Source organism: Christiangramia sediminicola (genome assembly GCF_031344135.1).
GTDB lineage: Bacteria > Bacteroidota > Bacteroidia > Flavobacteriales > Flavobacteriaceae > Christiangramia > Christiangramia sediminicola.
In genome coordinates this window covers 692,058-749,728 of sequence record NZ_JAVJIU010000002.1, presented here as the reverse complement: position 1 = coordinate 749,728, position 57,671 = coordinate 692,058, and the positions used below count along the sequence as shown (strand labels likewise).

At 36.9% G+C, this 57,671-nt stretch carries 50 protein-coding genes and 1 other RNA gene (2 of these 51 cut by a window edge); 22 read left to right on the top strand and 29 right to left on the bottom strand.

Annotated elements, in window-relative coordinates; translation table 11 throughout:
* The 3 genes in view from RE431_RS07380 to RE431_RS07370 are tightly spaced (at most 6 nt apart) and all read left to right on the top strand, a layout consistent with a single transcriptional unit that may run on beyond the window.
* On the top strand, positions 1-15 hold the 3' portion of the coding sequence (locus RE431_RS07380) for a SixA phosphatase family protein (RefSeq protein ID WP_309561324.1). Its footprint begins 471 nt before the window's first position; the window shows 15 of its 486 coding nt (coding positions 472-486); its start codon lies beyond the left edge, outside the window; the stop codon is at positions 13-15.
* 6 nt (positions 16-21) lie between these two features.
* Positions 22-2,124 (top strand): polyphosphate kinase 1, encoded by a 2,103-nt coding sequence (ppk1, locus tag RE431_RS07375; RefSeq protein WP_309561323.1) that lies wholly within the window; start codon positions 22-24, stop codon positions 2,122-2,124.
* The gene (locus tag RE431_RS07370; protein WP_309561322.1) at positions 2,124-3,029 is read left to right on the top strand and encodes a Ppx/GppA phosphatase family protein; all 906 of its coding nucleotides are present in this window, start codon (positions 2,124-2,126) and stop codon (positions 3,027-3,029) included. Before ppk1 ends, RE431_RS07370 begins: the two co-directional genes overlap by 1 nt.
* On the opposite strand, the gene RE431_RS07365 is transcribed toward RE431_RS07370, so the two are convergent.
* Together RE431_RS07365 and RE431_RS07360 are read right to left on the bottom strand one after the other, a co-directional pair.
* A complete protein-coding gene (locus RE431_RS07365; RefSeq protein WP_309561321.1) occupies positions 3,026-3,607 on the bottom strand; it encodes a MiaE family protein in 582 nt (193 codons plus the stop codon). The genes RE431_RS07370 and RE431_RS07365 overlap by 4 nt on opposite strands.
* Before the next feature lie 2 nt (positions 3,608-3,609).
* Positions 3,610-5,619 (bottom strand): DNA polymerase III subunit gamma/tau, encoded by a 2,010-nt coding sequence (locus RE431_RS07360; protein ID WP_309561320.1) that lies wholly within the window; start codon positions 5,617-5,619, stop codon positions 3,610-3,612.
* A 114-nt stretch (positions 5,620-5,733) separates the two neighbouring features.
* Here RE431_RS07360 and rnpB point away from each other — a divergent pair.
* Positions 5,734-6,048, top strand: an RNA gene (rnpB, locus tag RE431_RS07355) — RNase P RNA component class A.
* On the opposite strand, the gene RE431_RS07350 is transcribed toward rnpB, so the two are convergent.
* Genes RE431_RS07350 through RE431_RS07330 form a run of 5 tightly spaced genes read right to left on the bottom strand, consistent with a single transcriptional unit; the run spans position 6,048 to position 9,277 of the window.
* Positions 6,048-6,875: a glycoside hydrolase family 16 protein gene (locus tag RE431_RS07350; protein ID WP_309561319.1), complete on the bottom strand. Its 828-nt coding sequence runs from the start codon at positions 6,873-6,875 to the stop codon at positions 6,048-6,050. The two genes, rnpB and RE431_RS07350, sit on opposite strands and share 1 nt — an antisense overlap.
* Positions 6,876-6,880: 5 nt before the next feature.
* The gene (locus tag RE431_RS07345; protein ID WP_309561318.1) at positions 6,881-7,267 is read right to left on the bottom strand and encodes a hypothetical protein; all 387 of its coding nucleotides are present in this window, start codon (positions 7,265-7,267) and stop codon (positions 6,881-6,883) included.
* Between the two features lie 18 nt (positions 7,268-7,285).
* Positions 7,286-7,819 (bottom strand): RsmD family RNA methyltransferase, encoded by a 534-nt coding sequence (locus RE431_RS07340; protein ID WP_309561317.1) that lies wholly within the window; start codon positions 7,817-7,819, stop codon positions 7,286-7,288.
* Positions 7,819-8,655 carry a DUF3822 family protein gene (locus RE431_RS07335; RefSeq protein ID WP_309561316.1) on the bottom strand — a complete coding sequence of 279 codons (837 nt, stop codon included), beginning with the start codon at positions 8,653-8,655 and terminating at the stop codon, positions 7,819-7,821. The genes RE431_RS07340 and RE431_RS07335 overlap by 1 nt, the downstream gene beginning before the upstream one ends.
* Positions 8,618-9,277 carry a hypothetical protein gene (locus RE431_RS07330; RefSeq protein ID WP_309561315.1) on the bottom strand — a complete coding sequence of 220 codons (660 nt, stop codon included), beginning with the start codon at positions 9,275-9,277 and terminating at the stop codon, positions 8,618-8,620. The genes RE431_RS07335 and RE431_RS07330 overlap by 38 nt, the downstream gene beginning before the upstream one ends.
* A 124-nt stretch (positions 9,278-9,401) precedes the next feature.
* Between RE431_RS07330 and RE431_RS07325 the strand changes: the two genes are divergently transcribed.
* On the top strand, positions 9,402-10,838 hold the full coding sequence (locus RE431_RS07325; protein WP_309561314.1) for an ATP-dependent DNA helicase: 1,437 nt from the start codon (positions 9,402-9,404) through the stop codon (positions 10,836-10,838).
* Between the two features lie 25 nt (positions 10,839-10,863).
* Positions 10,864-11,610, top strand: coding sequence for a 3-deoxy-manno-octulosonate cytidylyltransferase (kdsB, locus tag RE431_RS07320; protein ID WP_309561313.1), 747 nt, complete (start codon positions 10,864-10,866; stop codon positions 11,608-11,610).
* Here kdsB and RE431_RS07315 read toward each other — a convergent pair.
* From RE431_RS07315 to RE431_RS07305, 3 genes are read right to left on the bottom strand one after another with little or no spacing between them, the layout of a single operon-like run.
* Positions 11,607-12,914 (bottom strand): cryptochrome/photolyase family protein, encoded by a 1,308-nt coding sequence (locus RE431_RS07315; RefSeq protein ID WP_309561312.1) that lies wholly within the window; start codon positions 12,912-12,914, stop codon positions 11,607-11,609. The genes kdsB and RE431_RS07315 overlap by 4 nt on opposite strands.
* On the bottom strand, positions 12,914-13,612 hold the full coding sequence (locus RE431_RS07310; RefSeq protein WP_309561311.1) for an SDR family NAD(P)-dependent oxidoreductase: 699 nt from the start codon (positions 13,610-13,612) through the stop codon (positions 12,914-12,916). The genes RE431_RS07315 and RE431_RS07310 overlap by 1 nt, the downstream gene beginning before the upstream one ends.
* Positions 13,613-13,617: 5 nt before the next feature.
* Positions 13,618-14,127 carry an SRPBCC family protein gene (locus RE431_RS07305; RefSeq protein WP_309561310.1) on the bottom strand — a complete coding sequence of 170 codons (510 nt, stop codon included), beginning with the start codon at positions 14,125-14,127 and terminating at the stop codon, positions 13,618-13,620.
* A gap of 232 nt (positions 14,128-14,359) precedes the next feature.
* On the opposite strand from RE431_RS07305, the gene RE431_RS07300 reads away from it, so the two are divergent.
* The 5 genes from RE431_RS07300 to RE431_RS07280 all read left to right on the top strand — a co-directional run bounded on the left by RE431_RS07300 (position 14,360) and on the right by RE431_RS07280 (position 21,718).
* Positions 14,360-15,088, top strand: coding sequence for a hypothetical protein (locus tag RE431_RS07300; protein WP_309561309.1), 729 nt, complete (start codon positions 14,360-14,362; stop codon positions 15,086-15,088).
* A gap of 2 nt (positions 15,089-15,090) precedes the next feature.
* Positions 15,091-17,859, top strand: a complete 2,769-nt coding sequence (locus tag RE431_RS07295; protein WP_309561308.1) for a TonB-dependent receptor — start codon at positions 15,091-15,093, stop codon at positions 17,857-17,859.
* Between the two features lie 78 nt (positions 17,860-17,937).
* A complete protein-coding gene (locus tag RE431_RS07290) occupies positions 17,938-19,062 on the top strand; it encodes a DUF4249 domain-containing protein (protein ID WP_309561307.1) in 1,125 nt (374 codons plus the stop codon).
* Position 19,063: 1 nt separating this feature from the next.
* Complete coding sequence (locus RE431_RS07285; RefSeq protein ID WP_309561306.1) at positions 19,064-20,773, top strand: hypothetical protein; 1,710 nt, start codon at positions 19,064-19,066, stop codon at positions 20,771-20,773.
* 99 nt (positions 20,774-20,872) lie between these two features.
* On the top strand, positions 20,873-21,718 hold the full coding sequence (locus RE431_RS07280; RefSeq protein ID WP_309561305.1) for a DUF2911 domain-containing protein: 846 nt from the start codon (positions 20,873-20,875) through the stop codon (positions 21,716-21,718).
* A gap of 57 nt (positions 21,719-21,775) precedes the next feature.
* Here RE431_RS07280 and RE431_RS07275 read toward each other — a convergent pair whose 3' ends face one another.
* From RE431_RS07275 to RE431_RS07235, 9 genes are all read right to left on the bottom strand, one after another.
* Positions 21,776-22,744, bottom strand: a complete 969-nt coding sequence (locus RE431_RS07275; RefSeq protein WP_309561304.1) for a Gfo/Idh/MocA family protein — start codon at positions 22,742-22,744, stop codon at positions 21,776-21,778.
* Positions 22,741-24,444, bottom strand: a complete 1,704-nt coding sequence (locus tag RE431_RS07270) for a sodium:solute symporter family protein (protein WP_309561303.1) — start codon at positions 24,442-24,444, stop codon at positions 22,741-22,743. Before RE431_RS07270 ends, RE431_RS07275 begins: the two co-directional genes overlap by 4 nt.
* 108 nt (positions 24,445-24,552) lie before the next feature.
* On the bottom strand, positions 24,553-27,042 hold the full coding sequence (locus RE431_RS07265; RefSeq protein WP_309561302.1) for a PIG-L family deacetylase: 2,490 nt from the start codon (positions 27,040-27,042) through the stop codon (positions 24,553-24,555).
* A gap of 70 nt (positions 27,043-27,112) precedes the next feature.
* The gene (locus tag RE431_RS07260) at positions 27,113-27,652 is read right to left on the bottom strand and encodes a mechanosensitive ion channel domain-containing protein (protein WP_309561301.1); all 540 of its coding nucleotides are present in this window, start codon (positions 27,650-27,652) and stop codon (positions 27,113-27,115) included.
* Entirely contained in the window at positions 27,652-28,542 is an 891-nt protein-coding gene (locus tag RE431_RS07255; RefSeq protein WP_309561300.1) for a septum formation inhibitor Maf, read from the bottom strand. The genes RE431_RS07260 and RE431_RS07255 overlap by 1 nt, the downstream gene beginning before the upstream one ends.
* Positions 28,543-28,563: 21 nt before the next feature.
* A complete protein-coding gene (locus RE431_RS07250; RefSeq protein WP_309561299.1) occupies positions 28,564-29,154 on the bottom strand; it encodes a Maf-like protein in 591 nt (196 codons plus the stop codon).
* A 3-nt stretch (positions 29,155-29,157) separates the two neighbouring features.
* Entirely contained in the window at positions 29,158-30,072 is a 915-nt protein-coding gene (locus RE431_RS07245; protein ID WP_309561298.1) for a geranylgeranylglycerol-phosphate geranylgeranyltransferase, read from the bottom strand.
* A gap of 4 nt (positions 30,073-30,076) precedes the next feature.
* Positions 30,077-30,592, bottom strand: coding sequence for a KdsC family phosphatase (locus tag RE431_RS07240; RefSeq protein WP_309561297.1), 516 nt, complete (start codon positions 30,590-30,592; stop codon positions 30,077-30,079).
* Positions 30,576-31,337: a Rossmann-like and DUF2520 domain-containing protein gene (locus tag RE431_RS07235; protein ID WP_309561296.1), complete on the bottom strand. Its 762-nt coding sequence runs from the start codon at positions 31,335-31,337 to the stop codon at positions 30,576-30,578. The genes RE431_RS07240 and RE431_RS07235 overlap by 17 nt, the downstream gene beginning before the upstream one ends.
* A 128-nt stretch (positions 31,338-31,465) precedes the next feature.
* Here RE431_RS07235 and RE431_RS07230 point away from each other — a divergent pair, with 128 nt between their 5' ends.
* On the top strand, positions 31,466-34,666 hold the full coding sequence (locus RE431_RS07230) for a cytochrome c biogenesis protein CcsA (RefSeq protein ID WP_309561295.1): 3,201 nt from the start codon (positions 31,466-31,468) through the stop codon (positions 34,664-34,666).
* 72 nt (positions 34,667-34,738) lie between these two features.
* Here the strand turns inward: RE431_RS07230 and fumC are convergent, their stop codons facing one another.
* Positions 34,739-36,136, bottom strand: a complete 1,398-nt coding sequence (fumC, locus tag RE431_RS07225; RefSeq protein ID WP_309561294.1) for a class II fumarate hydratase — start codon at positions 36,134-36,136, stop codon at positions 34,739-34,741.
* Positions 36,137-36,424: 288 nt separating this feature from the next.
* On the opposite strand from fumC, the gene RE431_RS07220 reads away from it, so the two are divergent.
* Both RE431_RS07220 and RE431_RS07215 read left to right on the top strand, forming a co-directional pair.
* Positions 36,425-36,931: a hypothetical protein gene (locus RE431_RS07220; RefSeq protein WP_309561293.1), complete on the top strand. Its 507-nt coding sequence runs from the start codon at positions 36,425-36,427 to the stop codon at positions 36,929-36,931.
* A gap of 133 nt (positions 36,932-37,064) precedes the next feature.
* Positions 37,065-37,241, top strand: a complete 177-nt coding sequence (locus RE431_RS07215; protein ID WP_026934940.1) for a hypothetical protein — start codon at positions 37,065-37,067, stop codon at positions 37,239-37,241.
* Positions 37,242-37,292: 51 nt separating this feature from the next.
* Here the strand turns inward: RE431_RS07215 and RE431_RS07210 are convergent, their stop codons facing one another.
* The 4 genes from RE431_RS07210 to prfB form a co-directional block, all read right to left on the bottom strand.
* On the bottom strand, positions 37,293-39,863 hold the full coding sequence (locus RE431_RS07210; RefSeq protein WP_309561292.1) for a TonB-dependent receptor: 2,571 nt from the start codon (positions 39,861-39,863) through the stop codon (positions 37,293-37,295).
* A 113-nt stretch (positions 39,864-39,976) separates the two neighbouring features.
* Positions 39,977-40,345 (bottom strand): hypothetical protein, encoded by a 369-nt coding sequence (locus RE431_RS07205; protein ID WP_309561291.1) that lies wholly within the window; start codon positions 40,343-40,345, stop codon positions 39,977-39,979.
* An 11-nt stretch (positions 40,346-40,356) separates the two neighbouring features.
* Positions 40,357-40,698: an arsenate reductase (glutaredoxin) gene (arsC, locus tag RE431_RS07200; protein WP_309561290.1), complete on the bottom strand. Its 342-nt coding sequence runs from the start codon at positions 40,696-40,698 to the stop codon at positions 40,357-40,359.
* A 66-nt stretch (positions 40,699-40,764) separates the two neighbouring features.
* Positions 40,765-41,863 (bottom strand): peptide chain release factor 2 gene (gene prfB, locus RE431_RS07195; protein WP_309561289.1). Its coding sequence is split into 2 segments (ribosomal slippage): positions 40,765-41,799 and positions 41,801-41,863, totalling 1,098 coding nucleotides; the frame shifts between segments, so codons are not numbered across the junction.
* A 98-nt stretch (positions 41,864-41,961) separates the two neighbouring features.
* Between prfB and RE431_RS07190 the strand changes: the two genes are divergently transcribed.
* A complete protein-coding gene (locus RE431_RS07190) occupies positions 41,962-44,349 on the top strand; it encodes a zinc-dependent metalloprotease (protein ID WP_309561288.1) in 2,388 nt (795 codons plus the stop codon).
* 1 nt (position 44,350) lies between these two features.
* On the opposite strand, the gene RE431_RS07185 is transcribed toward RE431_RS07190, so the two are convergent.
* Genes RE431_RS07185 through RE431_RS07175 form a run of 3 tightly spaced genes read right to left on the bottom strand, consistent with a single transcriptional unit; the run spans position 44,351 to position 47,665 of the window.
* Positions 44,351-45,202 carry a transglutaminase-like domain-containing protein gene (locus tag RE431_RS07185; protein ID WP_309561287.1) on the bottom strand — a complete coding sequence of 284 codons (852 nt, stop codon included), beginning with the start codon at positions 45,200-45,202 and terminating at the stop codon, positions 44,351-44,353.
* Positions 45,203-45,244: 42 nt separating this feature from the next.
* On the bottom strand, positions 45,245-46,189 hold the full coding sequence (locus RE431_RS07180; RefSeq protein WP_309561286.1) for an alpha-E domain-containing protein: 945 nt from the start codon (positions 46,187-46,189) through the stop codon (positions 45,245-45,247).
* Between the two features lie 3 nt (positions 46,190-46,192).
* Positions 46,193-47,665 (bottom strand): circularly permuted type 2 ATP-grasp protein, encoded by a 1,473-nt coding sequence (locus RE431_RS07175; RefSeq protein WP_309561285.1) that lies wholly within the window; start codon positions 47,663-47,665, stop codon positions 46,193-46,195.
* A 200-nt stretch (positions 47,666-47,865) separates the two neighbouring features.
* Between RE431_RS07175 and RE431_RS07170 the strand changes: the two genes are divergently transcribed.
* Both RE431_RS07170 and RE431_RS07165 read left to right on the top strand, forming a co-directional pair.
* The gene (locus RE431_RS07170; RefSeq protein ID WP_309561284.1) at positions 47,866-48,912 is read left to right on the top strand and encodes a threonine aldolase family protein; all 1,047 of its coding nucleotides are present in this window, start codon (positions 47,866-47,868) and stop codon (positions 48,910-48,912) included.
* Between the two features lie 67 nt (positions 48,913-48,979).
* The gene (locus RE431_RS07165) at positions 48,980-49,495 is read left to right on the top strand and encodes a redoxin domain-containing protein (protein WP_309561283.1); all 516 of its coding nucleotides are present in this window, start codon (positions 48,980-48,982) and stop codon (positions 49,493-49,495) included.
* A gap of 47 nt (positions 49,496-49,542) precedes the next feature.
* Here RE431_RS07165 and RE431_RS07160 read toward each other — a convergent pair whose 3' ends face one another.
* Positions 49,543-49,869, bottom strand: a complete 327-nt coding sequence (locus tag RE431_RS07160) for a YbaB/EbfC family nucleoid-associated protein (RefSeq protein ID WP_309561282.1) — start codon at positions 49,867-49,869, stop codon at positions 49,543-49,545.
* A 63-nt stretch (positions 49,870-49,932) separates the two neighbouring features.
* Between RE431_RS07160 and RE431_RS07155 the strand changes: the two genes are divergently transcribed.
* The 3 genes from RE431_RS07155 (at position 49,933) to RE431_RS07145 (ending at position 54,580) form a co-directional block, all read left to right on the top strand.
* Positions 49,933-52,059, top strand: coding sequence for a S9 family peptidase (locus tag RE431_RS07155; RefSeq protein ID WP_309561281.1), 2,127 nt, complete (start codon positions 49,933-49,935; stop codon positions 52,057-52,059).
* 77 nt (positions 52,060-52,136) lie between these two features.
* On the top strand, positions 52,137-53,177 hold the full coding sequence (locus RE431_RS07150) for a cysteate synthase (protein ID WP_309561280.1): 1,041 nt from the start codon (positions 52,137-52,139) through the stop codon (positions 53,175-53,177).
* Positions 53,178-53,317: 140 nt separating this feature from the next.
* A complete protein-coding gene (locus RE431_RS07145; RefSeq protein ID WP_309561279.1) occupies positions 53,318-54,580 on the top strand; it encodes a cysteate-C-fatty acyltransferase in 1,263 nt (420 codons plus the stop codon).
* Positions 54,581-54,644: 64 nt separating this feature from the next.
* Here RE431_RS07145 and RE431_RS07140 read toward each other — a convergent pair whose 3' ends face one another.
* Complete coding sequence (locus RE431_RS07140) at positions 54,645-55,634, bottom strand: transporter (protein ID WP_309561278.1); 990 nt, start codon at positions 55,632-55,634, stop codon at positions 54,645-54,647.
* 82 nt (positions 55,635-55,716) lie between these two features.
* On the opposite strand from RE431_RS07140, the gene RE431_RS07135 reads away from it, so the two are divergent.
* Positions 55,717-55,998, top strand: a complete 282-nt coding sequence (locus RE431_RS07135; protein ID WP_309561277.1) for a DUF4834 family protein — start codon at positions 55,717-55,719, stop codon at positions 55,996-55,998.
* 75 nt (positions 55,999-56,073) lie between these two features.
* On the top strand, positions 56,074-57,671 hold the 5' portion of the coding sequence (locus tag RE431_RS07130) for a YfhO family protein (RefSeq protein WP_309561276.1). It continues 826 nt past the right edge of the window; only the first 1,598 of its 2,424 coding nucleotides appear in the window; it begins with the start codon at positions 56,074-56,076; its stop codon lies beyond the right edge, outside the window.

Genomic DNA, 57,671 nt, shown 5'->3' with positions numbered 1-57,671 from the left:
AAAAATCTTCGATAAACCTTTATGGCCGAAAAACGTTATATAAACAGAGAATTAAGCTGGCTGTCTTTTAATGCCAGAGTTTTACAGGAAGCTGCAGATGAAACAGTTCCTTTAATTGAGAGATTAAGGTTTCTCGGGATTTTTTCCAATAACCTTGATGAATTCTTCAAAGTAAGATATGCCACGGTAAAGCGTATAGATCTTGCCGGAAAAGCAGGTAAAAGTGTGCTTGGAGGTATCAAGGCAAGTAAACTTCTGGAGGCTATTACTAAGATCGTGATAGATCAGCAATCTGAAAGTTTGAAGATCCTGGAAGATATTCAGTCCAAGCTAAAAGATCATAACATCCATATAATTAAAGAAGACCAGGTAACCAGAAACCAGAAAGAGTTCATTAAGAATTTCTTTCTAAGTAAAGTGAGTCCGGCGCTGGTAACAATTATTTTGAATGATCTTCCGGAGATGCCTTCTTTAAAGGATAGTGCAGCCTACTTAGCAGTTAAAATGGTGATGAGTGATGAAACTGAACCAGCACAGGGAATTTCCAGAATATTGAATAAACCGGTAAAAGAGAAACGCTATGTTCTGATCGAAATTCCGCGAAATATTGAACGTTTTGTAGTGCTTCCGGAGGAAAATGGCAATCAGTACATCATTTTGTTGGACGATTTAATTAGGTATAACCTGAATACCATTTTCAATATATTCAATTACGAAAGTCTTTCCGCTCATATGATAAAGATAACCAGGGATGCCGAACTGGACCTGGATAGTGATCTAAGTAAGAGTTTCATTGAAAAGATCTCTGATAGTGTAAAAGACAGAATTAAAGGTGATCCTGTTAGATTCGTCTATGATAAAAATATTGACAGCGACACCCTGACTTATCTAATGAATAAGATGGGAATTGATGCTACAGATAGTATTATTCCGGGAGGAAGATATCACAATCGTAGGGATTATATGGATTTTCCTAGTCTAGGAAAAGAGGAACTTCATTACGAGGTTCGTGAACCTTTGCCAATCCCAGGTTTGATTCTTCAAACGAGTGTATTAAAAGGTATAGCAGAAAAAGATTATTTACTTTATACCCCTTATCAAAGTTTTGCCTATGTAGTGAAATTCCTTAGGGAAGCAGCTTTAGATCCAAAGGTGAAGACCATCAAGATCACCATCTACAGACTGGCGAAAATCTCCCATATTGCCAGTTCTCTAATCAATGCGGTTAAAAACGGAAAAAAAGTAACCGTGCAAATAGAACTTCGTGCGAGGTTTGATGAAGTTGCGAATATTAGGTATGCCGAGCAAATGCAGGAAGAAGGAGTCAAATTGATATTTGGTGTTCCCGGATTGAAAGTTCACTGTAAGACCTGTGTTATCGAAAGAGAAGAAGAAGGAAAATTGAAGCGATATGGTTTTATTAGTACTGGAAACTTCAACGAAAATACTTCAAAAGTATATACAGATTATACCTTATTTACTGCAGATGCATCTATCTTGAAAGAGGTGAATATGGTATTCGACTTTTTTGAAACAAATTATAAGGTAAATAAATACAAACATCTTATTGTTTCACCTCACTATACGCGTAATGCAATCTATAACCTTATTCAGGGAGAGATTGATAATGCTAAAAATGGAAAACCTTCCGGCATCAGACTTAAACTGAACAGTCTTTCAGATAATGGAGTGATTGAAAAACTTTATACAGCCAGTAAGGCCGGAGTACAGGTTAAGCTCATCGTAAGAGGTATTTGTTGCTTGGTTCCGGGGATAGAAGGTCTGAGTGAAAATATAGAAGCAATAAGCATCGTGGATAAATTTCTGGAACATCCTAGAGTTTTTATCTTTGAAAATAACGGAGATCCGAAAGTATATATCGCCTCAGCCGATTTTATGACTAGAAACCTTGATCAAAGAGTTGAAATTTCATGTCCGATTTATGATGAAGGAATTAAGCAGGAATTGATCGAGACTTTTGACATTAGCTGGAGGGATAATGTGAAAGCCAGGAACCACTGTAGAGGGATGGAAAATCCTTACAGGGAAATACCGGGACCTAAAGTTAGATCTCAGTTTGCCTTATATGATTATTATTTAAAGAAAATAGACATTAACGAGTAATGATAAAACAAAGAACATTCGCAGCCATAGATATAGGTTCTAATGCCGTAAGACTTTTAGTTTCGACTATTACCGAGAAAGAAGGAATGGAAACGAACTTCAGAAAGACTTCTCTGGTAAGAGTGCCTATTAGATTAGGAGCAGATGTTTTCCTGAAGAAGAAGGTTTCAGAAAAGAATACCACCAGGATGATAGATACCATGCATGCTTTTAATCTAATTATGAAATCTCATGGTGTGGAAAAATATAAAGCATGTGCAACTTCGGCAATGAGGGAAGCTGAAAATGGTGCAGAGATCGCCAGTATTATTAAAGAGAAATCTGGTATTGATATTGAAATTATTGATGGAAGTCATGAGGCTGCAATTATTGCGGCAACAGATCTTCATGCTTTAATTCAGAACGATTGTAACTACCTTTACGTAGATGTAGGTGGTGGAAGTACAGAATATACCATGTATAGCAACGGTAAAACCGTCACCTCAAGATCATTTAAGGTTGGAACTGTAAGAATGATGGAAGATCTTGTAGAGCACAAGACCTGGGAAGAGATGCAGCAATGGGTTAAAGATATTACTAAGGAATTTAATGATATAGACCTTATAGGTTCAGGTGGAAACATCAATAACATCTTTAAGACAAGTGGTAAAAAGACTGGAAAACCTTTAAGCCTGAAGTATCTTAAAGAATATGACGAAAAGCTGAATTCTTATACATATGAGGAAAGGATCACAGAATTAGATCTGAAAAATGACCGGGCAGATGTGATTATTCCGGCTTCAAAAATTTACGTGAATTCTATGAAGTGGGCGAAGGCTAATTGGATCCACGTCCCACAAATAGGGCTTGCCGATGGGATTATAAAATCTCTATACAATGAGTCTAAAAGAAGGAAGAAGGCTTAGCCGTGAATGCTTTCGTTCTTGCTGAGATCTTTCATTACTTCAGCTTCAAATTCCAGTAGTTCCTGCCACTTTTTATCCACGATCTCTCTGTCGCCATATTGTCTGGCAAATTTCAGAAACATTGTATAGTGATTGGCTTCACTAACCATAAGATCACGATAGAATTTGGCAAGTTCTTTATCCTCCAATTCCTCTGAAAGTAATCTGAATCTCTCACAGCTTCTGGCCTCGATCAAACCTGCGATCAATAAACGATGGATTAGCTGTGTTGTTCTGCTTCCACCTTTTGGGAAGAATTCACGCAATTTCAGAACGTACTCATCTTTACGATCCCAGCCCATGGTAAAGCCCATTTTCAAGATCCTGTCATGAACCATTTTAAAATGACCCATTTCTTCTCTGGCAAGCGCGGTCATCGCAGTTACAAGGTCTGAGTATTCAGGATAAGTAACGATAAGCGAGATTGCTGTCGAAGCAGCTTTCTGCTCACAATAAGCGTGGTCTACTAAAATATCTTCTATATTCTTTTCAGCGATATCTGCCCATCTTGGATCTGTGGGTAATTTAAGTCCTAACATAACTATACGTCTAAATCAAAAGTGGCTCTAAGCTTATCCAAAAGAGGGTTCGCTTCTTTGAGCTTTTCATATTTTTCCTGCGGTGTAAAGGCATACTTTCTGGAAGTTGCTTCATCCACATGAATTTGCAAGGTGATGTAGGTATTTCTAAGTTTCGCTTTTAAAAAGCTCATCAACCTGTTTTCCTCTCGTTCGAGGTCAAGCTTCATTGTCTCATTCGGAAAAGTGAGATGAATTACCTTGTCTTTGAGAGTTGGAGTCTGAGATTCGAAAATTGAAGCTAGAATCTTTTCTCCTTTGCGTTTAAGTCTTTCGGTATAATTCTTCCATTCATTCACCAGATCTTCTTCTGTATATTCATCGTCCATTACCTTCTCGGTAGGCATCATGGCCTTTTGCTTTTCCTCAAGCTCTTTTTTCTTGCCGATGCTTTTTAGAGAAAGTCCTGAAACCTTTTCTCGCTTTATTTCCGGAAACATGCTATTGGTAGAAGCTGTTGGTCTATCAGGTTCCTCAATTTTCTCTTCTTCAGATTCTGAAAGAGCTACTGGAGCTTCTGAATTCACCTCCGGTCTTTCAGCTACCGGAATATTTTTCTCTTCCGGGCTTTCTACGGATAATATATTCTCATTTGTGGTTTCAGCCACAGTTTCTGTTTCCGGATTTTCCTGAATTGGTTCTGTCTTTTCAATATTTTCAGGAACCGGTTCTGCTACTTCAAATTCTTTCTCAGGCTGGCTTGCCGGGCTGTCTTCTGAATAATATTCTTTTTCCTCATCCTTCGCACAGGATTCGGTTGCTACTTTCTGTTCAGGTAATTTGTTCTCCTCAATAGGAGAGGAGGTGTCGTGTTCGTTTTCTCGAACTAACTCTTTCTTTTCTTTAGGAATACTTACTGCTTCCTGCTCAAAATTTGAAGCCGGAACTATCTTTCGCTCAGCCTTTTTTTTTTCTTCACCAAAAGTCACAGATGCAAGCTGCATAAGGCAAAGCTCTACCAGTAATCTCTGGTTATGACTCGTCTTGTATTTCAGGTCACATGAATTTGCCAGATCTATAGCTTCCAGTAAAAATTGATGCGAAGTCTTTTGCGACTGCTCAAAATATTTCGCTTTGGTTTGGTCTCCAACTTCTAACAGAGCAATAGTCTTCTGGTCTTTACAAACCATCAGGTCTCTAAAGTGGGAGGCAAGGCCTGCTATAAAATGATGTCCGTCAAAGCCGCTAGACAGAATATCGTTATAATTGACCAGCAGACGCGGAATATTATTTTCAAGAATAAGATCAGTCACCTGCATGTAGGTGTCGTAATCCAGCACATTCAGATTTTCAGTAACTGCCTGCCTGGTAAGATTATTACCGCTGAAACTTACCACCCTGTCATAGATAGAAAGGGCATCTCTCATGGCGCCATCTGCCTTTTGAGCGATAATATGTAAAGCATCATCTTCAGCATTCACACCTTCCTGCTGGGCTATATAACCTAAATAGTTTTTTGCGTCAGTTACCGTAATCCTTTTAAAGTCGAATATCTGGCAACGTGAAAGTATGGTTGGAATTATTTTGTGCTTTTCAGTAGTAGCAAGGATGAAAATCGCATGTTTTGGAGGTTCTTCCAGGGTTTTCAGAAATGCATTAAAAGCAGATGCAGAAAGCATATGAACCTCATCAATAATATAGACTTTGTAATTCCCAACCTGTGGCGGAATCCTTACCTGATCTATAAGATTTCGAATGTCATCTACCGAGTTGTTTGAAGCGGCATCCAGTTCAAAAATATTGAAAGCAAAATCCTCATCAGGATCCTGCGTTTCCTCCTGGTTGATCATTTTCGCAAGTATACGTGCACATGTAGTTTTTCCAACCCCACGCGGACCAGTAAATAACAATGCCTGAGCCAGGTGGTTGTTATTTATTGCGTTTGCAAGGGTATTGGTAATTGCCTGTTGGCCAACTACATCTTTAAAAGTTTGCGGCCGGTATTTTCTAGCCGATACTACGAAATGCTCCATTAAAAAGTATTGAATTACAAATATAAAAATCACCGGCCTAAACTCCAGTACAGAGATGCTTATTTATGAACAAATACCGGAAGAAATCAACATAAATTAACTTACATTTGCCCTTAAGCAGGCCGCCTTATCGTTCCGACATTATTTCGGAGAGGAAAGTCCGGACACCACAGAGCAGTATAGTGGGTAACGCCCACCGATCGTGAGATCAGGACTAGTGCAACAGAAAGTATGTACAGGTTAAGCTGTAGTGAAACCAGGTAAACTCTATGCGGTGCAATGCCATGTATACCGGCATCTAAGGATCGCTCGTCCGTTGCCGGAGGGTAGGCAGCTAAAAATTAGTGGCAACACTAATTTCAGATAAATGATAAGGAGCCCGATCTTATTATCGGGTGACAGAATCCGGCTTACAGGCCTGCTTTTTATTATTCAATTTCTTTATAAACTCGCACGTAATCGATCAGGAATTTTTGAGGGAATATTGCCGTATCGATCTCTCCAGCCCAGTTTCCACCTAAAGCGAGATTCAGAATCAAATAAAATGGTTTTCTAAAGGGATTGTTCTTACGGCCGGCTTTATCCGCTTCAAAAGTGTGATAAACAGAATTGTCTACGAGAAACTCAATCTTTTCCGAAGACCAGCTAACAGAATAAACATGATATTCCTCTGAAGGGGAAGCTACTTCTGTAGTCCCTCCATCCGATGTGATTCCTTGCGCATTATCCCAGGGGAAATGAACAGTCCCATGGATTTCATTTGGTGTTTTCCCAACATGTTCCATGATATCAATTTCACCAGCATAAGGATATTCGATCTCTTCAAAATTTGCGCCCAGCATCCAGATAGCTGGCCAGACGCCGTTTCCATCAGGTAATTTGGCTCGAACTTCAACACGACCATATTTAAATTCGAATTTATCTTTAGTGGTAATGCTGCCAGAAGTATATTCCGCGGTTTCTGTATTGATGCGGTAATTTCTTACATCAGGATCATAACGCTTGTTTTTAAAATTTTCTTTCCTGGCTATTAATTCCAGTTTTCCATTTTTGATCCTTACATTCTTCTTTCTCTTGGTATAGATCTGTTCCTCCAAATTGCGAATAAAACCAGTCTCATAATTCCATTTTTCAGGATCGGGTTTTCCGGATTCATTGAAGTCATCATGCCAGATAAGTTCATAATGTTGGGATTTCATGGCAGTGGTAATAAATAGGAATAGAATGATTAGAGAAAAGGGAAGGTATTTATTCATATACCTTATTTGTTTTCTTCAAGCAGCCTTTTTGTCCATACCAAAGCTTCTTCTCTGGTGTAGAACATTTCAAAAGGAACTGTAGCGAACTGCTTCTCAAAATTCGCTATCTGGGCGCCATCTATTTCATTGATGATAATAGCCATTCCTAAAAGTATATTTCTTTGAATTAGATCTATATAGATAACAGGGTTTACATTATACTTGTGTTTTCTGTTACTTATATAGACGAATTTCTTGTGATCAAAATAGTCATAAAATATCACCCTCATCTCTTCAACCTTTTCCTTATCCAGGACCTGGTCTTCTTTAAAAGTAGAGATCACAAACGAATCGTAAAATTCTAAATGCGTATATGGGAGAGTTATTTCTCGAGTTGGTTTAAGCGTCATGCTAGGTAAGTTAACCAATTATTCGAAAAAACTAAAAACTGAACTACCGTATTTACGACTTTCTATAAAGTTATTCAGTTCAGATAAGTCAGTGTGTTTTGAGTGTTCAATGATCAACTGGCCATCTTCATTCAGCATTTCTTTTTCGAAAACGAGCTCTGCAATTCTGGCAAATTTCTCATCTTCAAAATTATAGGGCGGATCTGCGAATATAATATCAGCTTTTACAGGTGCTTTCTCCAGATATTTGAAAACATCACTTTTAATCGTGGTTATCGGAAAATCTAATTCAGCAGAAGTTTTTTTAATGAATTTTACGCAGTCATAATTCCCGTCTACTGAAGTAATATTTTCTGCGCCTCTTGCAGCAAACTCATAAGCGATATTCCCGGTTCCTGAAAACAGGTCTACAATGCTAAGGTTTGAGATATGATAATTATTATTCAGGATATTAAATAAGGCTTCCTTAGCCACATCTGTAGTAGGACGCACTGGTAATTTTGATGGTGCGATAATTCTACGTCCTTTATGAGTTCCTGAAATTATTCGCATTATAATGATTTGATTAAAAGATACTCTGAAAGCTCTTCTTTGGGTTTACTTTCAGATTCAAACTGGTAGGAGTGAAAAGGTCCCATAAATGAGATATTCCTGATATATTCCCAGGCCATTTTATATTCAGCTGAATCTTTCTGAATATCTCCCAGTAGAATTAATTCAAATTCCTGCGGATCTAGATTGAGCTGCTCAGCAGTAAATAATAAATAATAGAGAAAATCTTCCTTTGTTTCAAATTCAAAGCTATTCGCGAAGACCAGCCTCGTATTTTCGATCACCACCAGTTCATAGGTGTTCAAATGTGAATGTAAATAAACTTTGGGTTTGGCGCTTTTCTCAAGCTTTAATAATGATTCAATTAGAACACTGAGACTATGCTGGTATTCAAACTCACCATACTTATCAAAAAAGTAGTTGGTGATGTTAGCGTAAGGAATATAAACATTGATAGTTTCCGGTTCAATTTTATCGAAGGCAATAAAATCTGTTTTCAGGATCTTTGTATTGAACTTAAGATAGCTGGCAGCATTATCTTCATCAAACATTTTCTCCGGAACCAGGGTGAAAAGGTTATTGGTGAACAGCAATACCACTTCATTCACAGGTTGATTCAATTCATTCTCCTGCTCGTAGGTAAGTTCGATCTTAGAAAGTACTTTTATAGGGTCTAGTTGTCTTTCAAAATCTATCCTTTTAAAATAAAGGATCTTATTATCCTGTTTATTCAGGATACAAAAAGAAAGTCCATTCAAGCTTACCTGAATGGACAATTTCTTATTGTTTGTATTTTGACTAGTCGTTGCTGTCTCCACCATATCTGTCAAATCCATTACCACTTGTATTTACTTCGGTCATGGAACCAACACTAATATAACGGCCGTTTACATCATCAACAGACTGTACTTCATTTTCCTGAAGAACTAATGTTCTATCCTGATCTGAAAGTACTACTGCTTTAGCAACTCTTGCCTCGAAAACTGGAATCTGAGATTCTCCTTTTGGGATGGTACCAGCTTTTAACTCGAACTTTTCATCTACACCTTCAACAGGTACATTCATCATTGTACGGTATCTTTCTTCATTTCCTTTGAATAAAGAATCCTTAACAGGTACGAAACCTAGTGTATCAACAATTACTTTTTCAATATATTGATCTACACCGTAAGTCTTTTTATATTCTTCATCAAGAAGGGTAGTATCACGACGCTGAGTAATTGCAAATTCGGCAGTATCAATGAATTTTACCAGGCTGTCCCAGTCTCCCTGAAACTTTCCGACTACTTCTTTGTGCGCTAATTCCGCGTTTCTGATATCCTTAAGGTTTTTGATAACCCTAGTGTATCTTTTTTCCTTGACTTTGTTAAATTGGATAGGTTCGTAAACCGCGTTGAAAGTAAGATATGCCAGGAAGATAATCACCAACCAAAGAAGTATCTGTATTACAAATCTCATGCTTTAATAGTTTATGTTTTAATTTGAAGGTTATTGGTTACACGCAAATCTACAACTTTTTTTTATTCGTAAAAGTTTCTGCCATAAAAATCCATTCTTATCTTTGAGATTTTATGCACTTTCTATGGAAAAAACCACTCCCGGTTCCTTTTTTAAATTACTAGTTGAAGATCTTGGATTTGCTGCTACAGATAAGCAGGATATTGCTCTTCAAATGCTATCTGAGTTTGTGGTAAATGGAGGTAAAGACAGGCTTTTTCTACTTCGGGGTTTCGCCGGAACTGGTAAGACCACCATAATTAGTACTCTGGTTAAGAATCTCTGGAAAATTCGGAAATCTGGCGTATTGCTTGCTCCTACAGGGCGTGCCGCGAAAGTGATCTCTAATTATTCTAAGAAGGAAGCTTTTACGATACATAAAAAGATCTACTTTCCGAAGAAATCCAGTGGAGGAGGAGTGCAGTTTACATTACAACCAAATAAACACAAAAACACCCTGTTCATCGTTGATGAAGCTTCCATGATTTCTGATGATGGAGGGAATTCAAAATTATTTGAAAATGGCTCATTACTGGATGATCTAATACAGTATGTATATCAGGGGCATAACTGTCAGTTAATTCTTATTGGAGATACGGCACAATTGCCTCCGGTAAAAATGGACCTTAGTCCGGCGCTTGAAGAAGAAAAACTTGAATTCAATTATAATAAACAGATGTCTTTCATTGAGTTAGATGAAGTAGTGCGGCAAAGTGAAGAGAGTGATATTTTGCATAATGCTACACTTATAAGAGAAAGTCTGCAGGAGGAGTTTTATGAAAGTTTTCAGTTTGAACTTTCCCAGAATAAAGATGTGATAAGGCTTACCGATGGTTATGAGATCATGGATGCCATTCAGGATTGTTATACCTCAGATGGTCATGAAGATACCAGCATAATTGTTCGTTCTAATAAAAGAGCGAATATGTATAATCAACAAATCAGGTCCAGGATTTTATTCCAGGAAGAAGAACTTTCGGCGGGAGATTATTTAATGGTGGTCAAAAACAATTATTTCTGGGTGAAGCCAACCAGTGAAGCTGGATTTATCGCTAATGGTGATATTGTGAAAGTTCTGGAGATATTTGGGTTTAAAGAACTTTATGGTTTCAGATTTGCCGAAGTTCAGGTGCAAATGGTTGATTATCCCAAAATGCGACCTTTTGAAACGGTGATCATTCTGGATACTTTAACAACTAATACACCATCGCTTACTTACGAAGAGTCTAACAATTTATATGAAGAAGTGAAGAAGGATTATGCCGATGAGCGTTCCAAGTACAAGCAATTCATGAAGATCAAGAACAATAAATATTTCAATGCATTGCAGATCAAATTCTCTTATGCTATTACCTGTCATAAATCTCAGGGTGGACAATGGAATAATGTTTTTATCGAGCAACCTTATTTACCAAATGGAGTAGGGAAGGAGTATTTGCGATGGTTATATACAGCCATGACGCGGGCACAAAAGAAATTATATCTAATAGGTTTTGGTGACGATTTTTTCGCATCTAACTAATTACTACTTTTACTGAAAATTTGATATGACAGAGCCTTCAAAAAACAGGATCATCGCAATGATCCCGGCACGTTACAAAGCTTCAAGATTTCCCGGGAAATTGATGAAAGATCTTAATGGAAAGACCGTAATTACAAGGACTTATGAAGCTGCCGTGAATACTGGCCTTTTTGACGAAGTATACGTTGTGACTGACAGCGGGAAGATCTTTGATGAGATCGTGAATGAGGGCGGTCATGTAATTAGAAGCGAGAAAGAACACGAATGCGGAAGCGACAGGATAGCGGAAGCCGTTGAGCATATGGATGTAGATATCGTCGTGAATGTTCAGGGAGATGAACCTTTTATCGACAAGGAAAGTCTTTCAAAATTGCTTGATGTTTTTAACCAGGAAGGTGCAGCGGAGATTGATCTGGCTTCCTTGAAAACTCCCCTCACCGAAAGTGACGACATTACCAATCCTAACAACGTGAAAGTGATCACCGGGAATGATGATTTTGCTCTTTACTTTTCCAGGTTTCCCATTCCATACCCTAGAGATACTTCTGCAGATGTGACCTACTATAAGCATATCGGGATTTACGCCTTTAGAAAATCTGCCTTAATGGATTTTTATCGCTTACCTATGTTACCTTTGGAAGCAGCTGAAAAGATTGAATGTATCAGGTATCTGGAATATGGTAAGAAGATCAAAATGGTGGAGACCAGTGTAAAAAGTATAGGCATTGATACACCTGAAGACCTGGAAAAAGCAAGAAAGCTGTTAGGTTAATTACTAACAGCTTCCTTATAAGTTTTAAGGGCTCTTTCCCTTGCTTCTTTATGATCAACCATTTTTTCTGGATAATCATCTGAGCCATATTCTGAAACCCATTCCTTTATATACTCTTCATCCTTATCAAATTTCTCAATTTGAGTAGTAGGATTGAATATTCTGAAATAAGGAGCGGCATCTACACCACTTCCGGCGACCCATTGCCAGTTTCCTACATTAGAAGACATTTCATAATCCAGCAGCTTTTCAGCAAAATAGGCTTCACCCCAGCGCCAATCAATTAACAGGTGTTTGCATAGAAATGAGCCAACCAACATTCTAATTCGATTATGCATAAAACCAGATTCGTTTAATTGTCTCATTCCAGCATCAACTAATGGATAACCTGTTTTTCCCTGTTTCCAAAGTTCAAATTCATCTTTGTTGTTTCGCCATTTGATCCTGTCATATTTCTTTTTGAATGCATCGGTAACGGTATCTGGAAAATGAAATAAGATCTGCATAAAAAATTCTCTCCATACCAATTCATCCAGGAAAGTTTTATTTCGCTGCTTATCAGCATCTCTCACCATTTGTCTTACACTTACAGTTCCAAATCTTAAATGAGGACCGAGTCTTGATGTCCCATGAACTGCGGGGTAATCCCTTTTATCTTTATAATCTTTAATTAAACCTGGAGTTAGTTTGTAATCTGGAACTTTTAAAGATGATTTTTTGAAACCGATGTCTGATAAACTTAGGTTCGGTAACCTGCTATTATCGTAAAGATTATCCATATACCTTGTAGTATAATGAAAATCCAGTTCGGTATTACTGAATTTTTCTCTCCATAGATTCTTATATGGGGTATAGACAACATATGGATCGCCATCGCTCTTTACTACCTCATCTTTTTCAAAGATCACCTGATCTTTAAAATCGAGGAATTCTATATCCTCATCTGATAATAATTTAGAAATTTTTTCATCACGATCTTTTGCATAAGGTTCATAATCGCGATTGGTAAATACTTTTTCAATCTTATAATCTTTTATCAAAGACTTGAAAACCTTTTCCGGTTCATCATGAAACATGGCAATAGAACTTCCATGTTCTTTCTGAAGCTCGTCTCTCATTTTTTGCAATTCGCCAAAAATAAAAGTAACCCGCGCATCATCCTCAGGAAGTTTATCCAGGATCTCAGGATCGAAAATGAAAATAGGTAAAACTGGATGCTCATCCTGCAGCGCCGCTTTTAGACCGGCATTGTCATCAAGTCTCAGGTCTCTTCTGAACCAGAATATATTTACTTTTTTGCTCATTAATTACTGTTTATGGTTGAAAGTCCGCCGTCTACACCTAAAACCTGTCCTGTTATCCATGTGCTATTATCGCTTAATAGAAATGCTGCCAGGTTTGCTATATCTTTTGCTTCGCCCACTCGTTTTAATGGATGTCTCTGATCCATTTTCTGTCTTTTATCATCGTTGGAAAGTAATTTTTCCGCAAGCGGTGTATCGGTAAGCGAAGGAGCGATCACATTTACCCGGAAGCTAGGGGCATATTCTGCTGCAAGTGATTTTGCAAAACCTTCAATTGCTCCTTTTGCAGCCGCTACATTTGTATGAAATGGCATCCCTACCTTGACTGCAACCGTACTAAAAAATACTAGGCTAGCCTGGTTGGAATTTTTCAGCTTATCAAGAATACCTTTCAGGCTTCTAACCAATCCAAAGAAATTCAACTGCATTTCACTTTCAAAATCTTCAGGCTTGATCATCTTGAAAGGTTTAAGATCTATACTTCCAGGACAGTAAACAAATCCGTCTATGGTATCTGGGAGATCTAGATCTGCAATATCATCATTCAAAACGTCAAATTCTAAGTGTGTTACTTTATTAGTATCCAGGTCACCTTCGCTTCGGAAAGCAACAATGATATTATTATTCTCATTGAGTAGTTCAGAAATCTGGTATCCAATACCGGTTGAACCGCCTATCAGCAAAATATTCTTTTTCATAATTTTTAATTTAAAATGTCTTGTTTCAGGGTTTCAGATTTATCTGGCGTTTCTTTGAATTTCCCGAAAAGCTCGACCAGTTTATTCTTTCGATAATCGAAAATTTCTTTCAATTTTGGTTTTACCAATACGGGGTGAGTTAACTGTCCCAGAAAACCGAATGGAAGTTTATAATCTATGATGTCTTCCATTTCTACTCCACCGGGAATAGCTTTGATGAAATGTTTATGATGCCACAGTGCATATGGTCCAAATCTCTGTTCATCTACAAAATATTCACCTTCCTTTACGTGTGTGATCTCTGTAACCCATTTAGTTTTTATGCCTGCTACCGGTGTTACGATGTATTGTATGATCTGTCCCGAAAACATCGGTCTATCAGCTCCAGACAGGATTTCGAACCCCATATAATCCGGAGTAATTGTCTTTAAGTTTTTTGGGTCAGATAGAAAGTCCCAGGCTTCTTGTGGACTAATTGGTAATTTCTGAACACTGCGCAGGGTATAAATCTTCATTTTTAAGCTTTGAAGTAAAATTAAGCCTCATTATGTTTAAAATAAAAATATAATAGTTAAACAAAAATTAAATCTGGATTTTGCTCAAATCAATTTTATCTGTAGGCGTTATGTTAAATACTGGATTTATTTTTATTAATTCATTAATTCCTTTAGCTTCGTGATAGGTGTTGCAATGAATTGAAAATCATCAAAACAATTATTATGAATTTGCAATAAACAATAAAACTTAATGAATCGAATTAACTCCTCGTGGGTTCTTGTCCTGTTATTTATTTGCCTGCAATCATCGGCTCAGCAAAATTTCAAAGACGTTTATCTATTATTTGACAAGACTGTCGGCTATGAGAATACTGTATTGCTAAACGGTATAGAAAACATAGATCCGGAAAAAACCATCAATTCAAAGAACAAATTTTTAAATTCTTCTTCAGACTTTACTGTTGGCTCTATTACATATGACGGACAATATTTTCCAGAAATTGCCATGCGATTTAATCTGGTTGATGACGAGGTCTTGGTAAGATTGCCTATAGATAAGGCATTTACCACCTTTAAGCTCATTACTAGGAAGATCGAAAGTTTTGAAATTAGTGGACACTATTTTATTAAACTAAATGTTATTTCAGAAACAGATGAACTTTCGGGATTTTACGAACAATTCTTTAAAAGTGGAAATTTCCGGCTTCTGAAAAAATTCAGAAAAAAGGGAGATAAGGAACTGGATAAGAACTTTTTGTACTACGAATACAAATTCAAAAAACCATCTTATCATTTCTGGTATAAAGAGAATTATTATTCTGCCAATTCCAGACGCAACCTTTTTGCTATTTTTCCCTCTATTAGTAAAGAGATTAGGTCGTTTTATAAAGATCGCCGGAATGTTCGGAAAAAAAACCCAGACAAATTCATGGAGCAACTTTTCGTAGAGATCACCAACCTACTGAATCTGGAAAAATAATTATGCACAAATTTTTATGTTTAAGTCTTGTATTACTGGGGCTTCAGGTAACTTTTGCCCAGGAAACAAATAAGATTTCTGTTTCATTTAATAATGAAAATCTACTAACTGTGATAGAAAAACTGGAGCAGTCCAGTGATAAAAAATTCTTTTACGCTGAAAACTGGATTCCAGATAAAAAAATCACGGCTTCGTATGATCAGGTAGAACTGGAGATCGTTTTGGAGGATATTTTTAAGGAAACATTGTTGAATTTTTACTTTTTAGATGACGGGCAAATTGTCCTTACTCAGAATTCTATAATTTATGACAGGCTGCCTGAAGGATTCTTTCCAGAGCCTGATGAGCAAATCGCAGAAATTGAAGCGGAAGAGGAAGATTTTGAGTCTAGTGCTCCTGTTTTCTATAATGATGCCCAAAATAGTGGTGAAGTTGAAACCGTAAGAATTGGTAGGCAGGATCCGAATAACCGGCAGAGAAGATATACTCTTTCAGGTAGGGCCTTCGATAAGATCACAGGAGAGCCTATTTCAAATATGGCTATACTTCTCGAAGGTACCAGAACGGGAGTTTCAACAGATATTAATGGTTATTACGAAATAAAACTTCGTCCAGGGGTTAATATGATCAGAACCAAATCATTGACGAATGAAAACGTGGTTAAAAGAGTTATTATCTATAACGACGGAACTTTAAATTTAAGTTTAGATGAAAACCTGGAGCAACTTGGTGAAGTGCGAATTTCTTCTAACGCCGATAAAAATGTAAGTAACGCAAATACCGGGGAGGAGGAGATAGATATCGAAAACATTAAAAATATTCCTCTGGTTTTGGGTGAACGTGATGTAATGAAAGTTGCGACTTTATTACCTGGAATTTCGAATACTGGTGAGGGATCTTCTGGTTTCAATGTTCGTGGAGGTAAGGAGGACCAGAACCTGATTCTCCTGGATGATGCGGTGATCTACAATCCTTCTCACTTCTTTGGAATATTTTCAGCCATTAATCCTTTTACTACAGGAGAAGCAACGGTTTATAAAGGTAATATTCCCGCCAGGTATGGAGGAAGACTTTCTTCTGTTTTTGATATCATGACTATAGACGCTAATACACAGGAATTTGAAGGAGAAGCTTCCATAGGTCCGGTTACGAGTAATCTTGCGGTACAATTGCCAGTGGTTAAGGAAAAATCGGCGATAATGATTGGCGGACGTGGAACTTATTCTGACTGGATCCTGAAAAATCTTGATGAAGAGCAATTGAACAATTCTACCGCTTTATTCTATGATGGAATCGCCAAGTATAATCATGAAATTGATGAGAATAATAAATTAAGTATCACCGGTTATTTAAGTAATGACAGGTTTAGTATCACTTCAGATTCTGTTTATAGTTATCAAAACCAGATCGCGAGCTTGAAATACGAGCATCGTTTTAATGATCGAAGCCGTGGAGCTTTAATTTTCACTAATAGTAATTATAAGTTCAATATAGATTTTGAGGATAATTTTCAGGATAATTTTGAATCTGGCTATGAAATCAACGAAACGGAGGCCAAATTATCAATGAAATTCATTTTAAATAAGGCACATCAATTTGATTATGGTGTTTCTGGAAAATTGTATAATGTTGATCCTGGGTTTATAAAACCTATCGGTTCAGATTCTAATATCAGGTCAATATCCCTTAGACGTGAACGTGGTATTGAAGCCGGTGCCTGGATCGCTGATGATTTTAAAGTCTCAGATGCATTATTATTAAGCGCGGGGATCCGTTTCTCTGTGTTCTCTTCACTTGGGCAGGAAGATGTAAGGATCTATGAGGAAGACCAGCCTAAAACAGACAATACGGTCATAGATCTTCAGCAATATGGTAAAAATGAACCGATCATCACTTATGGGGGGCCTGAAGCCAGATTATCAGCGAGGTTTTACCTACTTCCAGATCTTTCAGTAAAGGCTAGTTATAATAACACTTACCAATACATACATACATTATCAAACAGCGTGACGGTGTCTCCAACAGATACCTATCGTTTATCTGGTTATCATATAAAACCACAAAGAGCCCAACAATATAGCTTAGGTTTTTTCAAGAACTGGGATAATGATAATATTGAAACCAGTATAGAAGGCTATTACAAAACCTCAGAAAATATGCTTGACTTCAAGACGGGAGCCAATCTTTTTCTGAATGAATTTGTTGAAACTGAAGTTATACAGGGAGAGGGGAAATCTTATGGTTTGGAGTTTCTATTGAAGAAAAAGGCCGGAGATTTTAATGGTTGGTTAAGCTATACCTATTCCAGGTCTTATTTGAAGCTTGATGGTGATTTTAGAAATGAAACAGTAAATAATGGTGAATTCTTCCCATCAAATTATGATAAACCGCATGATTTCAGCCTGGTAACGAATTATAAATTAACTCAGCGATTTAGTTTTTCTGCCAATTTCGTCTATCAAACCGGTAGACCTATAACTTATCCTACTGGAAAGTATTCCTACGACGGATCTGACTATGTGCTGTACAGTGATAGGAATCAATTCAGAATTCCAGACTATTATAGACTGGATCTGAGCTTCAATCTTGAAGGGAATCATAAGCTGATAAAGCTAGGGCACTCTTTCTGGAATTTTTCAGTGTATAATGTTCTGGGTAGGAACAATCCTTATTCGGTCTATTTCGTAACAAAAGATGGACAGATACAGGGAAAGCAGAGTTCGATCTTTTCGGTACCTGTGCCAACGATCAGTTACAATTTTCAATTTTAAAGGAGAGGCATGACTTTATATAAATATACATATAAAAATATATTAAGGCTTTCAGGCTTTGGTATTCTAATGCTGCTTATGGCATGCGTTGAACCTTACGAACCAAAGTCAGAATTTTACGAAAGATCTGTGGTAATTGAAGGAATGGTAACATCTGAACTGAAAGTTCAGGAAATAGCTGTTTCAGAAACCTACGCATTAGATGTAGATTCGATTTCTTATGTCACTGATGCCAAGGTTAGAGTATTTTCCAGCGAAGGTGATACTTACAATTTCTTTTATGACACAAACGGAAAATACAGATCTGAACAGGTATTCATGGCCAGGGAAGGTGTTAACTATCAATTAGAAGTTGAAGTAAACGGAAATGTTTATCAGTCTGATAAAGAAAAGATCACTGGTTATTCAGATCTGGAAAATGTAGTTGCAAAGGAAGCTGTAAATGATGAAGGTGAAATTGGAGTTTCTATTACAGTAAATAGTAACGCTCTAAATGATGATTCTAAATATTATAGATACACTTATGAGGAAACTTACAAAATAGTATCACCATATACTCAAGCAAAATATTTCATTAATAATGGTAACGGGGTAGAATTGGTAGACGTTCCTGCCGGAGTTGAAAGGGAAGTTTGTTATAATACATTGAATTCACAAAAAGGTATATTAAGCAACACCGACCTCCAAAATGATAATGATCAAAATGATCAACTTATTAAGTTTCTTAGAATAGATGATTTCAAGATTATAAACAGGTATAGCATTCTGGTGAGACAACATGTGATCTCAGGTGACGCATTTAGATTTTATCAGACCCTGGATGAATTATCTAATTCTGAAAGTGTCTTTGCTCAGAATCAACCTGGATTTCTTGCAGGTAACATTGAAAATGTAAGTAATTCTGATGAAAATGTGGTTGGCTACTTTGAAGTGGCTAGTGTACAGCAAAAAAGAATCTTTTTCAGCTTCCTTGATATCTTTGATTATACACAAAGAAGAGATCTTAGAGTAGACTGTCCTAAATCTAGGCCTTTGTCTGCAGATCTTGTGTATTACATCAGGCAGAATCTTATTCAATATCTAAGTCCCGCACCTCCTAGTGAAAGCCCATATGAAGGACCATGGTATTTAGTGCCCATCGAATGTATTGATTGCAGGGTATTAGGAACGCCTGTTAAACCCGAATTCTGGATAGATGAATAACATGAAAAAAATAACTATAATACTGGTTTTTCTTCTTAACTCAGTCTGCATACTTGCCCAGTCAACTGATAAACCAGTGGATCTGGAAAGTATTCCAAACGAAAAGATCTATATGCATACCAACAGTACCATGTTACTAGTTGGAGAATATCTTTATTTCAATGTGTATTGCCTTAATGCAAAAACAAACCAACCAAGTGAAATAAGCAAAACTGCTTATGTTGAATTGATCTCTTCTGAAGGTGAGAGAGTCATAAGACAGGTAATTGATCTTAAAGATGGAATTGGCAGTTCAGACTATTTCATTCAAACTTCTGTAGGTTCTGGGAATTATAAGCTAATCGCTCACACTAGCTGGATGCAGAACAATAAATATCACAGGATTTTTGAGCAGGATGTCTTTATCATAAATCCATATACTTCGGCGCAGGCAAAGGTTAGAAAAGATTCGGTTGTTGGAAAAGTTAATAATCATGAGTTTGATAAAACCTCTACAGGAATCAGTCTAAACCATTCCAGTTTTGGAAAAAGAGAAGAAGTGATCGTTGATCTTGGGAACTACGGAATAAAGAAAGGGAATTATTCAATATCGGTAAGGAAAATTGGTGATATACCATCTCCAAGTATCAATACAACTAAGGAATTTCTGGAAAAATATACAGATTATGAATATAGTTATCGTTCCCGCACAGAGACAAAATTGCCAGATTTACGTGGAAAATTGATTTCGGGAAGAATAATTCCCAAGACTTCAGGAATTCCGCTAAATAATCAGCAATTAACCTTATCTGTGCCAGGTGCCGACTATTTTCTGAAAACAGCGGCAACAGATCGAAAAGGGAGGTTTTATTTTAGTGTTGATGAAAGTTTTATTGAAGAAGATGCTTTTATCCAGGTTTTCGGAAAAAACCGTGATAAGTATGATTTCGAGTTTAATGAAACTGAATTTGAAGATATTAAGGAACTTTCATTTGCTGATTATGGGATCACAGCTGCCATGAAGCAGGAGATCATAGATCGAAGTGTTCACAACCAAATAGAAAATGCCTATTTCAGCTTAAAACCAGATACTATAAAAACTACTTTGCCAGACAATCTTTTTGAGGGAGTAGAGAGGGTGGAATATGTTCTTGATGATTACAGGAGGTTTAAAACTATTCAGGAAACATTCGTAGAGATTATTCCATATGGAAGAATAAGAAAGAATCAGGGGGATTATGAGATAAGTGTTCTTGGTTATGAACCTAAAATGGATTTTGAGGGAATGCCTCTTTTAGTGGTAGACGGACTTCCAGTTCAGGAAGTAGATGATTTCGTTAGAAATTATGATTCCCGAAAAATTGAAAAGATAAGTATCATTAGAAGTAAGTACTATTTAGGTTCCATGTTCTATAAAGGAGTTATTCTGGTTGAAACCCTGAACAAGGAGTTTACAGAAAGTTATCGTTATGATTACCTAGAAGATTTTAAGATTTCCAGCGGAGTTTCGGAAAAGAATTATTTCAAACAGGATTATTCTTTGAAAAGTTCTCCCAATGTTCCAGACTTCAGAACTCAATTATTATGGGATCCAAATATACAATTCAAAGGAAATAAGGATAAATTCAATTTTTATACCTCAGACGTTAGCGGGAATTTCCAGATTATCATCCAGGGATTTCAGAATGACGGTAAACCGGTATCAATCACAAAAACATTCGAAGTAAAATGATCTTTATTATCATCTTAGAGTATATAATATCTTTAATTTTAGAATAAATCAATTATAGCGGTTTCTGTGTATATTTGGAAAAATCAATTTACACAAACAATGAAAAAACTACTATCACTTGCAATTATTCTCTGTATCTCTGTTTCAGTAAACGCTCAGATCGAGGCTCCACAACCGAGTCCGTTCGGGAAGATGGAACAGAAAGTTGGTCTAACCGATGTTACTGTGGAATATTCCAGACCTGGAATGAGAGGCAGAACGATCTTTGGAGATCTTGTGCCTTATGGAGAAGTTTGGAGAACCGGTGCAAACGCGAATACCAAGATCACTTTTAGTGATGACGTAAAGATCAACGGTAAAGATCTTAAAAAAGGTTCTTATGCCATCTACACGATTCCTTCTGAAGATTCCTGGGAAGTAATGTTTTATACAGCTACAGATAACTGGGGAGTTCCTCAAAATTGGGATGAAAGCAAAGTTGCTTTAAAAGCTACGGCTGAAACTATGGAAATGCCTATGGCCATGGAAACTTTTACCATTGTGATAGATGATCTTAAAAATGATTCTGCTGGTCTTAACTTCATCTGGGAAAACACAATTGCTATGCTCAAAGTTGAAGTTCCTACAGATACTAAAGCAATGGCAAGTATTGATAAAGTGATGAACGGTCCAACGGCAAATGATTATTTCGCAGCTGGAACTTATTATCACGAATCTGGAAAAGATCTTGAAAAAGCATATAAATGGGTGACCAAAGCTACTGAAATGGCAGGTGACCAGGCTTTTTGGATGCTAAGAAGAAAATCATTGATAGAAGCAGAAATGGGGAAAAAAGAGGAGGCGATTGCCACAGCTAAAAAATCTATGGCTTCAGCTGAAAAAGCTAACAATGCAGACTACGTTAAAATGAATAAAGAGTCTATCGCTGAATGGGGTGGTAAATAAGATTCAATTCAATATTAGAATTAAAAAAGGTTCTTCTGTTATGAAGAGCCTTTTTTATTAATATTCCATGCCTATCTCTTTTCGTATTTCATCTAGTAAGAATATAAGGTCCCTGGTTTTGTCCAGACTCCAGATATCACTTTCAGTTACTCCATTCTGAAGCATTCTGGTTACATGAGCAGCCTCGAAATTGTATCCATTAGTGTCTACACCAAACTCAAAAGTATCCTCATTACCATCCTGTAAAATAGTTATCGTTGTTGGTTCATGGAATCTTGAGTTGAGGAGTATGGAGCCTTTCTCCATAATCACTTCTGCGGTAGTAGGAGTTTTTTCCATGAAGGTAGAATAAAGCTCAGCTTCAACTTCATTAGAGTATTTGAACTTAATTGAGCATTCAGAATCAACACCAGTTTCGGTAAATTGAGCTGAAGCTTTGATTTTTTCCGGTTTTCCCAGAAGACTATAGGCCATAAAAACCGGGTAGATTCCTATGTCTAAAAGGCTTCCTCCTCCAAGAGATTTATTGAATAATCTCTTCGATTTGTCAAACTTTGCTGGAAATCCAAAATCAGCTTTTATACTTTTTATTTTTCCTAATTCGCCAGAATTGACCTTTTTAGTTACAAAATCAAAATGAGGAAGAAATTTGGTCCACAGAGCTTCCATTAAAAAAACCTTTTTGTTTCTGGAAGAAGCGATCATTTCATCAGTCTCTTCAAGATTTATAGCGAAAGGTTTTTCACATAAAACTGCTTTACCATGTTCAAGGCATTTCATCGTGATACCATGGTGAAAAACATGCGGTGTGGCGATATAAATAACATCTACCTGATCATCTTGCATCAATTCCTCATATGAACCGTAAGCTTTATCGGCATTATGATTTTGAGCAAATTCTTTCGCATTTGAGATATCTCTACTGGCAACACCATATAATTTAGCATCTTCAACAGATTTGAGGCCTTCAGCAAATTTATTGGCGATCTTTCCCAATCCAACGATTCCCCATTTTATTTCTTTCATGCTTTGCTGGTTTCTGAATTTTCAGGATTTATTATCTGTAAAAAGAATGCGATAACTATTACCAATAAACACCCAAGAACGTTCAGCCATAAATAGGGCATGAGGTCTAGTTTAAATACCATCAGAACGACAGCCTGGGTAATGATCGCGGCGATAAATACTGCATTGCTTTTCACATATTTTATAAAAAATGCGAGCAGAAATATTCCCAGTACATTCCCGTAAAATAAACTTCCTATGATATTCACCAGCTGAATAAGATTATCAAACAGGTCTGCTAGACTGGCAAAGGCAATTGCTATTATACCCCACATTAAGGTGAACCATTTCGATGCCGCGAGGTAATGCTCTTCACTTTTGGCTTCTTTGTGATTTCTGCGGTATAGATCTATCACGGTGGTTGATGCTAATGCATTCAATTCTGAAGCCGTTGAAGACATAGCTGCAGATAAGATCACTGCGAGTAGAAGACCTATTAAACCCTTTGGTAAATTATTCAGAATAAAATGAATAAAGACATAATCTTTATCATTGCTTTCAGCTTTTTCATCTGAAGCGTCTATAAATAATTTTGCTTTTTCCCGAATTCTATTCTGTTCCTGATCTAATAAGGCGTATTCTTCCTCAAAATCTGCAACTTCAGCCTGATTCATTTCCGATTTATTCTCGGCATAATTAAGTCCCAGTTGCTGTCTTTCCTGCTGTATCTCGTCATGTTCCAGCATAAGATCTTTATACTGTTCGGCATAATTAGAATTTAAGACCGTTTCTGTAGCCGCTGGGTTAAAGTTAAGTGGAGCTGTATTGAATTGATAGAAAACGAACACCATGACTCCAACAAGCAGGATAAAGAACTGAAGTGGCACTTTTAGAAGTCCGTTAAAGATCATACCAAGCTGACTTTCCCTAACCGAAGCGCCGGTAAGATATCTTTGAACCTGGCTTTGATCTGTCCCAAAATATGACAGCGCCAGAAAGCTACCGCCAATCAATCCACTCCAGACGGTATACCTGTTCTCAAAATCGAATGAATAATCAAGAATATTCATTTTTCCGCCAGCACCAGCTATTTCCAAAGCATTGGTAAATCCTACAGAGTCTGGCAAATAACTCAAAATGATAAAAAATGCAACGACCATCCCAGTAAAGATCACACCCATCTGTTGCTTATGGGTCACACTTACTGCTTTGGTTCCTCCGGAAACCGTATAGATGATCACTAAAATTCCAATGATGAAAGTGAGATATGTCAGGTTCCAGCCAAGAACGGCAGACAGTACAATTGCCGGAGCAAAGATGGTAATCCCGGCCGCAAGGCCTCGTTGTACAAGAAACAAAATAGCCGTAAGTGTCCTCGTTTTTCTATCGAACCTGGATTCTAAATACTCGTAAGCTGTATAAACCTTTAGTTTGTGATAAATGGGAATAAAAACCATACATATGATCACCATGGCGATGGGCAGCCCAAAATAGAACTGAACAAAACCCATTCCGTCATGGAAAGCCTGTCCTGGGGTAGATAAGAAAGTAATGGCGCTGGCCTGGGTTGCCATTACAGATAAACCAATGGTCCACCATTTTGCATTTTTACCACCTCCAATATAATCTTCAACACTTTTGCTTCCACGAGATTTATAAACTCCGTACCAAACAATAGTTGCAATGGTTCCAATAAGAATTATCCAGTCTATTAATTGCATATCAGGCGAAATAATTCATTATTAAATAAAAAGCCAGTATGTAGATCGCATTTGCGATAAGGACAAGGGTGTAACTTTTTTTCCAATGGTACTTTTCCGGTGTATCCATTATTTACCAATTGAGATTAAATTAGCGAAAAGTCTGAATGCCCCCGGTACAGCTTCCGGAAATTGCCTAAAAAAGCTGATGCCTGTATAGATATAATACCCTTTTCCATATTTGGAAACCAGGAGACTTCCATTTTTAGGAGTTTCATTTTTATCATTCATGCTTAAAATAGGAGTGAAATTCTCATCCCAGCTATCAGGAAAATAAAGTCCGCGTTCCTGGACCCAACCGCTAAAATCTTCTGATGTTAACTTGTTCGGGGAATTAAGTACTTCATGTTCCGGAGCAAGAAAAGTCACCTCTGCATTTTCTTCAGTAACCCTGTCTCGGGATAATTCTAAATTGAAAGGGGAGAGGTCATCAATTAATAATCCACGATTCGTATTATACTGCACGATCATCGTTCCTCCATTTTTCACATAATCGAAAAGTATCGATTGCTTGAATTTCAATACTTCAACAATATTATAGGCTCTGATCCCTACCACTACAGCATCATAATTTTTCAGAGAGCTTTCTGAAATTGATTGAGGGGAAATCTTAGTAACATCATATCCAATTTGCTCCAGGCTTTCAGGAACCACATCACCTGCACCTTCGATATAAGCGATTTTCTGGCCTTTCTTTTTGATGTCCAGCTTCACAAGTTTCAAGTTTGCCGGGGCTACCAGGTTTTGATCAGGAAAATGATCATAGTCGATTTCAACCAGGTCATCAGAATATGTTTGACCATTCACGATTGCTGCCGGAATCAGTTTTGTTTCATTCTGACCTTTCGGCGGAGTGATCTTAAAACTAAGATTTGCCTGACCACCTGCCTGAGCAATAGAAAAATTAGTTTTAACCGGTTCTATTTTCCAATCCTTTCCAGCTTTCAGTTTCAAATCACCAGAAATATTATTCTTGTTTGATGTAAGCTGAACCATCACTGTTTTAGGTTCATCGTTATTGAATATTAGAACATCTTCCTTAAAATGTAATGTAACGGCCGGGACTATTTCAAAGTTCTTATATGTTTCTCCATAAACTTCATCGTTATACTTATAAACTACCGGTTTATGAAACTCAATCTCAGTTCCATCAATAGTTACCTTAAAAGTTGCTTTGGTGTTTAATGGAGTTTCCGGAAGACCTCTTAATTGCTGATCTTCTACCTTGTACATTCCCATGCTTCCTTGAGATTCTAACCAATATGGAGTAGTATAACTGGCAGTTGAAGGGATCTTAAAGGTCATCTGATTTTCCCAACCTTCATTATTTTCTAATGTAATTCCAGGCTGAGTCTTGGAATTATTGGGTGTAAGTTCTACGGAAACCAGCTTTATTTCGCTGTCACTTCTATTAATAGCTTCAAGCTGAACAGGGAGTTCTTCTGCAGGCGTTGTGTAAGATCTCTGCGCAACCGCTTCAAGATAAAGTCCGGAAGTGGCATAAATGATCTCCTTGATCTCTTCGGTTTTTACTTCTTTCCAATGTGAATCCTCTAAATTCTGGATAAGATTATAAGCTTTCAATAATTGCGGTAAATGCTGAGAAGGATTTTCAAAGTTGAATTCAGCTTCTACTTTATTTAAAATCGATCCTATTGCTTCACCACCTTTAACTCTTTTCCATGAAGTATCTATCCCGTCGAATATCCCAGCATCTTTTGCTGGAAGCTCACCTTTCAATAATTCAAGATATTCCATTTGTTTTCCCCGGCTTCCTGTGCTGCCAAAACCTTGTGATCTATGCTGACTTCTACTTAAGGAAGCGATCTCAGGATTGGAAAGTCCTCGTGTTGGGAAATATATACCAGTGTCAAAGCTCAGGAAATTAGATTTATCAGCTTCCTGAAAGGCTTCATCACCTCCATAAAACCAGGGAGAAGTATTAAAGAATAATCTCTTTGGCTGATAGTTATCTAGATAATCCAATTGGGAATTATAGGAATTCTTATTTCCGGCAAGCTCAAATGCTTCTACACTTAACATTGCTGAAGAAGTGTGATGGCCGTGAGTACTTCCGGGAGTTCTGTGATCAAATCTATTGATGATCACATCTGGTCTGAATTTTCTAATGATCCAAACAACATCACTTAAAACTTCATCTTTATTCCAGATCTCCAGGGTTTCGGATGGAGTTTTTGAATATCCAAAATCATTCGCCCTGGTAAAGAATTGTTGTCCACCATCTATTCTTCTAGCAGCTAATAATTCCTGAGTTCTGATGAGTCCTAGTTTTTCTCGTAATTCAGGACCTATCAAATTCTGTCCGCCATCTCCTCGAGTCAGGGAAAGATAAGCTGTTCTCGCATTCGTCTCATTTGAAAAATAGGAGATTAGTCTGGTATTCTCATCATCTGGATGGGCAGCGATATATAGAACTGAACCAAGAAAATTCAGTTTTTTAACGTGATTATAAATTTCTGAAGAACTCCATTTTTCAGGAGCCTGTGCATTAACAACGCAACAACTTAAAAGAAATAGGGCGAAAAATAATTTGCGCATGAAGTAATGGGTTTTACCAAATATAAAAACTTTCAATACTCCTGCCGGAATATTTCGATTCTTTTCTTAATTAGAGGGCTTCCTTTCCGTCATCATGCCTTCTTTCAACTTCTATTAATGAAACCGCTTTTTGTAAAATGAGGTTATTAGGATAGGTGATAAGTTCACCTTCTGAAGTTCTAAGGTGTAAATGAAAAGCCTTAATGTCCTCAATTTCAGCCTCAATAGGCATGTCCTTATCATGGATTCTAATCGTATCACCGATCTTATAAGGAAAAGAGAAAAACATGATAATTCCTGAGGTGATATTACTTAGAATAGACCAAATCGCAAATAGTGCGACTCCAATTACAGCGAATACAGAGGAAAAAATAAGGGATAGATCTGTAAGACCAACTCCCCAGGCAAATGCAAGAAGAAAAGCTGCGATCAAAATAATGAGAATATTAATGTACTTAAACATTAGCCTGGTTCGGGTAATGTTTATTTCACTACGCTTTCCAACTTTGTTCGCTGCCTTTTTCAGAACAAATTGAATGATCATTAATAATATAAGTACTGCCAGCGAGTACAACAATTCTTCACGATATGTGGTAAGTATCTCGTACATTATTTTAAATCCAGTTTTTGCCGTAAAGGTAGATTTTTATTCGAATTCTTGTTCCAGTAATCTGTTCTTAAACGTTCTTTTTTTACGGCGATTGTAGTTAAAATTTCAACATTATTTCCTGAACTCGAAGGATAAGATTCTTCCCATTTCTCTATACTGAAAGGAAAAATTCTACTGTAATAAATTTTCAGTTTTCTATTCAGTTCGGGATAAGTTAATTGATAGACATTGAACTCATCAGAAATATAATATTCTCCGATGGCTTTATAAGTCTTGACTTTGTTATGACTTAACCGGAGATATTCCAGAGTAGGTAACACCATGAATTCTCCTGTCGGCAGGCTTTCATGATCAATCCTTATCCTGTTCCAGAATTCATTTTCAAGATGCACTTTATTCAACTCTAATTCTTCGTCAGCTTCTCCGGCAAAATAGGAATGACTCTCAATTTCAAATTTTTCATGATTATTCAATTGCATATAGACCTGGCCACACCATTCTTGTATGGAAGCCGATAATTTAAGTGTGTGAGCTTCTCCATTTAGAGGATAGAAACTACTTTGCATAATGCTGTATGGATAAATGCCGGTATTGAAATTCTTGGTAGCGTTAAGTTTTAAAACTGAAATGTTTTCGTCATCCTTTTTTGCTGCTTTCACCTGTTCTTCAGGTAAAAAATCTTCGGTAACATAAATTAGAACGGCTTCACCATCTCTAATTTCTCCATACCTGGCTTGCTTAAGTTCGTAGGAAGTGATCTCAGCTTCTCCAGAATACCAGTAGTTTTTAAATTCTTTAGATAGTTCCAGATTTTCTTTTTCTTCTGAATAGTGATCGCAGCTTGAAAAAGAAATAGAAAGAATGATTATGTAGAGATACCGGAACATCATTTTTTCTTCAAGTTACAATTTTCAGGAGTTTATCATTTCTTTTAAAGTAGTATAGACTTCAAAAGTAGGTAAGCCAACAACATTAAAATAACTACCCTCTATCTTTTTGATCCCAATAAGCCCGATCCATTCCTGGATCGCGTAACCGCCAGCCTTGTCAAACGGCTTATAATTAGAAACATAGTATTCTATTTCATCATCTTTAAGCTCAGCAAATTCAACTCTCGTGATATGGTTCAATATCTTCTGTGAACTCTCAGTAGTAAAACAAACTGAGGTTATAACATCATGTTTCTTACCTGATAGAGACCTAATCATCTCAACGGCTTCAGCATGATCTTTAGGCTTTCCTAAGGCTTTACCATCATTGTATACAATAGTATCGCTGGTAATTAGAATCTGATCTTTTTTAAGGTCATTTTGAAAAACCTCGGCTTTCAGGGCAGCGAGAAAATCTGTGATCTCCTCACGTTTCAAATGATCTGGAAAAACTTCATTTACCGGTCTAACATCTATAGTAACCGGTATTTCGAGATCCTCAAAGAATTTATGCCTTCTTGGTGAACCCGAAGCCAGGATGATCTCATGATTTTTCAATAAATCTTTCAGCATAAATTAGAGTAATATAAATTGTAATAATCCTATTGAGATCAATCCGAAGAATAAAACAGCTTTTAAAACTGTGCTCAGCCTGGAGTATTCAGACTTTTTTTCTGCAGTCCATATATTTATTAAAAAGAATAGAAGAGGACCCAGGAGTAACAATAGTACATATATTACAGCTGAAATATTCTCAAAAAGATACTCATATACATAATAAATTAGAAAGCCTACCGGAAGCAGACCAACTAAAAATAAGATCTTATTTGTCCTGTTTTTACCGAAAACAATTGGCAGGGTCTTGTAGCCTGCATTGTAATCTCCATCAATATCTTCCTGATCTTTAACGATTTCTCTTAGTAGGTTTACTAAAAATGCGAATATAGAATAGTCGATCAAAATTGAAAATATAACCGATTGAGTTTGCTGATTTTGCGGAGTGATAGCCGGTAAAAGATCGTATAGTCCAACTCCAATCGGAATCAAACCAACGATGATACTAACTAAAATATTTCCAACTAAAATAGTCTGCTGCAACTGGGAAGTATAAATATAAAGGATCGCAGAACCAAAAATGAAAAATGCTGAAAAGCCGGGTCTACCAATCATGTTCGATAAATAGAATCCCAAACCAACACCAATAATGCTCAGAATAAAGAAAACCCTGTAAGCAGTTTTTTCAGAAATATGGTTATTTATAATGATGCGCTTTGGCTTATTCTTTAAATCTGCAGGCACATCAAAAATATCGTTGATCACATAACCTGAGGCTGCAACCGAGACCACGGCGAGAACTAGCATGGAAAAACCAAATAAATTAAGGGTGATGGCAACCCCAAAAGGTTCAAAAAGACCATATTTAATAAGAAACATGGTTAGGGCAATGAATATTAGGTTACCCGCCCTTATGAGCTTTAGAAAATGCAGCATCTAGTTACGCGTTTTTATCTATCCATTTTCCCTGAACTTTCATCACCTGTTCAATTACATCTCTTACGCAACCTTCTCCGCCATTTTTGTGAGATACATAAAGCGATACTTCCTTAACTTCTGGAACAGCGTCCTGAGGACAACAAGGCAGGCCAACAAGTTTCATCGGGTAGTAATCTGGAATATCATCTCCCATATAAAGAACCTGTTCCGGTTTGATATTATAGATATCGAAGAATTCATCCATTTGCTCCACTTTATCGCTAACCCCAAGATAGATATCTGTAATTCCAAGATCCCTTAACCGCTGTCTCACGCCTTCATTTTTTCCTCCGCTAATAATACAAACGGTATAGCCCGCACTATGTGCCATTTTCATAGCATAACCATCTTTTGTGTTCATTGTCCTTAGCAGTTCTCCCTTTGTGGAAATCTGAATGGAACCATCAGTTAATACTCCGTCAACGTCAAAAACAAACGTGTTAATATCGTTTAAATGTTCTTTATAGCTCTTTTCCATGTAGCTTTTGAATAGATTCGGTTAAAATAGTATAGATCTTCTTTCTGTCTTCATCCAGCATTTCCAGGTGATCTGAAATGGTTTTCTGATCATTTCTTAATGCAGGACCGGTTTGCGCTGAATATGGATCCAGGCTTTCCAGTTTATTCACAGTTTCCCTGATCAAAGGTCTTAAAATATCAAAAGGAAGTTCCTCTTTTTTACAAAAATCGGCAGCCAGGCTGAATAAATGATTACTGAAATTATTTACAAATACTGCAGAAACATGCAAAGCCTTTCGTTGTTCAGAACTTACTTCAAAAACTTTATCTGTAATAAATGCGCCGACCTTCTTCAGAAGATCAAGGTTTTCTTCGGAATTCGCTTCAAGACACAAAGGTATCTCACTGAAATTTACCGGTTTGTTCTTTGAAAAAGTTTGCAGCGGATAGAATACCCCGAAATTCTCATATCCCGATAAAATATCCATTGATTGGCTTCCTGAAGTGTGGGCAACGATACCAGATTTTACCTTTAACTCGCTTGCTAATTCTCCGATTGCCTCGTCTTTGATAGCCAGCAGGTATATATCTGCTTCAACTAGATCTTCAAGATTAGAAGTTCTTTTGGTAGGATTGTTTACAAAATGGAGCCTTTCAACATTTCGGTTAAAAACCTGAACTACATCCAGTTGCTTCGATTTTGAAAAGCTTTGGTATAAGTGAGTTGCGACATTTCCGGCGCCGATAATTACCACTTTGATCATGTGGCTAAAATACCAAAATTTTCAAGCAGGTAAAATTAACAGTTGTAGACTTGAGAATGAATTAGGATATACCTGCAAAACTGATAATAAATCGTTAAATTTGCAGCCGTTAAAATGACACTTCTTCCATGCAGAAAAAAATAGCCTCTATCCTTTTTTCTACCCGAATAATGGCCGTTTTGTTTTTAATTTTCGCAATTGCCATGGCCATGGGCACATTTATAGAAACCTGGTATAGTATTGAGACCGCAAAAATCCTAATTTATAATACCTGGTGGTTTGAAGGAATAATGTTATTCCTTTTGATCAATTTTATAGGAAACATCAAACGTTACAAACTTCATAAGAAGGAAAAATGGAGTACACTTTTGCTGCACCTTTCTTTTATTCTTATTCTTATTGGTGCTTTCGTAACCCGTTACATCAGTTACGAAGGAATTATGCCGATCAGGGAAGGGGAGACCACCAACAAGTTTCTCTCGCATAGCCCACATCTTACATTTTTTGTTGATGGGGAAATTGATGGTGAACCAAGACGTCGAGTCCTACAGGAAGATGTACTATTTGGTCCTGAGGTAGAAAACAACTATACTTTAAATTCAGATTTTAATGGTCAGCCAGTAAAATTTGAAGTGACTAATTTCATTCATGGAGCTGAAGAGGCTTTGGTGCCAACTGAAGATGGACAAAATTACCTTAAGATCGTTGAAGCCGGCGATGGCCAGAGACATGATCATTATCTTGAGGAAGGACAGGTGAGTAATATTCATAATGTGCTTTTTACTCTGAATAGTCCGCAGGATGGAGCCATCAATATTCAGGTTACTGAAGATGGAAAATATATGATAGACTCTCCTTTTGATGGAAATTACATGAGAATGGCCGATCAGAAAAAAGGAGAGCTTGTAAAGGATTCAACGCAAATTTTAATGCTTAGATCTCTTTATAACATTGGAAGCATGCAATTCGTTATTCCGGAACCTGTAATTAAAGGGGAATACGATGTGGTGCCTACCAATCCTAAGACAAAACAGGATCTGGATGCAGTTACTTTAAAAGTATCTACAGGTGGAGAAACTGAGACGGTTACGTTACTTGGCGGACAGGGAACGGTAAGTGATCCTAAGCAATTAAATATTGGAGGTCTTGATATTTTCGTGAATTACGGTTCAATCGAAAAAGAATTGCCATTTTCAATTAAATTGAATGACTTTATTGCTGAAAAATATCCTGGTACTGCAGATCGTGAAACTCCGGGTTATGCTTCTTTTAAAAGTAAAGTAGAGGTTATTCGCGAAGGTAAAGAGCCAATGCCATATGAGATATTTATGAACCATGTTCTTGATGAACAGGGTTACAGGTTTTTCCAGTCTAGTTTTGATCCTGACGAAAAAGGAACCGTACTATCTGTGAATCATGATTTCTGGGGAACCTGGATCACCTATATTGGTTATTTCCTATTGTATATTGGTTTGATGTGGATCTTATTTGATAAGGGTTCAAGATTCGGACAATTAAAAGTGATGCTGGATAAGGTTAAGGATAAGAAAAAAACCTTAGCGACATTACTGGCTATCGTATCTATGTCTTTCGCAGGAATAGCGCAGGAAGAAGATCATCAGCATAGCGAAACCGCAAAATCCCAGTTAGACAGCATAATTATCTCTAACGCTGTTGATAAAGAACATGCAGAAAAATTCGGTAAGCTTATAATTCAGGATGCTGGAGGTAGAATGAAACCTGCAAATACCTATTCTTCTGAATTACTTCGGAAACTGACTAAATCTGATAGCTATGAAGGACTTTCTTCAGATCAGGTTTTGATCTCTATTACAGAAAATCCAATGGTTTGGTATGATGTGCCGTTGATTTTTGTGCAAAAACATAATGATAGTCTTCATAAGATTCTGGGTGTTGAAGAAGGTAAAAAATATCTTTCCCTGACAGACTTCTTTGATAAAAGAGGGAAATACAAATTATCGTCATACCTCGATAATGCATACCAGGCTGCGGTTCCCAATAAATTTCAAAAAGATTTTATTGAAACTAATAAGAAGGTAAATCTACTTTATGGAGCTTTGGACGGAAATATTCTGAAGATTTTCCCTATTCCGAATGACGAGAACAATAAATGGATCTCATATAAAGAAGTAGGGGAGTCTAATTTAAAAGGAATGGATTCGGTTTATACCAAGCAGATCCTTCCGCTTTACATGAACGCTTTAAGAACGGCCAGGGAGTCTGGGGATTATTCAAAAGCAGATCAATACCTGGAAAGTATAAAGAGTTATCAGCAAAAATTTGGAGGAGAAGTAATGCCTTCAAAAGAAAAAATTGATGCTGAAATTACTTATAACAAGTATAATATTTTTAAGAATCTGTATTGGTTGTACATGTTGGCAGGTGTTTTCATGTTCATCTTTGTGATATTGAGGATTTTTAAGAATAATAAATTTATACGCGGTATCATATACCTTGCAGTAGGTATTATAATCGTACTGTTTGCTTTACATACATTAGGTCTGGGAGCAAGATGGTATATCTCCGGTCACGCGCCTTGGAGTAACGCATACGAATCGATGATCTATGTCGCGTGGGCAACCATGTTCTTTGGTCTTGCATTTGGTAGAAAATCAAACCTAACCATTGCATCTACGGCATTCGTTGCAGCTATGGTATTGTGGAGTGCCCACCAGAACTGGACAGATCCGGCGATCGCGAATCTTGTTCCGGTACTGGACAGTTACTGGCTAATGATTCACGTTTCAGTAATTGTGGGTAGTTATGGTCCATTAACCTTAGGAATGATACTTGGGGTTGTATCTCTTTTATTAATGACGCTTACAACTGAATCTAACAAGAAAAAGTTATTGCTGAATATTCGCGAGATCACGATCATTACCGAAATGGCTCTAACCGTTGGTCTGGTTATGCTTACAATTGGGAACTTTCTTGGTGGACAATGGGCCAATGAAAGCTGGGGTAGATACTGGGGCTGGGATCCTAAAGAAACCTGGGCATTGATCAGTATCTTTATTTATGCCTTTGTGATTCACATGAGGCTGGTTCCCGGGCTTAGAGGAAGATGGATATTCAATTTTATGGCGGTAATCGCATATGCTTCGGTAATGATGACCTATTTCGGGGTGAATTTCTACCTGAGTGGACTGCATTCTTATGCCAGTGGAGATAAAGTGATCACGCCTACCTTTGTTTATTACACGCTTACCGGAGTAGTTATTCTGGGAGCACTTTCTTATTGGAAGTATCATAAGCACTATGCTAAAAAGGCGAAGAAGGAAATTAAAGAAAATAGAGGAACGATATAAGTTCTGATATCTATAGATAAAAAAAAGCCTGCTGAAATCCAGCAGGCTTTTTTTATTGGTGAAGTTAAAATCCTATTTAAGATTTCCCACCATATCTTTTGGATCAACCCATTCGTCAAACTGTTCTTCAGTCACATAACCTAAGTTTACAGCTTCTTCTTTAAGGGTAGTTCCATTTTTATGTGCCGTGTTCGCGATCTCAGCAGCTTTGTAATAACCGATCTTGGTATTAAGTGCAGTTACCAGCATTAGTGAATTATTTAAATGCTCCTGAATTCTTTTGTCATTCGCTTCAATTCCTCTTGCACAATGTTCTTCAAAAGAGATACATGCATCACCAATTAATTGTGCACTTTGTAATAAAGCATTTGCCATAACTGGTTTGAATACATTTAGCTCGAACTGACCTTGCATACCGCCTACACTCATCGTAGTATCATTACCCATTACCTGAGCACATACCATGGTCAAAGCTTCACACTGAGTTGGATTCACTTTTCCAGGCATAATAGAGGACCCAGGTTCATTTGCAGGAATATTGATCTCTCCAATTCCGCTACGAGGTCCTGAAGCAAGCATTCTAATATCGTTTCCTATTTTGTTTAATGACACTGCCAGTTGTTTCAGGGCGCCATGAGTTTCAACGAATGCATCGTGAGCTGCAAGAGCCTCAAATTTATTACCAGCAGAAACTAAAGGCATATCAGTGAATTTAGCGATAAACTCTGCAACTCTTTTTGAGTATCCTTTAGGTGTATTTAACCCGGTTCCAACGGCAGTTCCGCCTAAAGCAAGTTCAGCTAAATGTGGTAAAGTATTTTCAAGAGCTCTGATCCCGAAATCAAGTTGAGCCACATATCCGCTGAATTCCTGTCCTAAAGTTAGGGGAGTGGCATCCATAAAGTGGGTGCGCCCGATCTTTACAGTATTTTTAAACTCATCTGATTTCTTTTTAAGCGTGTCTCTTAATTTTCTAAGTCCTGGAAGGGTGACCTTGGTAACTTTCTTATAAGCTGCAATGTGCATTCCAGTAGGGAATGTATCATTTGACGATTGTGATTTATTTACATCATCGTTTGGCTGAAGTGTTTTATCACCTTCACCTATGGTTTTCCCGGCAATTTGATGAGCACGGTTAGCGATCACTTCGTTAACGTTCATGTTGCTTTGAGTGCCACTTCCCGTTTGCCATATCACCAAAGGAAATTGATCATCATGTTTACCTTCTAATATCTCATCACAAACCTGAGCAATAAGATCTCTTTTATCTACTGGTAAAACTCCTAATTCACAATTGGTGTAAGCGGCAGCCTTTTTCAAATAAGCAAAACCATAAATTATATCTAATGGCATGGAAGAAGCCGGACCAATCTTGAAATTGTTTCTGGAACGTTCTGTTTGTGCTCCCCATAATTTATCTGAAGGAACTTTTACTTCCCCCATGGTATCTTTTTCGATTCTATAATCCATAATGCAAAAATTGGTTGTTGCGCAAAGTTAAGGTTTACAGGATTTCTTTAAACTAAAAAACCTTTAAAATTACGGAGTTATATAAGGGTCAATAAAATTATTAAATAACTATGCATAGGTTTAATTTGATAAGAAAAATATGTTAATGAAAATTTAATAATTTATAAGTTCAAATATTATAAAAAACATAAAATCAGATAGTTAAGTAAAAAATAGGGGAAATATCCCTTAGGATTGAAAAGTTAATAAAATTAACTTTCAAGATCTTTTAACTAAATACATATCAAGATGAAAAAGCTCTATTTTAATTACCTTTTTTCATTAGTGTTTTTTATCGTAGCGCTGAGCTGCAACACCAATGATGATGCGAATGAGCTTTCAGAAAATTATCTGAAAGCAAATGTAAATGGATTGGATTTCAATTCAGACAACAATTTAACCTCCCTCATATTTACTAGAGAAATAAGGCCTTCAGGACTCGTGAATCTCAATGTTAAGGCAATCTCAGAAGATGGCGATGTAATAGAATTCCTGGTAGAGAATTTCAAAGGAGTTGGAAAATATTACTTTGGGGATAACTTATACAACAACAGTTGGATCAAGTATAAGAGATCTTCAACTTCAGAAGAATGGATGGTGTTGCCAAAAGGAGCTTTAAATCTTAATACTAATTATATTGAAATCACATTCAATGAAAAAAACAGGGTAGAAGGTAAGATCTCATGCAAGGAGCTTAAAAGTTTACTTGAGGATATTTTTGGGGCAGTAGAAGGTGAATTCAGGCTTTCTTATTAGCCTCAATAGCTAACTTATTATAATTAAGTAATTAACAACTTTTATAAAAATGATTAAAAAACTAAGGGATTTTCTGTGATAAGCGGGGTAGACTTCATATCTTTGGCCAGATTCAAATCAAACTTTGACTGTTATGTTCGAATTCGATCAATACCTTGGTTTCTTAGCTTTTTTAGCGATATTAACAATGGGTTTCTGGCTTATGATCTTTTTAATGGCGTTCCTTCCTTATTGGATTGGAGGTTCTGTTGGAGAGTTGATCAAAGAAAAACGCGAAGCTCGAAAAAAAGCTAAAGCGGAAAAAGCATAAAAAAAAGGGACTATTTTTAGTCCCTTTTTTTGTTACTTACTTGATTCTATTTTAGAATTCTCCTTCATCATAATCTTCATTGCCACCGTCTCTTCTTTGCTGACGTTGTTTTTTCTGATTGAATCTATAAATAAAAGAAAGGTTTACTGCCTGTCCCTGTCTCCATTGAAATTCACTTTCCTGCTCAAAAAATTCTGTGGAAGTAAATGAAGACCTTCTTCTACCATTTAGAATATCACTAACATTTACTGCGATCGTCGCGTTATCATTAAGGATCTCCTTACTGAAAGCTAAATCTATAGACAGGATACCATCCTGAGTACCTTGAATTTCATCTGAAGGACCACGATAAAAGGCATTAGTTTGCCAGTCAATTTTTAAAGGTAATGTTACTTTGGAGCTGAACCTTGCAAACCAGCTGGTATTATCTGTACTTAAATCATCTCCATTAAACTCTCCATCTAATTTGAATCTGAAATAATTAAAACTACCGTTTAAGCGTAACCAATCTGCAGGATTATAAAGGAAACCAAGTTCACCACCCATCCTGTCATTCGTAGCTAAGTTGAATGGAATACTCCTGGTAACGGTTTGAGAAATTGTTTCATCATCACTGGTTTCAGGGAAATTTGGATTTACCACCTGAATATTAATTTCTTCCTGAACTCTCTGGAAAGAATTGGTTTCTCTTTGATAATAAACAGAAGATGTTAATGTAAATTTCTCCCAGCGTTTAAGGTATCCAATATCAAAACTATTGGAGTAAGCTGGTTGAAGGTTCGGGTTACCCTGAAAAACATTGTTTCTACTACTTCTTGATGGGAACGGGTTGATATACCAGCCTCTAGGTCTGTTAATTCTACGATTATATCCTATAGTAATATTTTCCTGTTCACCTATTTCGTAAATCACATTCACGGTAGGGAAAAGACCAAAGTATTTATTGTCAAAATTGGTCGTAATATCAAAATTGAACTCTTCTCTAAGCTCTTCCTGAGTCAATTCAGAATCAATATCTCCTTTTAGTTGAGTATGTTCTGCTCTTAATCCAAATAGAAAACTAAAATCTCCGAATTTTGTTCCGTACTGAGTATACCAGGCGTGAACATTTTCTGTATAGTCAAATACATTGGTTTGATTTCTATTCAGAACAAAATTTCCGTTTGTAGACTCCTGAAGAAGTGTATAGTCGGTTATTTCATTTTCAAAATTCCCTCGATACCCTGCTTCAAATTGAGAATCCTCGCCAATTGGTCTCACGTAATCTGCCTGAATAAGATATTCAGATTGATCTTCGGTAGTCCTCGTTCTTTCACGCGGAATTGAAATATCAGCGATTTCAGAATTATTATAATTAACAGGCTCTCGTATGAAAGCCTCTTGGTTTTCCTTATCACTTTCTACCTGGAAATCTGCAGTAAGCTCATGGCCTTTATCATCGAAGCGATTCACATAATTAAGTGAGAATTGCCAGCTATTATCTTCTTCTGTTTCATTCTCCAAACGAGTAGTTCCTAGAAGCGGACTTCCGTTCAAGAAATAGTCGTTTACATTAGAGGTTTGATCTTCATCATCTCCAAATCTGTAGAATATAGCACCTGTAATCGATGATTGATCATTAAGATAATATTCCATTCCAATGTTGGTATTAAATCCTCTGTTGAACCTGTCGTAATCTCTATCTTCTACGTTTCTATCATAATTTAATGAATCCAGAAAGGTATCTACACGCGGATTAAAATATCTTGTATCAAAAAACGCACTACCAGGAGATTCTCTATATCTGTAACCGGTGGTAGTGAAAATATTAAAAGCATCGGTTCTATAGTTTAAGTTGGCATTGACACCAGCATTTGCTGGATATCCACCATTTAAAGTCAAGGAACCATTGAAACCAAGCGTTTCTTTTTTTCTAAGTATGATATTAATAATACCTGCCGTTCCTTCTGCATCATATCTAGCCGAAGGAGAGGTAATAACCTCTACACGTTCAATGGCCTCTGCAGGTAACTGGCCTAAAACATCGGTACTTCCAAAACCTGCCATAGCAGATGGTTTACCATTAATAAGAATTCTCACATTCTCATTACCTCTTAGACTAATTCCACCTTCGATATCAACAGAAATAGAAGGAACATTATTTAAAGCGTCGCTCACTGTTCCTCCGGCGGTGGTAAGATCCTTTCCAATATTGTAGATCTTTTTATCAAGCCTAACGTCTACTTGTGTAGTTTCAGCACGAACCACAACTTCATCAAGATTTTCAGAACCCAGACCAAGTTTGATAGTTCCAAGGTTAACGTCCTTATCTATCAATCTGTTATTAAATTCTTTGGTTTCATAAGAAATGAACTCCACAATAATATTGTAGGTCCCTTCTTTAACTTCTACAGAAAAATTACCGTTAATATCAGTAACACTTCCAGTAACTACGGAAGGGTCTTCTACATTCTGAACGGAAATGGTGGCATATTCTAACGGAACTTCAAGTTCATTATCGATCACTTTCCCGCTTATGGTGTATTTAACTACCTCTGCAGGTGCTTGTGCGTAGAATTTTGAAGTGAAAATACTTAAGATACTTAGTATAAGACTAAGGGCATAGATCTTTCGGATGGTCATTATCAATTTTTTTAACTATGACCAATAGGAATCAGAATGGTTTAATCTAATTGGGTTAATATTATGTTAACGCCTGTAAATTCTGATATATGTAAGATCTAGAGCGCTAGTAACTAAGATTTTCTGGTGATCTGTTTATTAAGAAAAATGTATTTTTCAAACTGATCGTCATTCAGAAACTTTTTTAAAGTCCTGTGTTCATTCTTCTGAATGGTTTTCAGTTTGTTGATCTGTTGAATATTTCCCAGACTGGAATTAATGATCTCATTTTTCTTGATAGTATACTCAATGATTGCATCTTCAAGTTGATCTGCCTGTCCCGGACTAAGACCAAGCTGGGCTTTCCAGGTTAGGGCGAGCTCTGCAGCTACTTCCCTTATCTCTTTGCGATTCTTTTCGTGAATGTATATTTGAGAATAGACGAAACCTGCCACTGCAGCGGCTGCGACACTCATCAATGCAATTCTGTGTTGAAGTTTCATATCTGTTTTCTTTAAAGCAATTTTTCAATATCTGAAGGAGGTCTTCCTATAACAGCATCTTGGTCGGTTTCCACGACCGGCCTTTCAATAAGTTTTGGATTTTTCACCATCGCGGTAATAATTTCACGGTCACTTAAATCTCTGCTCTTATATTCTTCCTTCCAAATCTTTTCATTTTTACGCACTAACTGAATAGGAGTGATCTTAAGTTTTTTGATCAACTTCTCAAGTTCAGCCTCATCTAAAGGTTCCTTAAGGTATTCCTTTATTTCAAAATCTTTTCCAGAATTCTTCAGGATCTCTAAACCTTCTCTGGATTTCTTACATCTTGCGTTATGATAGATCTTTAGCATTCTAATATTTTTCCTTTTTTAAAATAATCAATTAATTCAAATTTTAAAAGTCGAGCTTTAAACTTATCAATCTTCGTTCCGTTGGCCCATCATCATTAAAAAAGATTTCAGGAATGCATCAATACCACCGTCCATCACATCATCAACGTTACCGGTTTCTTCTCCGGTTCTAACATCTTTGACAAGTTTATATGGATGCATCACGTAATTCCTTATCTGTGAGCCCCATTCTATCTTCATTTTTGAATCCTCGATCTCTCTTCTTTGAGCCTGCCTTTTCTGAAGTTCAATTTCAAACAACTGACTCTTTAAAAGCTGCATCGCTTTATTCTTATTTTCCAGTTGAGATCTTGTTTCCGAATTTTCAATAACAATTCCCGTAGGAGCATGGCGTAATCTAACGGCAGTCTCTACCTTGTTTACATTCTGCCCACCGGCACCAGATGATCTCATGGTTTCCCAGCTTAGGTCTGAAGGATTTATATCTATCTCTATACTATCATCAACAAGCGGGTAAACATAAACTGAAGCAAAGGAAGTGTGCCTTTTTGCATTGGAATCAAAAGGTGAGATTCTAACCAACCTGTGAACACCATTTTCCCCTTTAAGCCATCCGAAAGCATATTCACCTTCTATCTCCAGCGTTACGGTTTTAATTCCGGCTACATCACCAGCCTGGTAGTTCAACTCTCTGATCTTGAATTTTCTCTTTTCAGCCCACATCAGGTACATGCGCATAAGCATTTCTGCCCAATCGCAACTTTCTGTACCACCGGCTCCGGCAGTAATCTGAAGTACGGCACTCATACTGTCCCCTTCTTCAGAAAGCATATTTTTGAATTCGAGGTCTTCTATAAGATCTACGGCAAGGTCATTACGTTTCTGAACATCTTCAGCCGTAGCCTCATCTTCCTTATAGAATTCGTAGATCACTTCCAGGTCTTCCACAAAAGTTTCAGCCTTTTCGTAATCTCCAACCCAGCTTTTTTCAGAATTGACCTCTTTCATGATCTGTTCAGCCTTTTTAGGGTCATCCCAGAAATCTGGAGCAAAGGTCTTTTCCTCCATATTTGTTATTTCGATCTTTTTGGCATCAATGTCAAAGATACCTCCTTAACGCAACCAGGCGCTCTTTAAGATCTCGTATGTTCTCTATAGTAATCATTAATTGGTCGATTTCTCGTAAAAATAGAATTAAAGGGAGTTTGCGAAAAGTATTTAACGAATATTTTTTAGATTTAAACGGCTTTAAAAAATCTGTATATGCGTAATATTATCTCTATTCTTCTGGTCTTCAGTATTTCATTTGTGGGGAAGGCACAATTCCTGGAAAAAAAAGAAAATCTAAAGAAGTATGAAGGCTATTTTAATTTTCATTATAACGAAAAGGAAGACGAGATCTACCTGGAAGTTGATAGCCTGGACCATGAGTTTTTATATACTCATTTTCTAACAACAGGTGTAGGATCTAATGATATAGGACTTGATCGCGGGCAGTTAGGCGGAGAGGCAGTGATGAAATTTCAGAAAGCTGGAAATAAGCTATTGTTAATTCAGCCGAATCAATATTACCGAGCCATCACAGATAACGAAGCTGAAAAACAAAGTGTTTCTGAAGCATTTGCAAAATCGGTTTTATTCGGATTTGAGATAAAAGAGGAAAAAGACGGAAAGTATATAATTGATTTTACTCCTTTTCTGCTTCAGGATGCTCATGGTGTAGCTGAAAGGTTGAAACGTGGAGAATATGGTACTTACAAAATAGATAAATCTAAAAGTGCCTTAGCTCTAGATAGAACAAAAGCTTTTCCTGAAAATGTGGAATTTGAAGCCTTACTTACTTTTGAGGGAGAACCTAAAGGAAGAACAATTAGCTCTGTAGTTCCAGACGACAAAAATATTAGTGTAACGCAACATCATTCTTTCGTAAAACTTCCGGATGATAATTATAAAAAAAGAGTTTTTGATCCACGCAGTGGAGCCATCTTTATTTCCTATCTGGATTACGCATCGCCGGTATATGAACCGATCAAAAAGAGATATGCGATAAGACATCGCCTGGAAAAGAAGAATCCTGAGGCAGAAATAAGCGAAGCTGTGGAACCAATTATATATTATCTGGATACCGGAACTCCGGAGCCAGTTCGTTCAGCTTTACTCGAAGGAGCTTTATGGTGGAACCAGGCATTTGAGGCTATAGGTTATAAAGATGCATTCCAGGTAAAAATGTTACCGCAAGATGCGGATCCTTTAGATGTGCGTTATAACGTTATTCAATGGGTGCACAGGTCTACCAGGGGATGGAGCTATGGAGCTAGCGTTACTGATCCCAGAACAGGTGAGATCATTAAAGGTCATGTAAGTCTAGGCAGTTTAAGAATACGTCAGGACTTTATGATCGCACAGGCTATGATGAACAAACCTTTTGAGAATAGTGATGAGAATTATGATCCTATGATGGAACTGGCTCTGGCAAGGATTAGGCAACTTTCAGCCCACGAAGTGGGACATACCATAGGGTTTGCTCATAATTTTGCTGCTAGCACTTCAGATCGTGCATCGGTAATGGATTATCCGCATCCACAATTCGAAATGCAGGATAAAGAGATCATTTTTAAAAATGCTTATGATACAGGAATAGGTGAATGGGATAAGGTTACGGTAAATTATAGCTATAGCGATATTCCAGAAGATAGGGATGAAAAGGAATACCTTAATTCTATTCTTGAGAATGCACGTGGTGAAGGCCTTATCTTTATTACCGATTCTGATGCAAGAGCTTCAGGAGGAGCGAATGCCCTGGCACATTTATGGGATAATGGGAAAAGTGCGACTCAGGAACTGGAAGATGTTCTTAAAATAAGAAAGAAGGCAATACAGAATTTTTCTGTGGATAATATCAGGAAAGATGAAACATACTCCACACTTGAAGATGTTTTTGTTCCTCTTTATTTCTTCCATAGATATCAAACGGAGGCAGCTGTGAAATTGCTCGGAGGATTAGAATATGAATATGCCGTTAAAGGAGGGAACAATCAGGTTGTAGAACATGTAGATGGAAAGGTTCAAAAATTGGCTTTGAAAACTATTCTTAGAACTTTATCTGCCGAAGAACTTTTAATTCCGAAAGATAAATTAGAATTATTTCCCCCCAGAGCTTTTGGATATTCTAGAGACCGCGAATCTTTTAAAAGTAATTCCGATGTTGCCTTTGATGCTTTAGGAGCACCTGCTACCGCAAGTGAAATGACATTAAGTCTCTTGCTGCATCCGGCCAGGGCCGAAAGATTGCTTCAACAGGAAACATTGAATAACGATCTTCCGGGACTTGCATATACGCTGGAGGAACTGATCTCAAAAACCATTAAAAACGCAAAAGGTGATTCATATGAACAATCAGTTCAGGAAACCATCAATTTTGTGGTGTTTAAGCATCTACTGAATTTAGCCATCAACCAGAAATCTACGCCCATGGTAAAAGCAGTTACGAATGAGAGAATAGATGAACTTGCGAACTGGCTTAGAGGTAGAAACGATGCAGTGTCTAAAGAAATGTATAGGAATATCAAAATTTTCAGAGAACGACCAGAAGAATTTGAGCTTGAGCTGAATGTTCCAAAAATCCCAGACGGATCTCCTATAGGTAATTAAATTATTGTTGTTGCTGGGCAGCTACCTGAACGGTATATTCAGTTTTATTTTTACCGGAAGAGAAAACGATTCCTTTTAAAGGTGGACAATCGGCATAATCTTTCCCGTGGGCTACTTTTATGTGATTTTCAGCAGCTATCAGGTTATTCGTAGGGTCAAATCCTATCCAGCCGCTATTAGGAAGGCAACATTCCACCCATGCGTGCATTTGAAGATCACCAACAAATCCGTTTCCCTGATGGAGATATCCGGATACGTATCTTGACGGTATCTCAAATTGTTTAGCGATAGCGATGAATAAATGCGTGAAGTCCTGACAAACACCTTGCTTAATCTCCAGGATATGATTTAGATCTGTATCAATATCGGTAACGTTGGTCTTAAAAGTAAACTCATTCCTGATCCAGGAATTTAAATTTTGCAGGTTTTGAAATAAACTTAGGTTTTCTTCAAATTGAAAATCAACTTTTTGATGAAGTGTTGTAAGATCTGTAAACCTTAGAAATACATCATTACTAGCTTTAAAGTTTAGAGATCTCAATTCTATATATTCACCTTCAGAATATTGCTGGGAGACCCGTTCAAAAACATTTTCCACTTTTTTGGTAAGATGGAAATCTGCCGTAAATTCAATTTCATCAATAGCTTCTGTAGTTCTGATTCTATAAGTTTTAAAATCATAGCCATTAATTGAGTTCTCTACTTGGGCATTAATGGAATTGCTAAATTCATCTGAGATCAATTCCTGCGTTTCATTCTCTTCAGGAATAATTAGAAATTGCCATAAAGCACCATTTGCCAAATTTTCGTAAGTGTTTCTGGCTGTATAATTAATATGATAATCGAGGTTCATTTCAGAAATTAAAGTGCGTCAAATTAAATTCATTTTTAGGAATTAATAATTAAAATATTCTTTTTCTAATTGAATTCCGATACTATTTAGATCGTCCAGAATATTTTCTATAAATGCCTGAAGGTCACTTTCAATCTCTTCTATCACTTTATATTGATATTTAGCTCTCACCTTCCCAATAAGGAATGCCGAGGAATGCTTCGACGGATGTTTCTCATTGCTTAATACCATGATGTGTTTACAAACCTGGTTCAAGCTATTCATTACAGATCGCGGACAGTCGGTATTCAGGATTAAAAATTCAAGTGTAGTAATACTGGTAGGAGTTTGGCGATAAAAGCGTCTCATCATATCATAGGATTCGGCACATTTTAAAAGTGTTGTCCATTCATAGCTGTTTTTCAATGTATCGCCATAACTACCCTGGGCGATCACCGCATCCTTGAATTTTGAATTTATTATTCTAATAATCTGTGTGGCTCTTTCTATATTCACGCCAAGCATGATTATAGCATAAACTTCATCATGTAATAAGGTTCCTCTGATTTTTCCTCTTAATACGGAGACATTTTCGGCCACCTGAACAGTAAAATCATAAAGACCACGCTTTTTAAAATTCTCTACCGGGTAATTAAGAACAAAATGGTAAAATTTATTGATGGCTTCATATAGTTCTGTTGAAATAAGATCCCTAGCGCTATTGGCGTTTTCCCTGGCAAGTTTCACATAATTGATAATAGAGAAACTTTTATCGGGATTAAGGCCTATGTCATAAAGGACTTCTTCCTCTTCAAGTTGATTTTCAGTTCTACTAAAATCATCTGCCATAAAAAGCATTGATTGCAGTACAAATTGTCTTGACTGCGAAAGTTCATTGGGAGCATCTAGTGAAGCAAAATAATTTACATTTAAATATCGGGCTACATGTTCAGAACGTTCTATATATCTACCCATCCAAAACAGGTTATTGGCTACTCGTGCTAACATAAATTATTTATTATTTTTTAAAACCCAGGTATCTTTTGAGCCACCTCCCTGGGATGAATTAACGATAAGGTTTCCTTTTCTAAGCGCGACTCTTGTTAGTCCACCTTTTAATACAAAGCTTTTATCTGAACCTAGCAAAGTAAAAGTTCGAAGATCCACATGTCTCGGTTCAAAACTTTCAGTTTCTTCGATATATGTAGGATGAACAGAAAGCGACATAATAGGTTGAGCTATATATTTTCTAGGGCTGACCTTTACGGTATTTCTAACCTCTTCAACTTCTTCATCGGTTAACTTGTTCCCGATGGAGATTCCATATCCACCGGCTTCATCTACAGGCTTTATTACCAACTCCTTGATATTTTCCAGAATATACTTTAGCTCATCTGGTCTGCTGCAATGATAGGTGGGAACATTATTTAAGATTGGTTCTTCATTCAGGTAATATTTAATGATTTCCGGCATATAAGTATAGATCGCTTTATCATCTGCAACTCCGGTACCAGGAGCATTTACCAGGCAAACATGACCTTTTTTATAAGCGGCCATCAAACCCGGAACTCCCAATGCCGAATCTGGTTTAAATTCAAGTGGATCAATAAACTGGTCATCTATTCTTCTGTAGATCACATCTACTTTTTCTGGACCGTTGATCGTTTTCATATAAACAAAATCATTTTCTACAAAAAGGTCTCGGCCTTCCACTAATTCAACACCCATTGCCTTTGCGAGGTAGGAATGTTCATAGTAAGCAGAATTGTATATACCAGGAGTAATTACCACGCAATTGGGAACATCAACTCCTTTTGGTTTAACGCTTTCAAGGATCTCCAATAGATTTTCGGCATAATCTGTTACCGAATGTGCCTGATAATGATTAAAAACACCAAATAAAGCTCTTTTAAGAGCTGTTCTATTACAGATCACATAACTCACTCCCGAAGGACAACGAATATTATCCTCAAGTACATAATATTTACCATCAGAATGTTTTATAAGATCCGTTCCTGAAATATGATTGTAAATTCCACCCGGCGGATCAAAACCGTTCATCTGATCCAGATAGTTGACGGAAGAACTTATAAGCTCTAATGGAACAATTCCGTCTTTAATAATTCTCTTGTCGTGATAAAGATCCCGAAGAAATTCGTTTAATGCTTTACTGCGTTGCAATACCCCTTTTTCAATATGTTCCCATTCTTCACCATCTATGATTCGCGGAAAAAGATCAAAAGGAAAGATCTTCTCTTTTATTTCATGATCTCCATATACTTGAAAGGTAATCCCCTGATTAAAAAACGAAGCTTTTGCTTTATCGTTCAACCTTGCAAAATCTTTTGCTGAATGCACACTGTATAAATTGAACAGTGTATTATAGGTGTCTCTAACATTATTATTCTCATCAAAAATCTCATCGTAAAGTTTTGGATCACGGTTATAAGACTCGAAGGTGGGATTGCTGGAATTTGTTTTCATAGTTGATATTTGTTAGAAAATACAAATTAATTGTCTGAAATACATGTGTTTAACAAAATCATTGGAATTAATCTGGATTCCATAAAAATGCAAAGTGATATTTCAATTATTAAAAATTATAAAGGCTTTATTTATTGAATTCGAATTATTAAGAAAAGAAGCTTTAAGTTTTTACCTTAGCATTCAGTAAAAATTATAGCATGAAAGAGATAGATCTAAGAAGCGATACGGTTACCAGGCCAACAAAAGGAATGTTACAGGCAATAATGTCTGCTGAGGTAGGAGATGATGTCTATAAAGAAGATCCAACGATCAATGCGTTGGAAGAAAAGCTTGCAAAAATGTTCGGAAAGGATGAAGCGTTATTTTTTCCTACCGGAAGTATGGCTAACCAGGCCGCGATAAAATTACATACGCAACCAGGAGAACAATTAATCTGCGATAAATGGGCCCACGTTTACAATTATGAAGGTGGTGGAGTTTCTTTTAACAGTGGCGTTTCCTGTAAACTTGTAGATGGAGATAGAGGAATGATCACTGCAGAACAGGTGGAGGAAAATATAAATCCACCAGATTTCTATCATAGTCCGTTAACTACCTTAGTTTGCCTGGAAAACACAACCAACAAAGGCGGTGGTGCATGCTATGATCTGGAAGAGATCAAGAAAGTTAGGCAGGTTTGTAATAAGCATGAACTTGGTTTACACCTTGATGGCGCAAGACTATTTAATGCTCTGGTTAAGAAAAATGAAGACCCTAAAGATTACGGGAAATTATTTGATACCATATCAGTATGTCTTTCTAAAGGGCTTGGAACACCAATGGGTTCTGTATTAATTGGGGATAAGCGTTTGATGAAGAACGCGATAAGAATTAGAAAGGTACTTGGCGGCGGAATGAGACAGGTTGGTTTTATGGCAGCTGCAGGTATTTATGCTTTAGATAATCATGTGGAAAGACTCGCTAAAGATAATGACAGGGCTTCGAAGATCGCTGAGGTTCTTGCTGAACAGGATTATGTAGGCAAAGTTGAACCTGTAGAAACCAACATCGTGATCTTTTATTTGAAGAATGCAGAGAATGAAACTGAATTTATAAAGCAACTTTCAGATAATAATATCAGAATTAGCAATATGGGTCAGGGAAAATTACGTGTGGTGACTCATCTGGATTACACCGAAGAGATGCATTTGCATTTTCTTGAAACGCTTAAAAATATCGAACTGGCTGAGGTTGAAAAAGCTTAACTAAAGATTGGCATTTTTTAAAATGTTCTAAAGTTGATAATGATTTAATTTTAGTAAAAATTGAATCATGAAAAATTTAAAACCGGGCCAGGAAGTTCCTGAGCTAATTTTAAAAACTACAAAGGGTCTCAATTGGGATATTCGGGATAATAAGCCGGAAACCTTTACTATGCTTATCGTTTATCGGGGAATTCATTGTCCTGTATGCAAGAAATATCTGGAAGAATTGAATACTAAATTGGAAGATTTTAGAGATAAAGGAGTGAATGTTATTTGTGCAAGTGCAAATAATAAAGAACTGGCTTTGAAAACTGTTGAAGAATGGGATATTAAAGATCTTAATATCGTGTACGACTTTAAAGTAGAGGAAGGAAGAAAATGGGGATTGTTTGTTTCTGAAGCGATAAAAGATTCAGAACCCGAAGTTTTTCTTGAACCAGGATTGTTTTTAATTAAACCAGATAACATTTTATATTCAGCAAGTATCCAATCTATGCCTTTTGCCAGGCCGAAATTTGATGAATTGCTGAGGTCTATATCCTTCGTGATTAAAGAGGATTATCCTGCAAGGGGAGGAGCATAACAAAAGCCGGGAAATTTCCCGGCTTTTTTATTTATTATGAGAAATGATTATTTCATCATATCGCTCATTCCCGGAATATCCGGCATTCCATCTTTTGCGGCAGCACCAATTTCAGCTTCGTTGATACTTGTAGCTTTAGCGATTGCCTTATTCATAGTTAAAACTAGGTAATCTTCCAGTTGTTCTTTATCTTCCAGTAAGCTATCGTCTATAGAAATATTCTTAACTTCTCTGTTAGCAGTTATTGTAACTTTTAATAATCCATCGCTGGATTGTTCGTCAACTAATACCGTATCAAGTCTTTTTTTAGTCGCTTCAACTTTTTCCTGGGCTTCCTTCAGTTTATTCATCATGCCCATCATATCTCCAAACATATTTTTTTCGATTTAAAATTTGTGATTCCAAATTTACTAAATTACCGCATTAATCCAGTCAAAATGAAAAGACTATTCGTTATTCTATTAGGATGCGTTACATTTGCAACCGCTCAAAATAATACCGATTTGAAAAAAGACATTCAAGCCCCAAAGGCAAAGAAAATTGCTAAAGAACTCGAGAAACATGGCGACGTGCGTATCGATAATTATTTCTGGATGAACCAGCGTGAAGACCAGGAAGTTCTAGATTACTTGAAGGCTGAAAATGACTATAATGATCAAATGACTTCTCACACGAAGGATTTTCAAGCTGAGTTATTTGAAGAAATGAAATCCAGGATAAAGGAAGACGATGAATCGGTTCCTTATAAACTTAACGGATACTGGTATATCACACGTTTTGAAAAAGGTTTTGATTACCCGATATATTCCAGAAAAAAAGAAAATCTGGAATCTCCTGAGGAGATCATGTTCAATGTGAACGAGATGGCTAAAGGATTTGACTATTACAGCCTTGGAGGTCTAAATGTAACACCAGATAATAAACTGGTTGCTTTTGGAACCGATACCTTGAGCAGAAGAAAGTATACCATCCGCATCAAGAATCTAGAAACTGGTGAAATTTATAAAGAAGAGATTAAGAATACAACCGGAGGTTCTACCTGGGCGAATGACAATAAGACCCTTTACTACACCAAAAAAGATCCGCAAACCTTAAGATCTTATAGGATATATAAACATATACTAGGAACCGATCCTAAAGAAGATAAACTGGTTTATGAGGAGCAGGATGAAACTTTCAATACTTATGTTTATAAGTCGAAGTCGAGAGAATATATAATCATAGGCTCACATTCTACACTTACTACGGAATATCGCTATCTAAATGCTGATACACCGGAAAAAGATTTTCAGGTTTTTCAGCCTAGGGAAAGAGGTCTGGAATATAGTATTTCTCATTTTGACGGAAATTTCTATGTGGTGACCAATAAGGATGAAGCCACCAATTTTAAATTGATGAAAACCCCAGTAGATAAAACCGGGAAGGAAAATTGGGTTGATGTGATTCCGCATAGAAAAGATTATCTATTGGAGGACATTGATATTTTTAAGGAATATTTGGTGGTAAGCGAAAGAAATAATGGATTGAATAAGATCAGGATCATTAAATGGGATGATAGCAAAGAATTTTATATCCCTTTTGATAATGAGACCTATACGGCCTATACTTCCATAAATCCTGATTTTGAAACTGATATCTTAAGGTATACTTACAATAGTCTTTCTACACCAACTTCTGTAGTCGAATATAATATGAAGACTGGAGATAAGGTAGTATTGAAAGAACAGGAAGTATTGGGTGGAAAGTTCGATAAAAATAATTATACATCAGAAAGACTTTGGGCAACTGCTAATGACGGAACTAAAATTCCTGTATCGCTCGTCTACCGAAAGGGAATCAAGAAAGATGGTAGTAATCCATTACTTCAATACGCTTATGGTTCTTATGGTTCTACGATAGATCCTTATTTCTCTACGGTGAGATTAAGTCTATTAGATCGCGGTTTTATTTATGCGATTGCACATATTCGTGGAGGTGAATACCTGGGCCGTGAATGGTATGAGGATGGAAAGCTTTTCACCAAAAAGAATACGTTCACAGATTTTATAGATGTTTCTGAATTCCTGGTTAAAGAAAATTATACTTCAGCAAGGCATTTGTACGCCATGGGAGGATCTGCCGGAGGATTATTGATGGGTGCTGTAGTGAATATTGCTCCAAACCTCTATAATGGTGTGATTGCCGCGGTACCATTTGTAGATGTGGTAACAACCATGCTAGATGACAGTATTCCATTAACCACTGGAGAATATGATGAATGGGGCAATCCTAATGAGAAAGATTATTACGATTATATGAAATCTTATTCACCTTATGATAATGTAAAAGCTCAGGACTATCCTAATATGCTGGTCACCACCGGGCTTCATGATTCTCAGGTTCAATACTGGGAACCTGCCAAATGGGTAGCGAAGTTGAGAGAACTTAAAACTGATGACCACGTATTGCTGCTTCATACGAATATGGATGCAGGCCATGGAGGTGCTTCAGGAAGGTTTGAAGCCTTAAAAGAGGTAGCTGAAGAATATGCGTTTCTATTGGATTTAGAGGGCATTCACGAATAATTAAAAAATTTGCCTTAAATTTGACCGGTTTTAAGGTTTAGATTTTAAAGCCAGTTTTATAAAAAGAACTTCGATTTATGAGAGAAGACTTGAAGGTATATGACAATGTATTGCAGCTAGTAGGTAATACTCCGTTAATCCACCTAAATAAGATAACCAGGGCTTATAAGGGACAATACTTTGCTAAAGTAGAAGCTTTTAATCCTGGTCACTCATCAAAAGATAGAATTGCACTTCATATTATAGAGGAAGCCGAAAGAAAAGGCATTCTTAAACCTGGAGACACCATCATTGAAACAACTTCTGGAAATACTGGTTTCAGCATTGCTATGGTTAGTTGTATCAAAGGTTATGATTGTATCCTTGCCGTTAGTTCTAAATCTTCGAAAGATAAGATAGACATGCTGAAAACGATGGGAGCTAAAGTTTACGTTTGTCCGGCAAACGTACCTGCAGATGATCCACGTTCTTATTATGAAGTTGCCAAGAGATTACATTCAGAGATTAAAGGTTCGGTTTATATTAACCAGTATTTTAATGAACTGAATATGGATGCTCATTTTCATTCTACAGGTCCTGAAATCTGGAATCAAACTGAAGGAAAGATCACGCATTTAGTAGCTTGCAGTGGAACCGGAGGAACTATTTCTGGAACAGCGAGATATTTGAAGGAGCAGAATCCAGAAATTAAAATTCTTGGTATTGATGCTTTTGGTTCTGTTTTGAAGAAATACCACGAAACACGTGAATTTGATAAAGGAGAGATCTATCCATACAGAATTGAAGGTTTGGGTAAAAACCTTATTCCGACTGCTACCGATTTTGATGTAATTGACAAGTTTACTAAAGTTTCTGATGAAGATGCTGCACATACAGCTCGTGAAATTGCTAGAACTGAAGGTTTATTTGTTGGTTATACAAGTGGTGCAGCAATGCAGGGCTTGAAACAATATTATGACGAAGGTGAATTTGATGAAAATTCAAATGTTGTAATGATATTTCCAGACCATGGTTCTCGATATATGAGTAAGATCTATAGCGATGACTGGATGAACGAACAGGGATTTTTTGATACGCAACATGAAACTACATCACAATCTATAGAAGTGATCAAATAATACTTTGTTAACACTTATTAACAAAAGCATCCTATTCTTTGTAGGATGCTTTTGTTTTTATTAGATTTCGATGTTTATAATTTACTTTGTAGAATTGAGCCAAATTTCAGTATTTTTGCGGCTCGTCTAAAAAATGACCGATGAAGGATTTATTTGATAAAATTTACAAAGACAAAGGACCGCTAGGTAAATGGGCAGAGCAGGCAGAAGGATACTTCGTTTTTCCTAAACTGGAAGGACCAATATCAAACCGTATGAAATTCCGTGGTAAAGAAGTTATTACCTGGAGTATTAACGATTACCTTGGACTTGCCAATCATCCTGAAGTTCGTAAAATAGATGCCGAGGCAGCTGCTGAATACGGATCGGCTTACCCAATGGGTGCCAGGATGATGAGTGGTCATACAGATCTTCATGAAAAATTACAGGATGAATTAGCATCTTTTGTACATAAACAATCAGCATATCTTTTAAACTTTGGGTATCAGGGAATGGTTTCTACCATTGATGCATTGGTTTCCAAACAGGATGTGATTGTTTATGATGTAGATGCACATGCTTGTATCATTGACGGTGTAAGATTGCACCTTGGTCAGCGATTTACATACAAGCACAACGATATGGAGAGTATCGAAAAGAACCTTAAGAGAGCTGAAAAGATCGCCGAACAGACCGGAGGAGGAATTCTATTGATTTCTGAAGGAGTTTTTGGAATGAGAGGTGAGCAGGGTAAACTTAAGGAGATCGTTGAACTTAAGAAAAAATATAATTTCAGATTGTTCGTAGATGATGCTCATGGATTCGGTACTCTTGGTAAGACAGGAGCCGGAGCAGGAGAGGAGCAGGGAGTTCAGGATGAAATAGATGTATATTTTGCAACTTTCGCGAAATCTCTTGCGAGTACTGGTGCTTTTATCGCCGGTGACAAAGAAATCATCGACTATTTAAAATATAACCTGAGATCTCAGATGTTTGCTAAGTCGCTACAAATGCAGTTAGTGGTTGGAGCCTTAAAACGTCTTGAGATGCTGAGAACCATGCCAGAACTTAAAGATAAGCTTTGGGAAAATGTGAATGCTCTTCAGAATGGTTTAAAAGCAAAAGGTTTTGATATTGGAACTACGCAAAGTTGTGTAACTCCAGTATATCTGAAAGGAAGTATTCCGGAAGCTATGGCCTTAGTGAAAGATCTACGTGAGAATCATGGGGTATTCTGTTCTATTGTTGTGTATCCTGTAATTCCAAAAGGACTTATTCTATTAAGAATGATCCCAACGGCAACACATACACTTCAGGATGTTGAAGAAACCTTAGAAGCATTCTCGGCAATTAGAGAAAGACTTGAAAACGGAACTTACAAAAGACTTTCTGCTTCAGTAGAAGCGGCAATGTCTAACAAATAAGATCCTCTTTCTATAAAATAAAAAAGCCGGAAATTTTCTTCCGGCTTTTTTTATGTTTAGATATTTATTTGTTTCCGCCGTCTCCGTCATTTTCAGGTTCTTCATCAAGCTTTTCAGTTCTTGCACGTCTACGGTTTCCTTCGCTAGATTCCTCCAGGAATTCATCAACTTTATGAAGATCCAGTCTGTACGAAACTCCGGCTGCAACCTGCCATCTGGAAGGAGTCTCTTTAAAATTCAATAATCCGGATACATCGAATTGAAGATTTTTTCCGATTAAATATGCACCTCCGGCACGTACGAGATCATCAGCATAGATTTCACCTTTTATAGCCTGATACTCTCCAAAAATGGCAAAATTTGGCGTTACAGTGTGTGTCACCGTCGCAATTCCGGCATAAGAACGATATTCTTCAGTCAACTTATCAGCAATGAAATTCAGCACCAAAACCCATCTTCCCCAGTTATTCTGAGTTATGATCGCTGCTTTAGGACTAAATTTACCTTCGCCTTCAAACAAGTAAGGATTATCGCCAAATGAGAAATTTGCGCCTGCATAAACAGAAATTGCAGGGATTAGAGTTTTCCATTTGAACCTCTGGTTTGCTTTCCAGCTATATAAATTAGGCTTATCCTCTCCCAGGCTAACATTTGGGTCAAATACCAGATATTTTGCACCAATCGTATTTGTCTTGAAATTTCTAACGTTCCCTTCACTGGTAACGCCAAGAAAATCTCTCCAAATATCCTGATTTTCAAATGAACCGGTTAAGTTTAATTCCAGTCGTTCAAAAAGTAATCCATAGCGTAATTGATAATCGATTCCCCAGATGTCTGTATCTGTACCCAAACCTGCGTGTGTGTCATTTCCAAAATAGGGTCCAGTCTCAAACTGCAAAACATTTGTTCCAACTGCAAATGCGCCCTGAGATTGCCCGGGCCTGTTGGAGTTTATAGTTTCAGTATATTGAGCGTGAAGACTTGTGGTTGCTATAATTAGAAAAAGGCTAAATATGGCTGATATACGCATGTTCATTCGGGTTGATTCTCTCAAAGATATAAGATTTATTATAATTTTATAGCTGAAGCTTCCCTGTTTCTGAGCTCTTATTTTTATTTTTGTCAAAAGCTTAAAAATGTTAGAAGCATCATTGTCTGGAGTATTAAAAACGGTCCTCATCGTTTTGTTAGTATACTTCGGTTTAAAAATATTATTCCGCTATTTCGGGCCATTGATCTTGAAGTATTTCATGAGAAAAATGGGACGTAAATTTGAGCAACAGTTTAATCAACAATTTGGTGGAGCTCAACCGAACCAGCAGAAGAAAGGAAAGGTTAGCATCGATAAAAAACCTAAAGCCAGTAAGGGATCCAATAAAAATGTTGGTGAATATATCGATTACGAAGAAATTGATTAATTTCGGATTTTAACAAAGCTTGCAATCCGGGCTTTGTTTAGCACAAATTTGTGAGTAAAATCAAAAGTCCGATTAATGGCTAAACTGAAGCAATTCTTACCACACCTGTTAGTTTTAGCAGGTTTTATTGTATTATCATTATTCTATTTTAATCCTGTTCTTCAGGGAAAAGAGATTTTCCAAAGCGATATCGTTCAGTATATCGGGATGGCAAAAGAACAGAAAGACTTTAGGGCAGAAACAGGTGAAGAGCCTTATTGGACAGATGCCGCTTTTGGCGGAATGCCGACTTATCAATTAGGGGCATATTACCCTCATAATTACGTTAAAAAATTAGATACAGCTTTAAGGTTTTTGCCTAGACCAGCAGATTATCTTTTTCTCTACTTCATAGGGTTTTATATCCTTTTATTATGTCTGAAAGTTGACTATAAACTGGCATTTTTAGGTTCAATTGCTTTTGGATTTTCCACCTATCTAATTATAATTCTGGGAATCGGTCATAACTCAAAGGCACACGCAATCGCATATATGCCAATGGTTCTTGCCGGTATAATTACGATTTTCAGAAATAGGAATATATGGAGTTTTCTTCTGCTAACGATAGCCATGGCTTTAGAAATCCAGGCGAACCACTTCCAGATGACTTACTATCTGTTATTACTGGTAATTATCCTTGGGATAGCCTATCTCGTTGATGCTTTTCAGAAAAAGATATTGCCTGAATATTTTAAAGCTCTAGGAGTTATGGTTGTTGCGGTTTTAATTGCCATAGCGGCTAATGCTACTAATTTGATGGCTACCAGTGAATATACCCAATTTAGCACCAGGGGAGATTCTGAATTGAGTATACAGCCTAATGGTGCACCTAAAGAAAAATCTGGTTTAGGCTTTGAGTATATAACCTCCTATAGCTACGGAAAAGTGGAGAGCTTTAATTTGATGGTGCCGAGGTTTATGGGTGGAGGAAGTGCTGAGAATATTGGAAAAGATTCTAAAATTTATGATGCCTTGAGAGAAATTGGTGCTTCACCAACACAGGCCGCAGGATTTACTGAAAATGCTCCAACTTACTGGGGAGATCAGCCTTACGTTGGTGCACCGGCTTACATTGGTGCGACTATAGTATTTCTATTCGTATTTGGCTTATTTCTGATTAGAGGTAGATTAAAATGGTGGATCGTAGGAGGAAGTATTTTAGCCTTGATGCTAAGCTGGGGTAAGAATTTTGAATTTCTTACTAGGTTCTTTATTGAATTTGTGCCACTATATGATAAGTTCAGAGCTATTACATCTATACAGGTAATTCTCGAATTGTGCTTACCGTTATTAGCGATTTTAGGCTTATATAAGTTATTCTTGAAGGAAATAAAAGAAGAGGAGAAGTTAAATGCCTTAAAATGGTCTTCAATCATAACAGGTGGTTTATTGTTATTATTTCTTCTTTTAAAATCCGTTTTATTTGAATTTAAGGGTGCTTCAGATTCGATGTATAGTCAGCAATTTGGGATGGATTTTATGAATGCTCTGGAAGAAGATCGAAAAGCTATATTTTCCGCAGACGTGATCCGTTCGCTGATATTCGTTATAATCGCAGCCGGTTTAATATTCGCTTATTTAAAAGCAAAGGTGAATCGTGATATAGTAATTGGTGGTCTGGTAATTCTAATCCT

Coding starts and splice junctions, on each gene's coding strand:
- ppk1 (WP_309561323.1), top strand. CDS start 22: ATGGCCGAAAAACGTTATATAAACAGAGAATTAAGCTGGCTGTCTTTT.
- RE431_RS07370 (WP_309561322.1), top strand. CDS start 2,124: ATGATAAAACAAAGAACATTCGCAGCCATAGATATAGGTTCTAATGCC.
- RE431_RS07365 (WP_309561321.1), bottom strand. CDS start 3,607: ATGTTAGGACTTAAATTACCCACAGATCCAAGATGGGCAGATATCGCT.
- RE431_RS07360 (WP_309561320.1), bottom strand. CDS start 5,619: ATGGAGCATTTCGTAGTATCGGCTAGAAAATACCGGCCGCAAACTTTT.
- RE431_RS07350 (WP_309561319.1), bottom strand. CDS start 6,875: ATGAATAAATACCTTCCCTTTTCTCTAATCATTCTATTCCTATTTATT.
- RE431_RS07345 (WP_309561318.1), bottom strand. CDS start 7,267: ATGACGCTTAAACCAACTCGAGAAATAACTCTCCCATATACGCATTTA.
- RE431_RS07340 (WP_309561317.1), bottom strand. CDS start 7,819: ATGCGAATAATTTCAGGAACTCATAAAGGACGTAGAATTATCGCACCA.
- RE431_RS07335 (WP_309561316.1), bottom strand. CDS start 8,655: ATGGATTTGACAGATATGGTGGAGACAGCAACGACTAGTCAAAATACA.
- RE431_RS07330 (WP_309561315.1), bottom strand. CDS start 9,277: ATGAGATTTGTAATACAGATACTTCTTTGGTTGGTGATTATCTTCCTG.
- RE431_RS07325 (WP_309561314.1), top strand. CDS start 9,402: ATGGAAAAAACCACTCCCGGTTCCTTTTTTAAATTACTAGTTGAAGAT.
- kdsB (WP_309561313.1), top strand. CDS start 10,864: ATGACAGAGCCTTCAAAAAACAGGATCATCGCAATGATCCCGGCACGT.
- RE431_RS07315 (WP_309561312.1), bottom strand. CDS start 12,914: ATGAGCAAAAAAGTAAATATATTCTGGTTCAGAAGAGACCTGAGACTT.
- RE431_RS07310 (WP_309561311.1), bottom strand. CDS start 13,612: ATGAAAAAGAATATTTTGCTGATAGGCGGTTCAACCGGTATTGGATAC.
- RE431_RS07305 (WP_309561310.1), bottom strand. CDS start 14,127: ATGAAGATTTATACCCTGCGCAGTGTTCAGAAATTACCAATTAGTCCA.
- RE431_RS07300 (WP_309561309.1), top strand. CDS start 14,360: ATGAATCGAATTAACTCCTCGTGGGTTCTTGTCCTGTTATTTATTTGC.
- RE431_RS07295 (WP_309561308.1), top strand. CDS start 15,091: ATGCACAAATTTTTATGTTTAAGTCTTGTATTACTGGGGCTTCAGGTA.
- RE431_RS07290 (WP_309561307.1), top strand. CDS start 17,938: ATGGCATGCGTTGAACCTTACGAACCAAAGTCAGAATTTTACGAAAGA.
- RE431_RS07285 (WP_309561306.1), top strand. CDS start 19,064: ATGAAAAAAATAACTATAATACTGGTTTTTCTTCTTAACTCAGTCTGC.
- RE431_RS07280 (WP_309561305.1), top strand. CDS start 20,873: ATGAAAAAACTACTATCACTTGCAATTATTCTCTGTATCTCTGTTTCA.
- RE431_RS07275 (WP_309561304.1), bottom strand. CDS start 22,744: ATGAAAGAAATAAAATGGGGAATCGTTGGATTGGGAAAGATCGCCAAT.
- RE431_RS07270 (WP_309561303.1), bottom strand. CDS start 24,444: ATGCAATTAATAGACTGGATAATTCTTATTGGAACCATTGCAACTATT.
- RE431_RS07265 (WP_309561302.1), bottom strand. CDS start 27,042: ATGCGCAAATTATTTTTCGCCCTATTTCTTTTAAGTTGTTGCGTTGTT.
- RE431_RS07260 (WP_309561301.1), bottom strand. CDS start 27,652: ATGTACGAGATACTTACCACATATCGTGAAGAATTGTTGTACTCGCTG.
- RE431_RS07255 (WP_309561300.1), bottom strand. CDS start 28,542: ATGATGTTCCGGTATCTCTACATAATCATTCTTTCTATTTCTTTTTCA.
- RE431_RS07250 (WP_309561299.1), bottom strand. CDS start 29,154: ATGCTGAAAGATTTATTGAAAAATCATGAGATCATCCTGGCTTCGGGT.
- RE431_RS07245 (WP_309561298.1), bottom strand. CDS start 30,072: ATGCTGCATTTTCTAAAGCTCATAAGGGCGGGTAACCTAATATTCATT.
- RE431_RS07240 (WP_309561297.1), bottom strand. CDS start 30,592: ATGGAAAAGAGCTATAAAGAACATTTAAACGATATTAACACGTTTGTT.
- RE431_RS07235 (WP_309561296.1), bottom strand. CDS start 31,337: ATGATCAAAGTGGTAATTATCGGCGCCGGAAATGTCGCAACTCACTTA.
- RE431_RS07230 (WP_309561295.1), top strand. CDS start 31,466: ATGCAGAAAAAAATAGCCTCTATCCTTTTTTCTACCCGAATAATGGCC.
- fumC (WP_309561294.1), bottom strand. CDS start 36,136: ATGGATTATAGAATCGAAAAAGATACCATGGGGGAAGTAAAAGTTCCT.
- RE431_RS07220 (WP_309561293.1), top strand. CDS start 36,425: ATGAAAAAGCTCTATTTTAATTACCTTTTTTCATTAGTGTTTTTTATC.
- RE431_RS07215 (WP_026934940.1), top strand. CDS start 37,065: ATGTTCGAATTCGATCAATACCTTGGTTTCTTAGCTTTTTTAGCGATA.
- RE431_RS07210 (WP_309561292.1), bottom strand. CDS start 39,863: ATGACCATCCGAAAGATCTATGCCCTTAGTCTTATACTAAGTATCTTA.
- RE431_RS07205 (WP_309561291.1), bottom strand. CDS start 40,345: ATGAAACTTCAACACAGAATTGCATTGATGAGTGTCGCAGCCGCTGCA.
- arsC (WP_309561290.1), bottom strand. CDS start 40,698: ATGCTAAAGATCTATCATAACGCAAGATGTAAGAAATCCAGAGAAGGT.
- RE431_RS07190 (WP_309561288.1), top strand. CDS start 41,962: ATGCGTAATATTATCTCTATTCTTCTGGTCTTCAGTATTTCATTTGTG.
- RE431_RS07185 (WP_309561287.1), bottom strand. CDS start 45,202: ATGAACCTCGATTATCATATTAATTATACAGCCAGAAACACTTACGAA.
- RE431_RS07180 (WP_309561286.1), bottom strand. CDS start 46,189: ATGTTAGCACGAGTAGCCAATAACCTGTTTTGGATGGGTAGATATATA.
- RE431_RS07175 (WP_309561285.1), bottom strand. CDS start 47,665: ATGAAAACAAATTCCAGCAATCCCACCTTCGAGTCTTATAACCGTGAT.
- RE431_RS07170 (WP_309561284.1), top strand. CDS start 47,866: ATGAAAGAGATAGATCTAAGAAGCGATACGGTTACCAGGCCAACAAAA.
- RE431_RS07165 (WP_309561283.1), top strand. CDS start 48,980: ATGAAAAATTTAAAACCGGGCCAGGAAGTTCCTGAGCTAATTTTAAAA.
- RE431_RS07160 (WP_309561282.1), bottom strand. CDS start 49,869: ATGTTTGGAGATATGATGGGCATGATGAATAAACTGAAGGAAGCCCAG.
- RE431_RS07155 (WP_309561281.1), top strand. CDS start 49,933: ATGAAAAGACTATTCGTTATTCTATTAGGATGCGTTACATTTGCAACC.
- RE431_RS07150 (WP_309561280.1), top strand. CDS start 52,137: ATGAGAGAAGACTTGAAGGTATATGACAATGTATTGCAGCTAGTAGGT.
- RE431_RS07145 (WP_309561279.1), top strand. CDS start 53,318: ATGAAGGATTTATTTGATAAAATTTACAAAGACAAAGGACCGCTAGGT.
- RE431_RS07135 (WP_309561277.1), top strand. CDS start 55,717: ATGTTAGAAGCATCATTGTCTGGAGTATTAAAAACGGTCCTCATCGTT.